Source organism: Streptomyces sp. NPDC002055 (assembly GCF_040296705.1).
In the GTDB taxonomy this organism is placed as follows: Bacteria; Actinomycetota; Actinomycetes; order Streptomycetales; family Streptomycetaceae; genus Streptomyces.
On sequence record NZ_JBEOXS010000004.1, the window covers coordinates 1 to 57,671 of the forward strand.

The 57,671-nt window shown below is 72.7% G+C and carries 44 protein-coding genes, 1 tRNA gene and 1 rRNA gene (1 of these 46 running past the window's edge); 30 read left to right on the forward strand and 16 right to left on the reverse strand.

From position 1 onward, the window contains the following. Window positions 1–152 precede the first annotated feature (152 nt). The 3 genes from rrf (at window position 153) to ABT112_RS03015 (ending at window position 1,277) form a co-directional block, all read left to right on the forward strand. Window positions 153–269 (forward strand): 5S ribosomal RNA (rrf, locus tag ABT112_RS03005). Between the two features lie 106 nt (window positions 270–375). Continuing rightward, complete coding sequence (locus ABT112_RS03010; protein WP_351504885.1) at window positions 376–1,074, forward strand: DegT/DnrJ/EryC1/StrS family aminotransferase; 699 nt, start codon at window positions 376–378, stop codon at window positions 1,072–1,074. Window positions 1,075–1,201: 127 nt separating this feature from the next. Then, window positions 1,202–1,277: transfer RNA gene (locus tag ABT112_RS03015), tRNA-Thr, on the forward strand. A 111-nt stretch (window positions 1,278–1,388) separates the two neighbouring features. Here the strand turns inward: ABT112_RS03015 and ABT112_RS03020 are convergent. Next, window positions 1,389–4,016, reverse strand: a complete 2,628-nt coding sequence (locus ABT112_RS03020; protein WP_351505151.1) for a SpoIIE family protein phosphatase — start codon at window positions 4,014–4,016, stop codon at window positions 1,389–1,391. A 435-nt stretch (window positions 4,017–4,451) separates the two neighbouring features. Between ABT112_RS03020 and ABT112_RS03025 the strand changes: the two genes are divergently transcribed. The 10 genes from ABT112_RS03025 (at window position 4,452) to ABT112_RS03070 (ending at window position 19,169) form a co-directional block, all read left to right on the forward strand. Next, window positions 4,452–9,965 (forward strand): HAMP domain-containing protein, encoded by a 5,514-nt coding sequence (locus ABT112_RS03025; protein ID WP_351504887.1) that lies wholly within the window; start codon window positions 4,452–4,454, stop codon window positions 9,963–9,965. 237 nt (window positions 9,966–10,202) lie between these two features. Continuing rightward, the gene (locus ABT112_RS03030; protein ID WP_351504889.1) at window positions 10,203–10,880 is read left to right on the forward strand and encodes a response regulator; all 678 of its coding nucleotides are present in this window, start codon (window positions 10,203–10,205) and stop codon (window positions 10,878–10,880) included. A gap of 139 nt (window positions 10,881–11,019) precedes the next feature. Continuing rightward, window positions 11,020–13,800 (forward strand): DNA translocase FtsK, encoded by a 2,781-nt coding sequence (locus ABT112_RS03035; protein ID WP_351504891.1) that lies wholly within the window; start codon window positions 11,020–11,022, stop codon window positions 13,798–13,800. A gap of 189 nt (window positions 13,801–13,989) precedes the next feature. Continuing rightward, complete coding sequence (locus tag ABT112_RS03040) at window positions 13,990–14,808, forward strand: helix-turn-helix domain-containing protein (RefSeq protein WP_351505153.1); 819 nt, start codon at window positions 13,990–13,992, stop codon at window positions 14,806–14,808. Window positions 14,809–14,880: 72 nt separating this feature from the next. Next, entirely contained in the window at window positions 14,881–16,356 is a 1,476-nt protein-coding gene (rimO, locus tag ABT112_RS03045; RefSeq protein ID WP_351504893.1) for a 30S ribosomal protein S12 methylthiotransferase RimO, read from the forward strand. Further along, window positions 16,353–17,027 carry a CDP-diacylglycerol--glycerol-3-phosphate 3-phosphatidyltransferase gene (gene pgsA, locus ABT112_RS03050; protein WP_351504894.1) on the forward strand — a complete coding sequence of 225 codons (675 nt, stop codon included), beginning with the start codon at window positions 16,353–16,355 and terminating at the stop codon, window positions 17,025–17,027. Before rimO ends, pgsA begins: the two co-directional genes overlap by 4 nt. Then, window positions 17,024–17,539, forward strand: a complete 516-nt coding sequence (locus ABT112_RS03055; protein WP_351504896.1) for a CinA family protein — start codon at window positions 17,024–17,026, stop codon at window positions 17,537–17,539. Before pgsA ends, ABT112_RS03055 begins: the two co-directional genes overlap by 4 nt. Before the next feature lie 109 nt (window positions 17,540–17,648). Then, window positions 17,649–18,029: a helix-turn-helix domain-containing protein gene (locus ABT112_RS03060; RefSeq protein ID WP_351504898.1), complete on the forward strand. Its 381-nt coding sequence runs from the start codon at window positions 17,649–17,651 to the stop codon at window positions 18,027–18,029. Between the two features lie 200 nt (window positions 18,030–18,229). Beyond that, a complete protein-coding gene (locus tag ABT112_RS03065) occupies window positions 18,230–18,700 on the forward strand; it encodes a Dps family protein (protein WP_351504901.1) in 471 nt (156 codons plus the stop codon). Between the two features lie 97 nt (window positions 18,701–18,797). After that, window positions 18,798–19,169, forward strand: coding sequence for a hypothetical protein (locus ABT112_RS03070; RefSeq protein ID WP_502975233.1), 372 nt, complete (start codon window positions 18,798–18,800; stop codon window positions 19,167–19,169). Here ABT112_RS03070 and ABT112_RS03075 read toward each other — a convergent pair. From ABT112_RS03075 to ABT112_RS03085, 3 genes are all read right to left on the reverse strand, one after another. Next, a complete protein-coding gene (locus ABT112_RS03075; protein WP_351504902.1) occupies window positions 19,117–19,893 on the reverse strand; it encodes an SDR family NAD(P)-dependent oxidoreductase in 777 nt (258 codons plus the stop codon). The genes ABT112_RS03070 and ABT112_RS03075 overlap by 53 nt on opposite strands. A 151-nt stretch (window positions 19,894–20,044) precedes the next feature. After that, window positions 20,045–20,848, reverse strand: a complete 804-nt coding sequence (locus ABT112_RS03080) for an Fpg/Nei family DNA glycosylase (RefSeq protein ID WP_351504904.1) — start codon at window positions 20,846–20,848, stop codon at window positions 20,045–20,047. 243 nt (window positions 20,849–21,091) lie between these two features. Further along, on the reverse strand, window positions 21,092–25,810 hold the full coding sequence (locus ABT112_RS03085; protein ID WP_351504907.1) for an ATP-dependent helicase: 4,719 nt from the start codon (window positions 25,808–25,810) through the stop codon (window positions 21,092–21,094). Window positions 25,811–25,956: 146 nt separating this feature from the next. Here ABT112_RS03085 and ABT112_RS03090 point away from each other — a divergent pair, with 146 nt between their 5' ends. From ABT112_RS03090 to ABT112_RS03100, 3 genes are read left to right on the forward strand one after another with little or no spacing between them, the layout of a single operon-like run. Continuing rightward, on the forward strand, window positions 25,957–26,865 hold the full coding sequence (locus ABT112_RS03090) for an AraC family transcriptional regulator (protein WP_351504909.1): 909 nt from the start codon (window positions 25,957–25,959) through the stop codon (window positions 26,863–26,865). A 1-nt stretch (window position 26,866) separates the two neighbouring features. Next, window positions 26,867–27,667, forward strand: coding sequence for an AzlC family ABC transporter permease (locus ABT112_RS03095; protein ID WP_502975234.1), 801 nt, complete (start codon window positions 26,867–26,869; stop codon window positions 27,665–27,667). Continuing rightward, window positions 27,664–27,975: an AzlD domain-containing protein gene (locus ABT112_RS03100; RefSeq protein WP_351504912.1), complete on the forward strand. Its 312-nt coding sequence runs from the start codon at window positions 27,664–27,666 to the stop codon at window positions 27,973–27,975. Before ABT112_RS03095 ends, ABT112_RS03100 begins: the two co-directional genes overlap by 4 nt. A 110-nt stretch (window positions 27,976–28,085) precedes the next feature. On the opposite strand, the gene ABT112_RS03105 is transcribed toward ABT112_RS03100, so the two are convergent. Next, entirely contained in the window at window positions 28,086–29,027 is a 942-nt protein-coding gene (locus tag ABT112_RS03105) for a hypothetical protein (RefSeq protein ID WP_351504914.1), read from the reverse strand. A gap of 78 nt (window positions 29,028–29,105) precedes the next feature. On the opposite strand from ABT112_RS03105, the gene ABT112_RS03110 reads away from it, so the two are divergent. From ABT112_RS03110 to recX, 4 genes are all read left to right on the forward strand, one after another. Then, on the forward strand, window positions 29,106–29,300 hold the full coding sequence (locus tag ABT112_RS03110) for a DUF3046 domain-containing protein (RefSeq protein ID WP_351504916.1): 195 nt from the start codon (window positions 29,106–29,108) through the stop codon (window positions 29,298–29,300). Between the two features lie 342 nt (window positions 29,301–29,642). After that, on the forward strand, window positions 29,643–30,761 hold the full coding sequence (locus tag ABT112_RS03115; protein WP_502975236.1) for an AI-2E family transporter: 1,119 nt from the start codon (window positions 29,643–29,645) through the stop codon (window positions 30,759–30,761). 251 nt (window positions 30,762–31,012) lie between these two features. Then, window positions 31,013–32,140 (forward strand): recombinase RecA, encoded by a 1,128-nt coding sequence (gene recA / locus ABT112_RS03120; RefSeq protein ID WP_351504921.1) that lies wholly within the window; start codon window positions 31,013–31,015, stop codon window positions 32,138–32,140. Window positions 32,141–32,143: 3 nt separating this feature from the next. Further along, window positions 32,144–32,749 carry a recombination regulator RecX gene (gene recX, locus ABT112_RS03125; RefSeq protein WP_351504923.1) on the forward strand — a complete coding sequence of 202 codons (606 nt, stop codon included), beginning with the start codon at window positions 32,144–32,146 and terminating at the stop codon, window positions 32,747–32,749. A gap of 387 nt (window positions 32,750–33,136) precedes the next feature. Here recX and ABT112_RS03130 read toward each other — a convergent pair whose 3' ends face one another. The 8 genes from ABT112_RS03130 to ABT112_RS03165 form a co-directional block, all read right to left on the reverse strand. Continuing rightward, the gene (locus ABT112_RS03130) at window positions 33,137–33,571 is read right to left on the reverse strand and encodes a rhodanese-like domain-containing protein (RefSeq protein ID WP_351504925.1); all 435 of its coding nucleotides are present in this window, start codon (window positions 33,569–33,571) and stop codon (window positions 33,137–33,139) included. Then, window positions 33,568–34,239 (reverse strand): cupin domain-containing protein, encoded by a 672-nt coding sequence (locus ABT112_RS03135; protein ID WP_351504928.1) that lies wholly within the window; start codon window positions 34,237–34,239, stop codon window positions 33,568–33,570. The genes ABT112_RS03130 and ABT112_RS03135 overlap by 4 nt, the downstream gene beginning before the upstream one ends. Window positions 34,240–34,299: 60 nt before the next feature. After that, window positions 34,300–34,386, reverse strand: coding sequence for a putative leader peptide (locus ABT112_RS03140; protein WP_351505157.1), 87 nt, complete (start codon window positions 34,384–34,386; stop codon window positions 34,300–34,302). A gap of 354 nt (window positions 34,387–34,740) precedes the next feature. After that, on the reverse strand, window positions 34,741–36,486 hold the full coding sequence (locus ABT112_RS03145; protein ID WP_351504930.1) for an FAD-dependent monooxygenase: 1,746 nt from the start codon (window positions 36,484–36,486) through the stop codon (window positions 34,741–34,743). 193 nt (window positions 36,487–36,679) lie between these two features. Next, window positions 36,680–37,564, reverse strand: a complete 885-nt coding sequence (locus ABT112_RS03150) for an amino acid ABC transporter permease (RefSeq protein WP_351504933.1) — start codon at window positions 37,562–37,564, stop codon at window positions 36,680–36,682. After that, window positions 37,561–38,208, reverse strand: a complete 648-nt coding sequence (locus ABT112_RS03155; RefSeq protein WP_351504935.1) for an amino acid ABC transporter permease — start codon at window positions 38,206–38,208, stop codon at window positions 37,561–37,563. The genes ABT112_RS03150 and ABT112_RS03155 overlap by 4 nt, the downstream gene beginning before the upstream one ends. 101 nt (window positions 38,209–38,309) lie before the next feature. After that, window positions 38,310–39,224 (reverse strand): glutamate ABC transporter substrate-binding protein, encoded by a 915-nt coding sequence (locus ABT112_RS03160; protein ID WP_351504937.1) that lies wholly within the window; start codon window positions 39,222–39,224, stop codon window positions 38,310–38,312. 34 nt (window positions 39,225–39,258) lie between these two features. Further along, window positions 39,259–40,035: an amino acid ABC transporter ATP-binding protein gene (locus ABT112_RS03165; RefSeq protein ID WP_351504939.1), complete on the reverse strand. Its 777-nt coding sequence runs from the start codon at window positions 40,033–40,035 to the stop codon at window positions 39,259–39,261. Window positions 40,036–40,316: 281 nt separating this feature from the next. On the opposite strand from ABT112_RS03165, the gene ABT112_RS03170 reads away from it, so the two are divergent. Together ABT112_RS03170 and ABT112_RS03175 are read left to right on the forward strand one after the other, a co-directional pair. Next, on the forward strand, window positions 40,317–41,021 hold the full coding sequence (locus ABT112_RS03170) for a response regulator transcription factor (RefSeq protein WP_351504942.1): 705 nt from the start codon (window positions 40,317–40,319) through the stop codon (window positions 41,019–41,021). Window positions 41,022–41,036: 15 nt separating this feature from the next. After that, on the forward strand, window positions 41,037–42,446 hold the full coding sequence (locus ABT112_RS03175) for a sensor histidine kinase (protein WP_351504944.1): 1,410 nt from the start codon (window positions 41,037–41,039) through the stop codon (window positions 42,444–42,446). A 237-nt stretch (window positions 42,447–42,683) separates the two neighbouring features. Here the strand turns inward: ABT112_RS03175 and ABT112_RS03180 are convergent, their stop codons facing one another. Further along, window positions 42,684–45,737, reverse strand: a complete 3,054-nt coding sequence (locus tag ABT112_RS03180) for an alpha-mannosidase (RefSeq protein WP_351504946.1) — start codon at window positions 45,735–45,737, stop codon at window positions 42,684–42,686. A 61-nt stretch (window positions 45,738–45,798) separates the two neighbouring features. After that, on the reverse strand, window positions 45,799–46,824 hold the full coding sequence (locus ABT112_RS03185; protein ID WP_351504948.1) for a TAXI family TRAP transporter solute-binding subunit: 1,026 nt from the start codon (window positions 46,822–46,824) through the stop codon (window positions 45,799–45,801). Between the two features lie 125 nt (window positions 46,825–46,949). On the opposite strand from ABT112_RS03185, the gene miaB reads away from it, so the two are divergent. Beyond that, window positions 46,950–48,431 (forward strand): tRNA (N6-isopentenyl adenosine(37)-C2)-methylthiotransferase MiaB, encoded by a 1,482-nt coding sequence (gene miaB / locus ABT112_RS03190; RefSeq protein WP_351504951.1) that lies wholly within the window; start codon window positions 46,950–46,952, stop codon window positions 48,429–48,431. 60 nt (window positions 48,432–48,491) lie between these two features. Then, window positions 48,492–49,199, forward strand: a complete 708-nt coding sequence (locus tag ABT112_RS03195) for a class III extradiol dioxygenase subunit B-like domain-containing protein (RefSeq protein WP_351504953.1) — start codon at window positions 48,492–48,494, stop codon at window positions 49,197–49,199. A gap of 95 nt (window positions 49,200–49,294) precedes the next feature. On the opposite strand, the gene ABT112_RS03200 is transcribed toward ABT112_RS03195, so the two are convergent. Beyond that, window positions 49,295–49,510 (reverse strand): gliding motility protein, encoded by a 216-nt coding sequence (locus ABT112_RS03200; RefSeq protein WP_351504954.1) that lies wholly within the window; start codon window positions 49,508–49,510, stop codon window positions 49,295–49,297. A gap of 182 nt (window positions 49,511–49,692) precedes the next feature. Between ABT112_RS03200 and miaA the strand changes: the two genes are divergently transcribed. The 6 genes from miaA to hflX form a co-directional block, all read left to right on the forward strand. Next, the gene (gene miaA / locus ABT112_RS03205) at window positions 49,693–50,631 is read left to right on the forward strand and encodes a tRNA (adenosine(37)-N6)-dimethylallyltransferase MiaA (protein WP_351504957.1); all 939 of its coding nucleotides are present in this window, start codon (window positions 49,693–49,695) and stop codon (window positions 50,629–50,631) included. Window positions 50,632–50,737: 106 nt separating this feature from the next. Then, entirely contained in the window at window positions 50,738–51,163 is a 426-nt protein-coding gene (locus ABT112_RS03210) for a hypothetical protein (RefSeq protein ID WP_351505159.1), read from the forward strand. Between the two features lie 176 nt (window positions 51,164–51,339). Then, window positions 51,340–52,230, forward strand: a complete 891-nt coding sequence (dapF, locus tag ABT112_RS03215) for a diaminopimelate epimerase (protein ID WP_351504959.1) — start codon at window positions 51,340–51,342, stop codon at window positions 52,228–52,230. Between the two features lie 142 nt (window positions 52,231–52,372). Then, window positions 52,373–54,514, forward strand: coding sequence for a RelA/SpoT family protein (locus ABT112_RS03220; RefSeq protein WP_351504961.1), 2,142 nt, complete (start codon window positions 52,373–52,375; stop codon window positions 54,512–54,514). Between the two features lie 81 nt (window positions 54,515–54,595). After that, window positions 54,596–56,080, forward strand: coding sequence for a M1 family metallopeptidase (locus ABT112_RS03225; protein WP_351504963.1), 1,485 nt, complete (start codon window positions 54,596–54,598; stop codon window positions 56,078–56,080). A gap of 115 nt (window positions 56,081–56,195) precedes the next feature. Continuing rightward, window positions 56,196–57,671 carry the 5' portion of a GTPase HflX gene (gene hflX, locus ABT112_RS03230; protein ID WP_351504965.1) on the forward strand. 21 nt of this gene lie beyond the right edge of the window, so the window shows 1,476 of its 1,497 coding nt (coding positions 1–1,476); its start codon is at window positions 56,196–56,198; the stop codon falls past the right edge of the window.

Sequence of the window (57,671 nt, forward strand, 5' to 3'; positions counted from 1 at the left end):
GGTTGATAGGCCAGATATGGAAGCACGGTAACGTGTGGAGTTGACTGGTACTAATAGGCCGAGGGCTTGTCCTCAGTTGCTCGCGTCCACTGTGTTTGTTCTGAAGTAACGAACTCGCCTTTTGTTGGCTGGAGTTGTTATCTTCATAGTGTTTCGGTGGTCATTGCGTTAGGGAAACGCCCGGTTACATTCCGAACCCGGAAGCTAAGCCTTTCAGCGCCGATGGTACTGCAGGGGGGACCCTGTGGGAGAGTAGGACGCCGCCGAACAATCATTGAGAGAAAGCCCTGTCGGGAACTTCGGTTCCCGACAGGGCTTTCTCGCGTTGTGGTGCCCGCCACTTGGTGTTCACATTGCCCGGGCACGATCCGAGGCATGGAACTGGGACACCCTGCAGACGCGGTACAGCGAGCATTGACGAGTGCGGGCGTGCGCGGCATGGAGGTGATCGTGCCGTCGTACGGACCCGTCGAGGTGGCGGACGCCGTATGCCAGGCCGGCGGCGTGCCGGTGTTCGTCGACATAGACGCGGACACCTTCTGTGTCGATCCGGCGGCGGTCGAGGACGCGGTGACCTCCAGGACGGCGGCCGTCGTCCCGGTCCACCAGTTCGGCCACCGGGCCGACATGGCCCGCATCGGCCGCATCGCCGAACAGCGAGGCCTGGCCGTCGCCGAACACCAGGACCAGGAGAGCTCCTCGGCCGAGATCTCGGTACGGCAGACCAACGCCGCGTACCTCACCCGCCGGCTCACGGACGTCGTCACCCCGGGCATCGCCCCGGGCGCCGGCCACACCTTCGTCCAGTACGTGGTGCGGGTACCCGGCAACGGGCGGCCCGACCGGGACGCCTTCGCCCGGACGCTGAAGGCCCGGGGCGTGCGCTGCCGGGTCCCCGTGCAGACCCCCGTGCACCGGCTGCCGCTCTTCCGCCGTGATGTGTGGCTGCCGGAGACCGAACGGGCCGCCGACGAGTGTCTGGCCCTTCCGGTGGACGCGGGCATGACGCGCCGTGAGCTGCACCGGGTGGCTTCCGCATGCAACGCGCTCGGCGGACTGCTGCAGCCCGCCTGAGCCGGCACACAGGACGATCAGGGCCGTCGTCGGACGCGAATCCGTGCTGTCGGGCGGCCCGTGTGGGGCGGCTCCGGGTGTGGTCAGGAGCGCAGCTGTGTTCGGGTAGTATTGAGTTCGTCGCTGCGCCCCAATAGCTCAGTCGGCAGAGCGTCTCCATGGTAAGGAGAAGGTCTACGGTTCGATTCCGTATTGGGGCTCCAAGAAGAAGGCCCCCGCCGGTTGGCGGGGGCCTTTCTCGTTCACTGTCTTTCTCGTTCACCGCGGCGCCGAGGTCCGGGCTCCCGGCGTCCTGCCGCCGGGAGCCCGTCCGCTCAGTCCGTCTGCAACTCGGGTACCCGCATGGCCAGGATGGCCATGTCGTCCGAGGCGGGCTCCGCGGCGAAGCGCTCGACGGCCCGCAGGATGCGTGCGGCCACGGCGCCGGCCGTCAGTCCGGTGCACGTGGTCAGGACCTCGACCAGGCCGTCGTCACCGAGCATGCGGGTGCCCTCGCGGCGCTCGGTCACCCCGTCCGTGACGCAGAGCAGGACATCGCCGGGGTCGAGGGTGACGGTCTGCTCGTACAGCTCCAGATCGTCCATCACACCGAGCAACGGCTGGGGCTCCGCGGCCGGTTCGACGCTGCCGTCCTGCCGGAGCCGCAGCGGCAGCGGATGCCCGGCGCACACCACCTTGAGCACCGCGCTGCCGTCGTGCTGCGGCCACAACTCCCCGTAGAGCAGGGTCAGGAAGCGGCTGCGGGCGCCCTCGTCGAGGATGGCCGCGTTCAGCCGCTCCAGCACGGCCGGGCCGCCGAATCCCTCACGGGCGAGCAGCCGCAGGGCGTGCCGGGCCAGGCCGGTCACCGCGGCGGCCTCCGGGCCGGTGCCGCAGACGTCGCCGATGGCGAAGCCGTACGCGCCGTCACGGATCGGGAAGAGGTCGTAGAAGTCGCCGCCGACCTCGTTGCCCTCGCCCGCCGCGCGGTAGATGACCTCCACCTCGACGCCCGGGACCTCGGGCTGCTCCGGTGGCAGCAGGCTGCGCTGCAACGACTGGCTGATGGCGGTGCGTTCCGAATACAGCCGGGCGTTGTCCAGGGCGAGCGCCGCCCTGCGGGAGAGGTCCTCGGCGAGCTCCAGGATCTCCTGGCGGAAGTGCTCCTCGGAGGGCTTTCCGAGGGTGAGCATGCCGATGACGCGGTTGCGGGCGACCAGTGGCAGGACGACGGTCTCGCCGCCGACGGCCGAGGCCGTGGCGAGCGAGGGGCCGGGGCCGGACGCCGAGTGGTCGCCGAGCCCGAGGTTCCGCAGCGAGGAACGCAGCGCCGCCGAGTGGGCGGCATCGCTGGGCGCGGTCCAGACGCGGGCGCCGGGCGTCGGCACCGGGTCCGGCGGCGGGACCTTGCCCAGCAGTGTCTTGAGGCCGTCGATCCGGTCCTCGTCCTCGTGCAGCACGTAGGAGAGTTCGGGCTCGGTGGACTGGTCGGCGACGGTGTAGACCGCGCACCAGGTGGCCAGCGTCGGGACCGTCATCTGCGCCATCAGGGCGAGCGTCTGGTCGCGGTCGAGCGTGCCCGCGAGCAGGTCGGAGGCCTCGACGAGGAAGGACAGCGAACCGCGGCGCAGCCGTTCGAGCTCGGTGAGCCGGGCCCGTTCGACGGCCAGTGCGATGCGGTCGGCGGCGAACTGCAGGCGCAGGGCCTCCTCGTTGGTGTAGCGGCCGGGTGCCTCGGCGGCCACGCCCAGCGATCCCGTCAGCCTGCCCTCGACCTTGAGGGGAACCGTCACCACGGACCGCATGCCGGTGCCGCCGAGGAGCGGCACGGCGCCGGGGACCACGGTGAGGTCCTCATGGACCGCGGGCATGCGCGCGGAGCCGTAGCGGCCGGTGCCCGCCTCGACGGGGACCCGGGCGAAGCGCTGACGGGCCGACGGCAGCCCGGTGGAGGCGCGGACCTCCAGCTCGGTCTCGTCGTCGGTGGCCAGCAGCAGATAGGCGGAGTCGCCGTCGAGCATGTCGCGCGCCCGCTCGACCGTGCGCTGGAGCAGGCCGTCGAGGTCGTCCGGGGCGGGGGAGCCGATGAAGACCTCGAAGGGGTCCGTGGCCGGACCGCGGCCGTCGGCGGAGGAGGCGGAGCTGTCCCGGGAGGCCGGTGCCCGCAGGGTGGCCTGGAGGACGGCGCGCTCGTGGTCGCGGACCAGCAGGCACACCGTGGACGGCTCGCCCGCGGCGTCCCGCACCCGCAGGTGGGAGGCGTAGACGGGGACGACGCGGCCGTCCACGTCCCGGATGCCGTAGGAGCCCTCCCAGCGGGAGAGCTGGAGCGCCTCGGCGATGCCGGTGCCGGTCCCAGGGGTGTGCGGCCAGGCGGCGAAGTCGGTGAGGGGCTTGCCGACGACCTGTTCGGGGACGAAGCCGAAGAGGTCCTGGGCGTCGTCGCTCCAGGAGCTCACGGCCCCGGCCCGGTCGATCTGGATCACCGCGACCCGGACCCGGGAGTCGGCGACGGGCAGGGCGTCGGTGGGCAGGGCCGGCCCGGCGGAGCGGGTCCCGGCGAGCCGCTCGGAGAGGTCGAGCTGGAACCAGACCTGCTTGTGGGTGGGGGTGTACTCGACGCCCCAGCAGGTGGCCAGGGCGCCGCAGAGCAGCAGGCCGCGGCCGCCCTCCCGGTCCGGGTGGGCGATGTGACTGCGGCTGTTCTGGAGCGGGAGTTCCCGCTCCGGGTACCGGTCGGCGACCTCGATCCGTACGCCCTGGTCGGTGCGGAGGCAGAGGACGTCGGCCGCGGTGCCGGCGTGCACCACCGCGTTCGTCACCAGCTCGCTGGTGAGGACGACGGCGTCGTCCACGATGTCCGAGAGGCCCCAGCCCTGGACCGTGTCCCGGACGAAGGCCCGGGCGACGGCGACCGAGCGGCCGACCGGCTCGAAGGTGGCCGCGGCCCGGGCGGTGATCACTGTCCTCCTCGGGGGTGCCCCGGTGTCCTCCTCGGGGGCGGCCGCGCCGTCGAAGGAGCCGGGGAGCACGACTGCGCCCTCTCCGTCCGGCGAGTGGTCCATCTCACTGTCTGCGATGCTCTGCCGGACCAAGCCCTCGCCCCGCTCCTTCATCCCCGCTCCCTGTGGGCCGGACGGACCCCGTCGCGGCACCCCGCCGATGCCAAGTCGTTTCGCTGCACACTCCACCCGGTGTCGGGTGGATGGACAGCCGGATGCCAGGTTACTTACCTTCGCGGTCCGTGCGGATGCCGGTCGCGAGTGTTTCCGTCCGGAGAGTGCGGTAGGCGTTGTGCGATGCTGCCGAACTGTTATGGCCTGGTAGGGCCAGGGTGAAACACTGGGCACGCTTGAACAGAACCTGGCTAGAACGGTCGACCCTGCGGGAGGGACACGGTGGAGTCTGGCGCAGCGGCGCGGGGCGCAAGCACGCGCGCGAAAGGCGGACGTTCCCGTAATAGCGGGACGACCGAAGTGGATACGGCCGCGCTGAACAGATTGCTCACCGGCCTGGTCGCCATGCGGGACGGAAATTTCCGTAAGCGGTTGACGGTGTCGGGCGAGGGCCTGATGTCCGAGGTCGCCGCCGTGTTCAACGAGGTAGCGGACCGGAATCTCCACCTCACGGGTGAGCTCGCCCGGGTGCGGAGGGTGGTCGGCCGTGAGGGAAAGCTCACCGAGCGGCTCGAGACCGGCGCCTGCGAGGGCTCCTGGGCGGCGGCGATCGACGCGTCCAACGCGCTGGTGGACGACCTCGCCCGGCCGGTGTCCGAGGTCGGCCGGGTGCTGTCCGCGGTCTCCGAGGGCGATCTCGAGCAGCGGATGGATCTGCGGGCGCTGGGCTCGGACGGAACGGCGCACCCGTTGCGCGGCGAGTTCCTGAAGGTCGGCCGGACCGTCAACGGGCTGGTGGACCAGCTGTCCGCGTTCACCGACGAAGTGACGCGGGTGGCCAGCGAGGTGGGCACCGAGGGCAAGCTCGGCGGTCAGGCCAAGGTGCGCGGCATGTCGGGCTCCTGGAAGGACCTCACCGACTCCGTCAACACGATGGCCTACCGGCTGACCGCGCAGGTGCGGGACATCGCGCTGGTGACCACGGCGGTCGCCAAGGGCGACCTGTCGCGGAAGGTCACGGTCCATGTGGCCGGAGAGATGCTGGAGTTGAAGAACACCGTCAACACGATGGTGGATCAACTCTCTTCGTTCTCCTCGGAGGTGACGCGCGTCGCCCGCGAGGTGGGCACCGAGGGCGAGCTCGGCGGCCAGGCGCAGGTGCCGGGCGTGGCCGGTGTGTGGAAGGACCTCACCGACTCCGTCAACCTGATGGCGGGCAATCTGACCGCGCAGGTGCGGGGGATCGCCCAGGTGACGACGGCGGTGGCCAACGGCGACCTGTCGCAGAAGGTCACGGTGAGCGCACGGGGCGAGGTCGCCCAGCTCGCCGAGACGATCAACACCATGACCGAGACGCTGCGGACCTTCGCCGACGAGGTCACGCGGGTCGCCAGCGAGGTGGGGGCCGAGGGCCAGCTCGGCGGTCAGGCGCAGGTGCCGGGTGCCGCGGGTACGTGGAAGGACCTCACCGACTCGGTGAACACCGCCTTCCGGAACGTGACCACGCAGGTGCGGGACATCGCGCAGGTCACGACGTCGGTGGCGAACGGCGATCTCTCCCAGAAGGTCACGGTCGACGTGGCCGGCGAGATGCTCGAGCTGAAGAACACCGTCAACACGATGGTCGACCAGCTGTCGTCCTTCGGCGCCGAGGTGACGCGCGTTGCGCGTGAGGTCGGCGTGGAGGGTGAACTCGGCGGTCAGGCGCAGGTGCCGGGTGCCGCGGGTACGTGGAAGGACCTCACCGACTCGGTGAACACCGCCTTCCGCAACCTCACCGGGCAGGTGCGGAACATCGCCCAGGTGACGACGGCGGTGGCCAACGGCGACCTGTCGCAGAAGGTCACCGTGGACGTGTCCGGTGAGATGCTCCAGCTGAAGGCCACCGTGAACACGATGGTGGACCAGCTGTCCCTGTTCGCCGACCAGGTGACCCGGATGGCGCGCGATGTGGGCACCGAGGGCCGGCTCGGCGGTCAGGCCCAGGTCGACGGGGTGTCCGGGACGTGGAAGGACCTCACCGACTCCGTCAACTTCATGGCGGGCAACCTCACCTCTCAGGTGCGGCAGATCGCCCAGGTGACGACGGCGGTGGCGCGCGGTGACCTCTCCCAGAAGATCGAGGTCGACGCCCGCGGCGAGATCCTGGAGCTGAAGAACACCATCAACACGATGGTGGACCAGCTCTCCGCCTTCGCGGAGCAGGTGACCCGGGTGGCCCGCGAGGTGGGCACGGACGGGCGGCTCGGCGGTCAGGCGCAGGTGCCCGGCGTGGCCGGTGTCTGGCGGGACCTCACGGACTCCGTGAACGGCATGGCCGGCAACCTCACCGCTCAGGTGCGGAACATCGCCCAGGTCGCCACGGCGGTGGCGCGCGGTGACCTGTCCCAGAAGATCGATGTGGACGCCCGGGGCGAGATCCTGGAGCTGAAGAACACCCTCAACACGATGGTGGACCAGCTGTCCTCGTTCGCGGACCAGGTGACGCGGGTGGCGCGTGAGGTGGGTACCGAGGGCATCCTCGGCGGCCAGGCCGAGGTGCAGGGGGTCTCCGGCACCTGGAAGGACCTCACCCAGTCCGTCAACTTCATGGCGAACAACCTGACCTCGCAGGTGCGCAACATCGCGGAGGTCACCACGGCGGTCGCCAAGGGCGACCTGTCGAAGAAGATCACGGTCGACGCCAAGGGCGAGATCCTCGAACTGGTCACCACGGTGAACACGATGGTGGACCAGCTCTCCTCGTTCGCCGAGCAGGTGACCCGGGTGGCCCGTGAGGTGGGCACGGAGGGCCAGCTGGGCGGTCAGGCCCGGGTGCCCGGCGTCACGGGCATCTGGAAGGACCTCAGCGGCAACGTCAACCTGATGGCGAACAACCTCACCATTCAGGTGCGGAACATCTCCCAGGTGGCGACGGCGGTGGCCAACGGCGATCTGACCAAGAAGGTGACGGTCGAGGCGCGCGGCGAGGTCGCGCAGCTCGCCGACACCGTCAACACCATGGTGACCACGCTGTCGTCCTTCGCCGACGAGGTGACCCGGGTGGCCCGCGAGGTGGGCACCGAGGGCATCCTCGGCGGTCAGGCCCGGGTGCCCGGCGTCTCGGGCACGTGGAAGGACCTCACCGAGTCCGTGAACTCGATGGCGTCCAATCTGACCGGACAGGTCCGCAACATCGCGATGGTCACCACCGCCATCGCGAAGGGCGATCTCACCAAGAAGATCGACATCGATGCCCGGGGCGAGATCCTCGAGCTCAAGACGACGATCAACACGATGGTGGACCAGCTGTCGTCGTTCGCCGAGCAGGTGACCCGGGTGGCCCGCGAAGTGGGTACCGAGGGCCAGCTGGGCGGTCAGGCGCGGGTGCGCGATGTCGACGGCACCTGGCAGGACCTCACCGAATCGGTGAACGAGATGGCGGGCAACCTGACCCGCCAGGTGCGGGCGATCGCCGCCGTCGCCGCCGCGGTGACCCGCGGCGACCTCAATCTGAAGATCGACGTGGACGCGGCCGGCGAGATCCTGGAGCTCCAGGACAACATCAACACGATGATCGCCACCCTCCGCGAGACCACGCTCGCCAACAAGGAGCAGGACTGGCTCAAGGGCAACCTGGCCCGGATCTCCGGTCTGATGCAGGGCCGCCGCGACCTCAAGGACGTGGCCGGGCTGATCATGAGCGAGCTGACGCCGGTGGTCTCCGCCCAGCACGGCGCGTTCTTCCTGGCCACCCCGACCGGGGACGGCACCGAGGTCGGGGCGCCGGCCGAGGACGGTTCGTACGAGCTGCGCATGATCGGCAGCTACGGCTACTCCATGGGCACCATGCCGACGTCCTTCCGGCCCGGGGAGACGCTCATCGGCACGGCCGCCGAGGAGAAGCGGACCATCCTGGTGGAGAACGTGCCGCCGGGCTATCTGAAGATCGCCTCCGGGCTGGGCGAGGCGCCGCCGGCCCATGTGATCGTGCTGCCGGTGCTCTTCGAGGGCCAGGTCCTGGGCGTGATCGAGCTGGCGTCGTTCCAGCCCTTCGCGCAGATCCAGAAGGACTTCCTCAGCCAGATCGCGGAGATGATCGCGACCAGCGTCAACACCATCAGTGTCAACACCAAGACCGAGGTGCTGCTGAAGCAGTCGCAGGAGCTGACCGAGCAGCTGCGGGAGCGGTCGGCGGAGCTGGAGAACCGGCAGAAGGCCCTCCAGTCGTCCAACGCCGAACTGGAGGAGAAGGCCGAGCTGCTGGCCCAGCAGAACCGCGACATCGAGGTGAAGAACACCGAGATCGAGGAGGCCCGGCAGGTGCTGGAGGAGCGCGCCGAGCAACTGGCGGTCTCCATGCGCTACAAGTCCGAGTTCCTGGCCAACATGTCGCACGAGCTGCGCACCCCGCTCAACTCGCTGCTCATTCTGGCCAAGCTGCTCGCGGACAACGCCGACTCCAACCTCTCGCCGAAGCAGGTGGAGTTCGCCGAGACGATCCACGGAGCGGGTTCGGACCTGCTCCAGCTGATCAACGACATCCTCGACCTGTCGAAGGTCGAGGCGGGCAAGATGGACGTCAGCCCGACCCGGATCGCGCTGGTGCAGCTGGTGGACTACGTGGAGGCCACGTTCCGCCCGCTGACCGCCGAGAAGGGCCTGGACTTCGCCGTACGGGTCTCCCCGGAGCTTCCGGCGACCCTGCACACCGACGAGCAGCGGCTGCTCCAGGTGCTGCGCAACCTGCTGTCGAACGCGGTGAAGTTCACCGACGGCGGGGCCGTGGAGCTGGTGATCCGGCCGGCCGGGGCGGATGTGCCCAACGCCATCCGTGAGCAGCTGCTGGAGCACGGCTCGCTGCGCGACCCGGACGCCGACATGATCGCCTTCTCGGTGACCGACACCGGCATCGGCATCGCGGCCAGCAAGATGCGGGTCATCTTCGAGGCGTTCAAGCAGGCCGACGGCACCACCAGCCGGAAGTACGGCGGCACCGGCCTCGGGCTGTCCATCAGCCGGGAGATCGCCCGGCTGCTGGGCGGTGAGATCCACGCGGCCAGCGAGCCCGGCCGGGGCTCCACCTTCTCGCTCTACCTGCCGCTCAACCCCAGCGAACTGCCCCCGCAGGGCTACCCGCAGCTCGCCCCCGCCGGGCCCACCGGCGCCGGGGCACTCGCGGCGCCCGCCGGGGACCCGCTGCTCGGGGCCGCGGCCGCCGAGCTGGAACCGCCGCGGGAGATCCTGCCCCCGGCGGAGGCACAGCCGGCTCCGCGGCGCGGCGTCGGCGGGCTCGCCCGGCTGCGCCGGCGGGCCGCTGCCCCGGAGCCGCAGCGGCCTGCCGCCCGGGAGCTTCCGGCGCCCGCGGCGGCACCGGAGGAGACCTGGAACGGCCAGGGCGAGGACGCCGTGGCGGTGGCCTTCGAGGGCGGCTTCCACGGCGAGAAGGTGCTCATCGTGGACGACGACATCCGCAACGTCTTCGCGCTGACCAGCGTGCTGGAACAGCACGGACTGTCGGTGCTGTACGCGGAGAACGGGCGCGAGGGCATCGAAGTCCTGGAGCAGCACGACGATGTGGCGGTCGTTCTGATGGACATCATGATGCCGGAGATGGACGGCTATGCGACGACGGCGGCGATCCGCCGGATGCCGCAGTTCGCCGGTCTGCCGATCGTCGCCCTCACCGCGAAGGCGATGAAGGGGGACCGGGAGAAGAGTATCGAGTCGGGCGCGTCCGACTATGTCACCAAGCCGGTCGACACGGACCACCTGCTCACGGTGATGCATCAGTGGATGCGGCCCGCCGCTGACTGAGTGTTGCCGAACACGTGTGGGAACGCGGTATTCGGGGAACCTTCTGGTCTCCCACCGCGTTTCTGCTACGTGCACAGTGACATCGCGGTGACAGGGTGTGGCGACAGGCGGGGTGCGGCTACCATGACCGGCACAAGGACGGGCGACGCAAGGGAGTCGTCCGCTGGGGCGGCGCCCGGTGCTTCCCCGAGTCCTGCGGACAGGGGAGGCCCCATGCCGGGGCGAGGAGGACGGGCCATGGTGCAGAAGGCCAAGATCCTCCTGGTCGATGACCGGCCGGAGAATCTGCTGGCGCTGGAGGCGATCCTCTCCGCGCTCGATCAGACGCTGGTGCGGGCATCGTCAGGGGAGGAAGCGCTCAAGGCGCTGCTGACGGACGATTTCGCGGTCATCCTGCTGGATGTCCAGATGCCGGGCATGGACGGCTTCGAGACCGCGGCGCACATCAAACGCCGTGAGCGGACACGGGACATCCCGATCATCTTTCTCACGGCCATCAACCACGGTCCCCACCACACCTTCCGCGGTTACGCGGCGGGCGCGGTGGACTACATCTCCAAGCCGTTCGACCCGTGGGTGCTGCGGGCGAAGGTCTCGGTCTTCGTCGAGCTGTACATGAAGAACTGTCAGCTCCGTGAGCAGGCTTCGCTGCTGCGGCTGCAGTTGGAGGGCAGCCAGCCGGCGCCCGGGGACAGCAAGGAGCCCGCCGGGCTGCTGGCCGAGCTCTCGGCGCGGCTCGCCGCGGTGGAGGAGCAGGCCGAGGCGCTGTCCAAGCAACTGGACGAGTCCGCTGACGCTGCCGCCGTCGCCACGGCGGCGCATCTGGAGCGCAAACTCACCGGGCTGCGCCGGGCGCTGGACGCGCTGGAGCCCGGCACGGGGGAAGGCGCGTCGGCGCTGCCGTCGCAGAACTGACGCTGCCGTCGCGGTACGGCAGCCGCGTGTCATCCGCGTGTTGACCCATCGTCAACACGCGGATTTCCGTCGGCGACACGAACGGGTTAACCCGTGGGCACACGTGTCCCACGGGTCGGTCCCCGGTAACCTCGTCACCATGGCCTCACGTACGTCCGGCAAGGGTTCCCAGGGCGCGGCGGGCACTTCGAAGCCGCGCGCCGGTCGTACCGCGAGTGCCCCCCGGAAGACGGCTGCCAAGAAGGTCCCCGCCAAAAAGGGCGCGGCACCCGCGAAGCGGCCGCCGGTGAAGAAGGCTCCCGCCAAGAAGGCCGCGGCCCGCAGGCCCGCGCCCCGGGCGACGTCCCCGACCAACGGCGTCTACCGGCTCGCCCGCGCGGTGTGGCTCGGACTCGCGCACACGGTCGGGGCGCTGTTCCGCGGAGTGGGGCGCGGGGCCCGGGGCCTCGACCCCGCCCACCGCAAGGACGGCTTGGCGCTCCTGCTGCTGGGGCTGGCGCTCGTCGTCGCGGCGGGCACCTGGTCCCGGCTCCGCGGCCCGGTCGGCGACCTGGTGGAGATGCTGGTCACCGGGGCGTTCGGCCGGCTCGATCTGCTGGTGCCGATACTGCTGGGCGTCATCGCCGTGCGGCTCATCCGGCACCCCGAGAAGCCGGAGGCGAACGGACGGATCGTCATCGGGCTGTCGGCGCTGGTCGTCGGTGTGCTCGGACAGGTGCACATGGCGTGCGGATCGCCCGGGCGCGGCGAGGGCGCCGAGGCCATTCAGGACGCGGGGGGCCTCATCGGCTGGGGCGCGTCCAAGCCGCTGATCTTCACGGTCGGCGAGGTGCTCGCCGTACCGCTGCTGGTCCTCGTCACCGTCTTCGGCCTGCTGGTGGTGACGGCCACCCCGGTCAACGCCATTCCCCGCCGGATGCGGCAGCTCGGCGCGCGGCTCGGCCTCGTGGACGAGGACACGGTCGGCGGATACGCGGACGAGGAGTACGCCGGCGCGTGGCGGGAGACTCCCGCCCGGCGTCCGCGGCGCGCGGTGGCCCCTCCCGACGACGCCGACGGCGGCCCGGACGGGGCGGAGGACGAGGAGCTCACCCGGCGGCGCCGGGCCCGCAGGCCGTCGGTACGCCCCCGTGCGGACGGCCCGATGGACGCCGTGGACGTCGCGGCGGCCGCGGCCGCCGCGCTGGACGGGGCGGTGATGCACGGTGTGCAGCCCTCCCCGGTCGTCGCCGACCTCAGCCACTCGGTCACCGCGGACCGGTCCGCCGAGGCGTCGGCGGCCCGCGGCACGGGTACGGGCGCCGCCGAGCGGCCGCAGGCCGCCGCGCCGGAGAAGAAGAAGCAGCCGGCCGAGGCGTCCGGCGGTGTGCCGGACCTGACCAAGGCCGCCCCCGAGGGCACCCGCCCCCTGCCGGCCCGCGCCGAACAGCTCCAGCTCGCCGGGGACATCACCTACTCCCTCCCGTCGCTCGACCTCCTCGAGCGCGGCGGGCCCGGCAAGACCCGCAGCGCCGCGAACGACGCGGTGGTGGCCTCGCTGTCGAACGTCTTCTCGGAGTTCAAGGTGGACGCCGCGGTCACCGGCTTCACCCGCGGCCCCACCGTCACCCGGTACGAGATCGAACTCGGCCCGGCCGTCAAGGTCGAGCGGATCACCGCGCTGACCAAGAACATCGCCTACGCCGTCGCCAGCCCGGACGTCCGGATCATCAGCCCGATCCCGGGCAAGTCCGCGGTCGGTATCGAGATCCCGAACACCGACCGCGAGATGGTGAACCTCGGCGACGTCCTGCGGCTGGCGGACGCCGCGGGGGACGAGCACCCGATGCTCGTCGCGCTCGGCAAGGACGTCGAGGGCGGCTATGTGATGGCCAACCTGGCGACCATGCCGCACGTCCTGGTCGCCGGTGCGACCGGCTCCGGCAAGTCGTCCTGCATCAACTGCCTGATCACCTCGGTCATGGTCCGGGCGACCCCGGACGACGTCCGGATGGTCCTGGTCGACCCCAAGCGCGTCGAGCTGACCGCCTACGAGGGCATCCCGCACCTGATCACCCCCATCATCACCAACCCCAAGCGGGCCGCCGAGGCCCTCCAGTGGGTGGTGCGCGAGATGGACCTGCGCTACGACGACCTCGCCGCCTACGGCTTCCGGCACATCGACGACTTCAACGCGGCGGTGCGCAGCGGCAAGGCGAAGGCGCCGGAGGGCAGCGAGCGCGAGCTCGCGCCGTACCCGTATCTGCTGGTGATCGTGGACGAGCTGGCCGACCTGATGATGGTGGCGCCGCGCGACGTCGAGGACGCGATCGTGCGGATCACCCAGCTGGCGCGGGCCGCCGGCATCCACCTGGTGCTGGCCACCCAGCGGCCCAGCGTCGATGTGGTCACCGGCCTGATCAAGGCGAACGTGCCCTCGCGGCTGGCGTTCGCCACCTCCTCGCTCGCCGACAGCCGGGTCATCCTCGACCAGCCGGGCGCGGAGAAGCTGATCGGCAAGGGCGACGGGCTGTTCCTCCCGATGGGCGCGAGCAAGCCGGTGCGGATGCAGGGCGCCTTCGTGACGGAGGATGAGGTCGCCGCCGTCGTCGAGCACTGCAAGGCGCAGATGACCCCGGTCTTCCGGGACGACGTCACGGTGGGCACCGGGAAGAAGAAGGAGATCGACGAGGAGATCGGCGACGATCTGGACCTGCTCTGCCAGGCGGCGGAGCTCGTCGTCTCGACCCAGTTCGGCTCGACCTCGATGCTCCAGCGGAAGCTGCGTGTGGGCTTCGCGAAAGCGGGCAGGCTGATGGACCTGATGGAGTCGCGCGGGGTCGTCGGACCGAGCGAGGGCTCCAAGGCCCGCGACGTACTGATCAAACCGGATGAACTGGACGGAGTCCTCGCCGTGATCCGGGGTGAGACTCCTCCGTAAGCGGGAACGAAGCAACTGTCCCGCTGCCCAAGACGTCATGTCGAAGGGGGAGGTCGAGCGGGTGCAGGCACCCGGACGGGGTGGCCATACAGATGGCGTACAAACTCCGTCCTCCCGGTTGCCCCACCCTTTCGTACCACCCCTAGACTGAACATCCAGCAGGTGGCTACACGCTCGAAAGGCGCCCTCGTGTCCATCGGCAACTCCCCCGAAGAAGACCGGCCTTCCGTCGAGGACGACCGGCCCTCGCTCGGGCGTGCGCTCCAGCAGGCCCGTACCGACGCCGGACTGTCCGTCGAGGACGTCAGTTCCACCACACGGGTGCGCATCCCGATCGTGCATGCGATCGAACAGGACGACTTCACCCGTTGCGGTGGCGACGTCTATGCCCGGGGGCACATCCGGGCGCTCGCCCGCGCGGTCCGCCTCGATGCCGATGCCCTCGTGTCGCGGTACGACGACGAGCACGGCGGACGTCCCGAGCCGACCCCGGCGGCCCCGCTGTTCGAGGCCGAGCGGATCCGTCCGGAACCCCGCCGCCCCAACTGGACCGCCGCGATGGTCGCCGCGATCGTCGTGGTCGTCGCGTTCGTCGGGTTCACCATGTTCAGCGGAGGCGACAAGGCCGGCGGCAAGGCGGTGGCGGGCAAGACCTCCTCGGCGAAGCCCAGCAGCGAGCCCAGCCGCAAGGAGTCGTCCGCGCCCGAGCCGGAGCCGTCCGACAGCGCCATCGCGGCCGTCCCGGCCGACAAGGTGACGGTCAAGCTCACCGCGGAGAACGGCTCCAGCTGGATCTCGGCCAAGGACCACAGCGGGCGGCTGCTGCACGAGGGCGTGCTCAAGGAAGGCGCCTCCAAGACCTTCACGGACAAGCAGCGCATCGATCTGGTGCTGGGCAATGCCGGTGCCGTCAAGCTCTTCGTCAACGGCAAGCAGATCGACGACCGGGGCGAGGAAGGCCAGGTCCAGCGGCTGAGCTACACGAAGGGGGACCCGCAGGCGGGCTGAGTCCGGCCCGCCCGGTCCGGCGGGGCAACCCTGGCAGCGGAAGGCGCTCCCGGGACAAAGTAGGCTGAGCTCATGCCCGAACGCCGCACCGTCGCTCTCGTCACCCTTGGCTGCGCCCGTAACGAGGTGGATTCCGAGGAGCTCGCAGGCCGTCTGGCGGCGGACGGGTGGGAACTCGTCCAGGAAGCCGCCGAGGCGGACGTCGCCGTCGTCAACACCTGTGGCTTCGTCGAGGCCGCCAAGAAGGACTCCGTCGACGCCCTACTCGAAGCCAACGACCTCAAGGACCACGGCCGCACCCAGGCCGTCGTCGCCGTCGGCTGCATGGCCGAGCGCTACGGCAAGGATCTTGCGGAGGCGCTGCCCGAGGCCGACGGCGTGCTCGGCTTCGACGACTACACCGACATCTCCGACCGCCTGCAGACGATCCTCTCCGGAGGCGTGCACGCCTCCCACACGCCGCGCGACCGCCGCAAGCTGCTGCCCATCAGCCCCGCCGAGCGCCAGGACGCCACCGTGGCGCTCCCCGGCCACGGCGACATCGCCCCCGCCCCGGAGGACCTTCCGGAAGGGCTCGCGCCCGCCTCGGGGCCGCGGGCGCCGCTGCGCCGCCGGCTCGACACCAGCCCCGTCGCCTCGGTGAAGCTGGCCTCCGGCTGTGACCGCCGCTGCTCCTTCTGCGCCATCCCGGCGTTCCGCGGCTCCTTCATCTCCCGCCGCCCGTCCGACGTGCTGAACGAGACCCGGTGGCTGGCGGCGGAGGGCGTCAAGGAGGTCATGCTGGTCTCCGAGAACAACACCTCGTACGGCAAGGACCTGGGCGACATCCGCCTGCTGGAGTCCCTGCTGCCGGAGCTGGCGGAGGTCGACGGGATCGAGCGGATCCGGGTCAGCTACCTCCAGCCGGCCGAGATGCGGCCCGGTCTGATCGACGTCCTGACGTCGACGCCGAAGGTCGCGCCGTACTTCGATCTGTCCTTCCAGCACTCCGCGCCGGGCGTGCTGCGGGCGATGCGCCGCTTCGGCGACACCGACCGCTTCCTGGGGCTGCTGGAGGAGATCCGGTCCAAGGCACCGCAGGCCGGTGCCCGCTCGAACTTCATCGTCGGCTTCCCCGGCGAGACCGAGGCCGACCTGGCCGAGCTGGAGCGCTTCCTGACCGGGGCCCGGCTGGACGCCATCGGCGTCTTCGGCTACTCCGACGAGGAGGGCACCGAGGCGCTGACCTACGACAACAAGCTCGACGAGGACGTCATCGCCGAGCGGCTGGCCCACATCTCCCGGCTCGCCGAGGAGCTCACCGCGCAGCGTGCCGAGGAGCGCCTCGGGGAGACCGTCGAGGTGCTGGTGGAGACGGTCGACGAGGCCGACGGCGCGATCGGGCGGGCGGCGCACCAGGCGCCGGAGACGGACGGCCAGGTCGTCCTCACCGACTCCCGGGGTCTTGCGCCGGGCCGTATCGTCGAAGCAAAGGTGGTGGCGACCGAAGGCGTGGACCTGGTCGCCGAGCCGCTGACCGGGTGTCCTGACGAGGAGGCCGCCGCATGAGCGGAGTCCCCGCGTCCGCAGCGAGCGGTTCCGGCCGCGCGCCGATGCGGGGCGGCTCGGTGGGCGCGCCGGCGGCCCCGCAGGCCGGGCTGTGGAACATCGCCAACATCCTCACGATGGCCCGGCTGCTCCTGGTGCCGGGGTTCGTGCTGCTCCTGCTGCACAACGGCGGATACGACCCGGCCTGGCGCTCCTTCGCCTGGGCGGCCTTCGCCGTCGCCATGATCACCGACCTGTTCGACGGCCATCTGGCCCGGCAGTACAACCTGGTCACGGACTTCGGGAAGATCGCCGACCCGATCGCCGACAAGGCGATCATGGGCGCGGCACTGATCTGTCTCTCCGCCCTGGACGACCTCCCCTGGTGGGTCACGGGCGTCATCCTGTTCCGGGAGATCGGCATCACGCTGATGCGGTTCTGGGTGATCCGGCACGGCGTCATCCCGGCCAGTCGCGGCGGCAAGCTGAAGACCCTCGCCCAGGGAACCGCGGTGGGGATGTACGTCCTGGCGCTGACCGGACCGCTCGCCACCCTCCGCTTCTGGGTCATGGCCGTGGCGGTCGTGCTGACCGTGGCGACGGGCCTGGACTACATACGGCAGGCCGTGGTGCTGCGCCGGGCGGGCCTGGCCGCGGAACGCGAGCGCACGGCCGCGGGCACGGCGCGATGACCGGTGGCGCGGCCGCCACCGTGCTCGGGCTGCTGGCGGCGCGCGGCGAGTCCCTGGCGGTGGCGGAGTCCCTGACCGGAGGCATGATCGCGGCGGAGCTGACCTCCGTCCCCGGTGCCTCGCGGGTCTTCCGGGGCTCGGTGACCGCCTATGCGAGCGAGGTCAAGCGGACGGTGCTGGGGGTGGACGGCGCCCTGCTGGCCGAACGCGGTGCCGTCGACGCCGAGGTCGCCCGGCAGATGGCGGCAGGCGTGCGGCGGCTGCTGGGCGCAGACTGGGGAGTGTCGACCACCGGGGTCGCCGGTCCGGATCCCCAGGACGGCAAGCCGGTGGGCACGGTGCATGTGGCCGTGGCGGGCCCCGGAGGCACGACGAGCGGTCTGCGGCTGGGACTCGACGGCGACCGGGCGGGTATTCGCTCGGAGAGCGTTCAGGCGGCGCTGGAACGGCTGCTGGGCGAACTGATCGAAAATGAGCGGACACAGGATACGGAACAGAACGGGGGGAGTTGATGTTTGCAGCCCTGAGTGAACACGTCATCGCTCCCCGCACGGCCGCCGCCCGAGGCGGTACGGTGGTGCGAGAAGGATCCGCATCCGAGGCCCGAGGAGGGAGCCAGCGATGATTCTGCTCCGTCGCCTGCTGGGTGACGTGCTGCGTCGGCAGCGCCAGCGCCAGGGGCGGACCCTGCGCGAAGTCTCCTCGTCGGCACGGGTCTCCCTCGGCTACCTCTCGGAGGTGGAGCGGGGGCAGAAAGAGGCTTCCTCCGAACTGCTCTCCGCGATCTGTGACGCGCTGGACGTGCGGATGTCCGAGGTCATGCGCGAGGTGAGCGACGAACTGTCGCTGGCCGAGCTGGCGCAGTCCGCCACGGTCGGCGAGACGGTGCCGGCGATGCGCCCGATGCTCAACTCGGTCTCGGTCACCTCCGTGACGGGCGTTCCCGAGGAGCGCGTGACGATCAAGGCCCCTGCGGAGGCCGTCGACGTCGTGGCTGCCTGACGAGCCGCACCCCCCTTTCCCTGTCCTCTGAGCCCCGGTCGGTCCTCCGGCCGGGGCTCAGTGCGTTGTTTCCGGGTAGGCGACCTGATGTGCGGGTGCCGCCATCGTGCGGCTCCTGTAGCGAGAATTCCGGAATGCTCCGTCTCGACCGGGTATGCGATGGTTGAGAGGAACGTCACAGAGCACAGCAGGAGGAACGGATGGCTGTCGTCAAGAGCCCGCTCTCCGAACAGGACCTCAAGGTTGTCGGCGACGCTCTTCAGGGCGGGCTGGTGGACCTGGTGGACCTCTCGCTGGTCGCCAAGCAGGTGCACTGGAACGTGGTGGGCCCGCGCTTCCGCTCCGTCCACCTCCAGCTCGACGAGGTCGTCGCCACCGCCCGGCAGCATGCCGACACCGTGGCCGAGCGCGCCGCGGCGCTGGGTGTCTCCCCGGACGGGCGGTCCGACACGGTGGCCAAGAGCAGCGGCATCGCCACGATCGCCGACGGCTGGATCAAGGACGTGGAAGCGGTACGGACGCTGGTCGCGGCGCTGGGCGCGGTGATCACCCGGATGCGGGAACGCATCGAGTCCACCGAGAAGCCCGACCCGGTGAGCCAGGACATCTTCATCGGGCTGACGGCCGACCTGGAGAAGCACTACTGGATGTTCCAGGCGGAGAACGCCTGACACGGAACGGGAGCACGGGAGCGGAGCCTTCTTCCGCCCCGTGCCCCGTCGTGAGGGAGCGATTCCGCCGACGGTGCGTCGGCCGGAGGAGGCAGCGATGCTGGTGCGGGATGTGGAGGGCGGTCATCCGGCCCGAATAGGCAGCCGGGGGGTGACGGCGGCGCGGCCCGGCGGGGCGGAGTGCCGCGGCCCGTGGCGAATACCCGTGGCCCGGGCTGTGGGGGTGGCCGCCGCGCTCCTGCTGGGCGCGGTGTGGTGCTGGGCGACGCTGCGTCTGGTGACCCGGCCGGCCGAGGCGGGCCCGGTCGAGATGGCGGTCACCGCAGGGGGCTGGGGGTTGAGCCTGCTGCCCGTCCACTGCGTGCCCAAGGCGGCCGCCGGGGCCGGAGGGCCGGCGGCGGGGGTGGTGCGGAAGGTCACCAGGGCATGGCGACACCGCCGTTGGGGCGCAGAATCTGACCTGTCGTGAACGACGCGGCGTCCGAGGCGAGGTACAGCACGCTGTGCGCGACGTCCTCGGGCTCGCCGACCCGGCCCAGGGGTGCCGCTCGGACCATGGCCTGCTCGGTGCCGTGCTGTGCGCCGGGGGTGCGGCGGGCGGTCATGGGGGTGCGGATCCAGCCGGGGGCGACGGCGTTGACCCGGATGCCGTGGCGGCCGACCTCGGTGGCGAGGGTCCGGGTGAGCTGGACGACGGCGGCCTTGGCGGCGCCGTAGCAGAGCAGGCCGGGGGCGCCGGTGTCGACGGCGCCGGAGGCCATCGTGACGATGCTGCCGCCGGCCCCTCCCGCGATCATGGCCCGGGCCGCCTCCTGGCAGCTGTACAGCACCCCTGTGAAGTTGACGGCCAGGACCCGCTCCAGGTCGGCGTCGTCGGTCTCCAGTACCGGGCTGCTGTGCATGATTCCGGCGACGGCCGCCAGGACGTCGAGCCGCCCGTCCGCCCGGACGGCCGCCGCGACGGTCTCCCGCACCTGCTCGCGGTCGGTCACGTCGAGGGTGTGGGCGTGCGCTGCGCCGCCGTCCGCGGTGATCCGTTCGGCGGTGGTGCGGGCGCCCGGTCCGTCGAGGTCGGTGCAGTGGACGGAGGCGCCTGCCCGGGCGAGGAGGACCGCGGTGGCGCGGCCGATGCCGCTCGCCGCGCCCGTGACGAGAGCGGTGCGGCCGGTGAGCTCGTACACCCCGATGCCCATGGTGTGACGGTACGAGCAGATCTGACGGCGCGTCAATTGGTGTGCGTGTGGTCCGGCACCGGTTCCCGGCGTGGGCCGCGGCCGGCCCCTCCCCGCGCCGGTCCTGGCCCCGTCCGTTGGCCGGTCGGTGGCCCTCGGCCGTCCGGTTGCTTCAGCCGCTCCGCGGGGAGGGCCCGGACTGGCAGGAAGGGCACCAGTAGGTGATGCGCTCCTGGCCCGCGGGGCCCTGGTCGGCGGTGAGCACGGTGGTGCCGCAGCGCCGGCAGGGCCGGCCCGCCCGGCCGTGGACCCACAGCCGGTGGTCGCGCCGGGGGTCGGCGGTGGTGACCCGGGCGGTGCGGTTCCGGTTGGCCTCCAGCAGGCGTTGCGCCAGGGCGACCAGCCGGTCCGGGGCGCGGGTCTCGCCGACCGGGAGCCATGGGGTGGCGCCCGCCATGAAGCACAGTTCGGACGTGTAGACGTTGCCGATGCCGGCCAGATTGCGCTGGTCGAGCAGGGCCTCGCCGAGCGGGCGGGACGGGTCGGCGAGCAGCCGTCGCAGGGCCAGGGCGGCATCCCAGTCGGGGCCGAGCGGATCTGGGCCGAGGTGGCCGACCACGCTGTCCTCGTCGGCCGTCCGCAGCAGTCCGAGCACGGGGAGCCGGTAGCCGACCGCGGTGTGTTCCGCGGTGCTCAGAACGGCGCGGATCTGGTGGTCGGGGCCGCCCCGCCAGCGCTCGTCCGGGGTGTAGACGTGCCAGGCACCCTCCATGCGCAGATGGGAGTGGAGGGTCAGCCCGCCCTCGACGCGGGTGAGCAGGTGTTTGCCGCGCGCCACCACCTCGTGCACCTCACGTCCCGACAGGTCGGCGGTGGCCAGCCGGGGCACTCGGAGGTCGGAGCGGACGAGGCGTGCGCCGGCCAGGGCCTCGTCCAGCCGCCGGGCCGTCCGCCAGACGCTGTCTCCTTCGGGCATGCAGCCATGATGCCGCGCTCGGGGGCGACCGGTGGAGCTTCGGTGGGCCACCGGGCGCCGGGATGCACGGCGACGGGTGGTCGGTCGGCGGTCATCGGCCGACGCTTCTCGGCCGACGCTTCTCGGCCGACGCTTCTCGGGTGCCGGGTGCCGGGTGCCGGGTGCCGGGTGCCGGGGCGTTGGGGCGTTGGGGCGTTGGGCGTGCTGGTCGGTGGGTCCGCCGGCGGGCCGCCTGCGCCTGCCTCAGGCACCCCGCAGGCGCAGGCCCCGTGGGGTGGGGTGGAAGCCGGCGGACTCCAGGGCGCGCCCGACGGGGGAGGAGAGCGCCGGGGCTCCGTTGGCCCGCTCCACCGTGACGGTGCCCAGCGCGCCGTCCCGGGCCGCCTGCGCGAGTGCCTCGGCGGCCGTCTGCAGCCGGGCGTCGCCGAGGGGGCTCTCCGCGTCGGGCCCCGGCCAGGCGAGCAGGGTCCTGCCGCCGCGCTCGACGTAGAGCATCGGATCGCCGTCGACCAGCACCACCAGGGCGCCCGCCTTGCGCCCCGGTTTGTGGCCGGCGCCGGTGGGCGGTTCGGGCCAGGGCAGGGCGGCTCCGTAGGCGTTCGCGGGGTCGGCCGCGGCGAGGACCACCGCCCGGCCCCCGCCCCCGGGGCGGCCGGAACCGCCGTGGCCGGCCGGGCGGGGGTACGTGCCGGGGGCCTCCGCCCCCTCGCGGTCCCGGGCGGTCCCGACGGCGCGGAGCCGGTCCACCGCTCCGTCCATGGCGAACTGCGCGGCACCGAGGCCCTCCACCACATAGCCGCGGCGCGCCTGGCCGGTCTCCTCGAAGGCGGACAGCACGCGGTACGCGGCGGCGAATCCGCCCTCCACGCCCTCGGCCGCGACCGCGCCGCGGGTCACGACGCCGTGCCGGTCCAGGAGCGTACGGGCCAGGGCGTGGGCCCGGTGGGTGCCCTCGCTCTCCCGCGGGGGCAGCAGCGACCAGCGGCCCGCCACCGTCGGCGGACCGGCCCGGGACGCGGTGGGCCGGGGCGAACGCCCGGTGAGCGAGCCGTACCGGCCGCGCGGGACGGCGCGCTTCGCACGGTGCGCGGTGGCGCCCGCGGTCCGGCCCGAACCGAGCAGCGAGCGCAGCGGCGCGAGGGTGTCGTTGGTGAGCAGGCCCGCCCAGGCCAGCTCCCACACGGCGTCCGCCAGCTGCGGATCGGTGCAGTCCGGATGGGCCGCCCGGACGTGGTCGGCGATCTGGCGGAAGAACAGCCCGTAGCCACCGGCCAGGGCGTCGAGCACCGCCCGGTGGACGGGACCGGTCTCCAGCGGATGCGGCGGTGGCAGCAGCAGGGGCGCCGCGTCGGCCAGGTAGAGCGACACCCAGCCGTCCTTGCCGGGCAGGGCCCCGGCGCCGGCCCAGACGACCTCGCCCGCGGCGGTCAGCTCGTCGAGCAGGGTCGGGCCGTAGCCCGCGACCCGGGAGGGGAGCACCAGCTTCTCCAGCGCGGACGCAGGCACGGGGGCGCCCTGCAACTGCTCGACCGCCCGCACCAGGCCGTCGATGCCGCGCAGGCTGTGGGTGCCGACGTGCTGCCACTGCGGCAGGAAGGAGGCGAGCACCGGCGGGGCCACCGGCTCCAGCTCCTCCCGGAGCGCGGCCAGGGACCGCCGCCGCAGCCGCCGCAGGACCGCGCTGTCGCACCACTCCTGGCCGATCCCGGCGGGGTGGAACTCGCCCTGGACCACCCGGCCCGCCGCGGCCAGCCGGTGCAGGGCGCCCTCGGTGACGGCCGGTCCGAGGCCGAACCGCTCCGCTGCCGCCGCCGAGGTGAACGGACCGTGGGTGCGGGCGTACCGGGCGAGGAGATCGCCCAGCGGATCCTTGACCGGTTCGGTGAAGGCCTCCGGGACACCCACCGGCAGGGCGGTGCCCAGCGCGTCCCGCAGCCGGCCGGCGTCCTCGACGGCGGCCCAGTGGTCGGCGCCCGCGATCCGCACCCGGATCGCCCGGCGGGCGTCCGCCAGCTCCTGTGCCCAGGGCGGTTCGGCGCCGCGCTCGGCGAGCTCGGCGTCGGTCAGCGGCCCGAGCAGCCGCAGCACGTCGGCGACGCCCTCGACGTCCTTGACCCGACGGTCCTCGGTGCGCCATTGCAGTTCCCGCTCCAGCTCGGCCAGCACCTCGGCGTCGAGCAGCTCGCGCAGCTCCGCCTGGCCCAGCAGCTCGGCGAGCAGCCGGGAGTCCAGCGAGAGCGCGGCGGCCCGCCGCTCCGCCAAGGGGGAGTCGCCCTCGTAGAGGTACTGGGCGACATAGCCGAAGAGCAGCGACCGGGCGAAGGGGGACGGCTCCGGGGTGGTGACCTCGACCAGCCGCACGCGCCGCGCCTCGATGTCCCCCATCAGCTCGGTCAGGCCCGGAACGTCGAAGACGTCCTGGAGGCACTCGCGGACGGCCTCCAGGACGATCGGGAACGAGCCGAACTCGGACGCCACCTGGAGCAGCTGCGCGGCGCGCCGGCGCTGCTGCCACAGCGGGGTGCGCTTGCCGGGAGTGCGGCGCGGTAGCAGCAGGGCCCGGGCCGCGCACTCCCGGAAGCGGGAGGCGAACAGGGCCGAGCTGCCGACCTGGTCGGTCACCAGCTGCTCCACCTCGCCCTTGTCGAAGGCGACGTCCGCGGCGCCGACCGGGGACTGCCCGTCGTCGTACTCCCGGCCGGACCGCGAAGGCTCCGGCTCCATGTCGAGCAGGTCCAGGCCCATGAGGTCGGCGTCGGGCAGCCGCAGCACGATGCCGTCGTCGGCGTGCATCACCTGGGCGTCCATGCCGTGGCGCTCGGAGAGCCGGGCGGCCAGAGCCAGCGCCCACGGGGCGTGGACCTGCGCGCCGAAGGGGGAGTGGACGACGACCCGCCAGTCGCCCAGCTCGTCCCGGAAGCGCTCCACCACGATCGTCCGGTCGTCCGGGACGTGCCCGCACGCCTGGCGCTGCTCGGCGAGGTAGGCCAGGACGTTGTCGGCCGCCCAGGCGTCCAGGCCCGCTGCGAGCAGCCGCAGCCGTGCGTCCTCCTCGGCGAGGGCGCCCACCTCGCGGAGGAACGCGCCCAGCGCACGGCCCAGTTCCAGCGGGCGGCCCAGCTGGTCGCCCTTCCAGAACGGCAGCCGCCCCGGCACCCCCGGCGCGGGCGAGACCAGCACCCGGTCGCGGGTGATGTCCTCGATCCGCCAGGTGGTGGTGCCCAGGGTGAAGACGTCGCCGACGCGCGACTCGTAGACCATCTCCTCGTCGAGCTCGCCGACCCGGCCGCCGCCCTTCTTGGGGTCGGCGCCGGCCAGGAAGACGCCGAACAGGCCGCGGTCCGGGATCGTGCCGCCGGAGGTCACCGCCAGCCGCTGCGCCCCCGGACGGCCGGTGACCGTCCCCGCCACCCGGTCCCACACCAGGCGCGGGCGCAGCTCGGCGAAGGCGTCCGACGGATAGCGGCCCGCGAGCATGTCGAGCACCGCGGTGTAGGCGGACTCGGGCAGCGACGCGAACGGCGCGGCCCGGCGGACCACCGTCAGCAGTTCGTCCACGTCCCAGCTGTCCAGGGACGTCATCGCGACGATCTGCTGGGCCAGGACGTCCAGCGGATTGGCCGGGACGCGCAGCGCCTCGATGGCGCCGCTGCGCATCCGCTCGGTGACCACGGCCGCCTGTACCAGGTCACCGCGGTACTTGGGGAAGACCACCCCCGTGGACACCGCCCCCACCTGGTGCCCGGCCCGGCCCACCCGCTGGAGGCCGGAGGCGACCGAGGGCGGGGACTCGACCTGCACGACCAGGTCCACGGCCCCCATGTCGATGCCCAGCTCCAGGCTGGACGTGGCGACCACGGCCGGCAGCCGGCCCGCCTTCAGATCCTCCTCGACCAGGGAGCGCTGCTCCTTGGAGACCGATCCGTGGTGCGCCCGGGCGAGCACCGGTGGTGCGCCGTTCGCCGCGCCGGAGCCGCCCATCAGCTCGGCGGGGGAGTGGGCCTCGGGCAGCGGCTCACCCGTGGCGCGCTCGTACGCGATCTCGTTCAGCCGGTTGCACAGCCGCTCGGCGAGGCGCCGGGAGTTCGCGAAGACGATGGTGGACCGGTGGGCCTCCACCAGGTCCGCGATCCGCTCCTCCACCTGCGGCCAGACGGACGGCTTCTCGCCCTGCCCGCCGCCCTCCGCGCCGGCGGCCGGGGAGCCGCCCAGCTCCCCCAGATCCTCCACCGGCACGACCACGGAGAGGTCGAACTCCTTGCCGGACGGCGGCTGCACGATCTTCGCCCGGCGCTGCGGCGACAGGAAGCGGGCCACCTCGTCGACCGGCCGCACGGTGGCGGACAGGCCGATCCGCCGGGCGGGCCGCTCCAGCAGCTCGTCCAGCCGCTCCAGGGAGAGGGCCAGATGAGCACCGCGCTTGGTGCCCGCCACGGCGTGCACCTCGTCCACGATGACCGTCTCCACCCCCGCCAGCGCCTCCCGCGCCGACGACGTCAGCATCAGGAACAGCGACTCGGGCGTGGTGATCAGGATGTCCGGCGGGCGGGTGGCGATCGCCCGGCGCTCGGCCGCCGGGGTGTCGCCCGAGCGGATCGCGACCCGCACCTCGGGCTCCGGCAGCCCGAGCCGCAGCGCCTCGTGCCGGATGCCGGTCAGGGGGCTGCGGAGGTTCCGCTCGACGTCCACCGCGAGGGCCTTGAGCGGCGAGACGTAGAGCACCCGGCAGCGCTTCTTCGCGTCGGCGGGCGGCGGGCCGGCCGCCAGCCCGTCGAGGGCGGAGAGGAACGCGGCGAGCGTCTTGCCCGAGCCGGTCGGGGCCACCACCAGCACGTCCGAACCCTCGTCGATGGCCTGCCAGGCGCCCGCCTGCGCGGGGGTGGGCGCGCTGAACGCCCCGGCGAACCAGGCACGGGTCGTGGGGGAGAAGGTGTCGAGGGCCGAGGCCGGGTCGTGCGGCATGTTCCCCATCGTGCACCCGGGTACTGACAACGGGCCGCGGACGCACACCGGAGCGGCCCGGGACGGCGACCCGGGCGCGGCGGCACGGTGTCCCGGCTGCCGTTCCCCGCCCTTCGGAACCGCCTCCGAACAGGCACAATGGCCCCATGGGGAGCCAGGAGAACGCACGCTACTGGCAGCATCCCGGGCTGCCCGGCGTCGACCTGCTCAGCGCCCGCTACGTCCGTCACACCTTCGCCCGGCACGCCCACGACGGCTTCGTGGTCGCCACCGTCACCGGCGGGGTGGAGGGCGTGGGGCTGCCCCGGGGCGCCGAACGCGTCGGCGCCGGAGGGGTGATCCTGATCAACCCGGACGTTCCGCACACCGCGTACCCGGGGGAGAGCGGGGGCTGGACCTACCGGGTGCTGTACCCGTCCGTCGACGTGGTCGCGGGGGTGGCGGCCGACGTCGCCCCGCTGCGGGGCACCCCGTCGTTCAGCGAGACGGTGCTCGACGACCCCGTGGCCGGACACCTCATCGCCGAGGTCCACCGCGCCGCCGAGCAGAACAACGCGCTGGCCGCGGACACCCTGCTGCGGCAGGCCCTCGCCCGGCTCCTGCAGCGCTGCGGGACCGCCGCCGGGCCCGGGCGGGACGGCCCGGCGGCGGCCGCCGCCGCACACGCCCGGGAGCTGCTCCTCGAGCGGATGGCCGGGCCGCCGACGCTGGAGGGGCTGGCGGCGGAGGTGGGCGTCGGACCGTTCGCCCTGCTCCGGGTCTTCCGCAGGGCGTACGGGATGCCACCGCACGCCTGGCTCACGGACGCCCGGGTGCGCCGGGCGCGCACGCTGCTGGACGCCGGCACGGCGCCCGCCGAGGCCGCAGCCGTGGTGGGCTTCACCGACCAGCCCCATCTGAACCGGCACTTCAGCCGGATCGTCGGCGTCCCGCCGGGGGCGTACCAGCGGGAGCGCGGAGCCGCGGCACCCGGCGCTCCGCCCGGCGCGGACCTGCGCGGACGCGCCGTGCGGGCCGCAAGAACGTACAAGACCGGGCCCGGCACCGCTCTCTAGCGTGGGCGGCGTGGCAGAACGAATACCGACCCCCGATCCACAGCCGGAGACCCGGCCCGACGCGGCGGTGGTCCGGGACGCGCTGGGCGTCGGCGTCGCCGTGGGCCTCTCCGGCTTCGCGTTCGGCGTCACCTCCGCGGGCGCCGGGCTGACCCTCCTGCAGACCTGTGCGCTGAGCCTCCTCGTCTTCACCGGCGCCTCGCAGTTCGCGCTGGTGGGCGCGCTGGCAGCGGGCGGCAACCCGCTCACCGCCGCGGCCGGGGCGTTCTTCCTCGGCGTCCGCAACGCCTTCTACGGGCTGCGGCTCTCCCAGGTGCTCCGGCTGCCCCGGGCGGTGCGGCCGGCGGCCGCGCACTGGGTGATCGACGAGACCGCCGTAGTGGCGCTGGCCCAGCCGGACCGCCGGAGCGCCCGCCTCGGGTTCACCGTCACCGGCCTCACGCTGTACGTGCTGTGGAATCTGACCACGCTGCTCGGGGCGCTCGGCGCCGCGGCCCTCGGCGACCCCGCCGCCTGGGGACTGGACGCGGCGGGTCCCGCGGTCTTCCTCGCGCTGCTGGCGCCCATGCTGCGCGGCACCGCGGAGCGCGCGGTGGCCGGTGCGGCCGTGGTGATCGCGCTCGTCTGCCACCCGCTGCTCCCGGCGGGGGTCCCGGTGCTCATGGCGGCGCTCGCCGCACCCGTCGTGCTGGCCGTGCGGGGGCGCAGGGCGCCGGGTGCGGACGGTGACACGGCGGAGGGGACGGCCGAGGACGGCGCGGCGGGGACGGAGTCCCGCCGGGAGAGCGAGGAGGCCCGATGAGTGTCTGGATCGCAATCGGCCTCACCGCCGTCGGCTGCTACCTGGTCAAACTGCTGGGCCTGTCGGTCCCCGCTGGCGTGCTGGAGCGTCCCCGGATCAAACAGCTCGCGGCCCTGCTGCCGGTCGCGCTCCTCTCCGCGCTGATCGCGATCCAGACGTTCGGCGGCGACGGCCGCACGCTCGTCCTGGACGCCCGCGCGGCAGGGCTCGCGGCGGCGGCGCTCGCGCTGGTGCTGCGCGCCCCCTTCCTGGTGGTCGTCGCCGTCGCGGTGCTGGTCACGGCAGGGGGGCGGGCGATCGCCGGATAGCGGCTCCTGGCTCCGGCGGATGGGACCGGCGCACCGGAGAGACCGTGCCGGTGCACCACGACGCGCTCCACGCCGGGGCCGGGCGCGCTCCCGGCGGTGCGCGCCCGGGCTCACGCGAGGGGGCGGCCGAAAGCGCGGAGCGTCAGCAGCGCGTCCAGGGTCACCATCGGCCGCCCCTCCAGCGCGGTGCCCGGCGCCCACGCGCGCCACCGGATCGGCCAGCCCCCGTCGTCCTCCTGCGCGTCCGCGAGGTGGTCCAGCGAGCGCTCCATCTCGGCGTCGGTGAACCAGCGCCGGGCCAGGGAGCCCGGGTCCCGCGCGTAGTCGTGGGCGTAGTGGTACTCCTCCGGACCGTAGCCCTCCGGCAGCGGGTAGGCGCCGGCCCGGTCCGGCTCCAGGACCGCGAGCCGCTGCTCCCGCACCAGCCGCCCCAGCCGTTCCGCCGCCGCGGCCGCGCGGGAGCGGTCCGGGGCACCGTCGAGGAACGCCACCGCCGCCATGACCTCGTACGGATGGGTGCGCTCCAGGGCCTCCACCGCCGACCAGCAGAAGTCCGTGGCCCGGAACAGCCACGCGTGCCACACTCCGTTGCGGTGCAGCAGCCCCACCACCGGCCCGGTCGTGAGCAGGTCGCTCGGCGGGTCGTCCACCACCGGGATCCAGGGCGCCGCCGGATGGCCGCGCAGCGACGGGTGGACCGCGGGGAGTGCCCCGTCGTCGTTGGAGATCTCCGTCAGGTACTGGCACAGCCGCTCCGTCCGGCGGCCGTGGCAGCGGCCGGCGCCGTCGAGGATCCGCAGGGCGAGTGCGGCGTGCAGCGGCTGGCCGACCGGCCCGCGCAGATCGGGTTCGAGGGCATAGCCGTAGCCCCCGTCGGCCGTGCCGTAGGCGGCCAGCGCCGCCTCCACGGCGTCCGCGGCACGGGACCGGTCCTCCTCCCCGAAGCTTCCGGACGGGAAGTGGTACGCGAATCTGCGCTGCTCGAGGACGCGGGCGGTGCGCCAGACGAACTGCTCGGCGCGGGCGAGAGGAGTTGCTCCGGTGCGGGCCATGCACCGACGGTAGGGCGGAATGCGCACCCGGTCGGCGGCAAGTGCGGTGCTGCACCCCCAGGGCGGGATACTGGGGTCATGCGGTTGACGGTCTTCTGGCAGCGGATGGCGGAGCACTTCGGTGCGGCGTACGCGGACTCGTTCGCGCACGATCATGTGATGTCCGAGCTGGGCGGCCGGACCGTGCACGAGGCACTGGCCGCGGGGTGGAGCGCGAAGGACGTCTGGCGCGGGGTGTGCGCCGCCATGGAGGTGCCTCCGGAGAGGCGCTGAGGGGCCCGGCCCGGGCGGAAGCCGGTCGGTACCGAGGTCCGGGGTCGCCACCGGAGCCGCGGATCCGTGCCGGAGCCCGGCCAATACCGGAGCCTCGCCTTCGCGACGTCCGGCGCGGGCCGGACCCACGGGCACCACCGAGATCGTCGTCGAGGCCCGCAGCGGCCCGGGTGCGGGCCGGGCGGCTCCCGGCCGGGGCACGGGGCCCGGGCGGTGCCCGGTGCGGAAGTGCAGGGTGACGCAGCCCCGCGTGGCGCGGTAGGACAGACTGACCGGGTGGCAGCAGATGAACCCGCTGAGGACGACGGCCGATCCCGACCGCAGCCGGCGCGCGGCGAGCGCATGCCCCGCTGGCTGCCCCGGGCCATGGTGCTGGCACTGGCGCTCTTCGCCGCGTTCCAGCTGGCGAGCTGGGCCTTCCACCAGCTGATCGGGCTCCTGGTCAACATCCTGATCGCCTTCTTCGTGGCGCTCGCCGTCGAGCCCGCCGTGGACCGGATGGCCGGACGCGGGATGCGCCGAGGCCTCGCCACCGCGCTGGTCTTCCTCGGGGTGGTGACCTTCTTCGCCGGGTTCTTCGTGCTGCTCGGCTCGATGCTCGCCGGCCAGATCGTCGACCTGGTGGAGAACTTCCCGAGCTATGTGGACTCGGTGATCCGCTGGATCAACGACACCTTCCACACGAGCCTGTCCCGGGTGGACATCCAGACCAGTCTGCTGAAGTCCGACTGGCTGAAGCGGTACGTCCAGAACAGCGCCTCCGGGGTGCTGGACGTCTCCGCGACCGTCCTCGGCGGGCTCTTCCAGGCCCTCACCGTGCTGCTGTTCTCCTTCTACCTCGCCGCCGACGGGCCGCGGCTGCGCCGGGCCGTGTGCTCGGTGCTGCCCCCGGCACGGCAGGCGGAGGTGCTGCGGGCGTGGGAGATCGCAGTCGTCAAGACCGGTGGATATCTCTACTCCCGCGGGCTGATGGCGCTGATCTCCGGGTTCGCCCACTACGCCCTGCTGGAGGTGCTCGGGGTGCCGTACGCCCCCGCGCTGGGGCTGTGGGTCGGCGTGATCTCCCAGTTCATCCCCACCATCGGCACCTACCTGGCCGGGGCGCTGCCGGTGCTCCTCGCCTTCACCGTCAACCCCTGGTACGCCGTGTGGGTCCTCGGATTCGTGGTGGTCTACCAGCAGTTCGAGAACTATCTGCTGCAGCCGCGCATCACCGCCAGGACCGTGGACATGCACCCGGCCGTCGCCTTCGGCTCGGTGGTCGCGGGCACCGCGCTGCTGGGCGCGGTGGGTGCGCTGATCGCGATTCCGGCGACGGCGACCCTGCAGGCGTTCCTGGGTGCCTATGTGCGGCGGTACGACGTCACCGACGACCACAGGGTGGACGGCCGGCGGCCGCGCCGGGGCCCGGGCACGCCGCTCGTGGTCCGGTTCTGGCGGTGGCTGCGCCGGCACCGCTGAGCCCTCCCGGGCGGGGGCGCACGGGAGCCGGCTCCGGGCGCGCGGGCACCCGTCCACCCCCGCCGGCCTCGCCGCACCGGACCTTCATGACGCGCGGGCGTGGGCGCTTGACACCGAAATCGAACATCCATTCATATGGGGGTGCCGGCTCTGGTTGTCCACAGGCCGGACGACGCCCGGGCGCATTGTCAGTGGCAGGCGTTAGCGTCGTGGACGTGAAGCGATCGACTCAAGCAAACCGGGTGGAACCCATGGCAGGAACCGACCGCGAGAAGGCGCTCGACGCCGCGCTCGCACAGATTGAACGGCAATTCGGCAAGGGCGCCGTCATGCGCCTCGGTGACCGGCCGAACGACCCCATCGAGGTCATTCCCACCGGGTCGACCGCTCTCGACGTCGCCCTCGGCGTGGGCGGACTGCCGCGGGGCCGTGTGGTCGAGGTCTACGGGCCGGAGTCGTCCGGTAAGACGACTCTCACGCTGCACGCGGTGGCCAACGCGCAGAAGGCGGGCGGCACCGTCGCCTTCGTCGACGCGGAGCACGCCCTCGACCCCGAGTACGCCAAGGCGCTCGGTGTCGACACGGACAACCTCATCCTCTCCCAGCCGGACACCGGGGAGCAGGCGCTGGAGATCGTGGACATGCTGGTCCGGTCCGGCGCCCTCGACCTCATCGTCATCGACTCCGTGGCGGCCCTGGTGCCCCGTGCGGAGATCGAGGGCGAGATGGGCGACTCCCACGTCGGCCTCCAGGCCCGGCTGATGAGCCAGGCGCTCCGCAAGATCACCAGCGCGCTGAACCAGTCCCGGACCACCGCGATCTTCATCAACCAGCTCCGCGAGAAGATCGGCGTGATGTTCGGCTCCCCGGAGACGACGACCGGTGGCCGGGCGCTGAAGTTCTACGCCTCGGTGCGTATCGACATCCGCCGGATCGAGACCCTGAAGGACGGCACCGACGCGGTCGGCAACCGCACCCGCTGCAAGGTCGTCAAGAACAAGGTCGCACCGCCCTTCAAGCAGGCGGAGTTCGACATCCTCTACGGCGAGGGGATCAGCCGCGAGGGCGGTCTGATCGACATGGGCGTCGAGCACGGCTTCATCCGCAAGTCCGGTGCCTGGTACACCTATGAGGGCGATCAGCTGGGGCAGGGCAAGGAGAACGCCCGCAAGTTCCTCAAGGACAACCCCGACCTCGGCAACGAGATCGAGAAGAAGATCAAGGAGAAGCTGGGCATCGGTGTGAGGCCGCAGTCGCCGGACACCGCGCCGGGTGCGGACGCCGCGGTGGCGGCAGCGGAGCCGGTCGCCGCGTCGAAGGCGGCACCCGCCGCGGCCAAGGCCGCCAAGACGACCAAGGCCGCCGCGGCCAAGAGCTAGTTCATGACGCGACGAACCGACTGGGGGGACGCCGACGACGGCGGCGAGGTCCGCCCCGACGACGGTGCGCCCGGCTCGTCGAGGGCCGAGCGGGGGGCGCCGCGCGACCCCGGTGAGCAGGCGCGGGCCATCTGCCTGCGGCTGCTCACCGGGACTCCGCGCACCCGCAAGCAACTCGCGGACGCACTGGCCAAGCGCGGCATCCCGGACGAGGTCGCGGACGAGGTGCTGTCCCGCTTCGAGGACGTCGGGCTGATCAATGACGCCGCGTTCGCGGACGCCTGGGTCGAGTCCCGCCATCACGGACGGGGCCTCGCCCGCCGCGCCCTCGCCCGCGAACTCCGCACCAAGGGCGTCGACCCGGCGCTGATCGACGGGGCGGTCGGGCAGCTCGATCCGGAGCAGGAGGAGGAGACCGCCCGCGACCTGGTGCAGCGCAAGCTGCGGGCGACCCGGGGCCTCGACCGGGAGAAGCGGATCCGTCGCCTTGCCGGGATGCTGGCCCGCAAGGGGTACTCCGAGGGCCTGGCGCTCCGCGTCGTCCGGCAGGCCCTGGAGGAGGAAGGCGAGGACCCGGAGCTCCTGGAGTACCAACTCCCGGAGGGCTGACCGGGGTCCTCCCGGGGGGCTGGTCGGCGTCGGAGCTCGCAGCGGTGTGCTGTGCCCTGTGCCCTGTGCGTGACCGGGAGCGGGGGGATTCGCCGGGCGGGGCGGCGGGGGACCGCCCCGGGACGGTGGCCGCGCCGGGACGGCGGCGGGGCCGGGACGCGTACGGGCGGGAGGCGGCCGGCCCGACCGGCGTTTTGCGTGATCGTCGCTGCTCGGCAGCTTCCCTTTCCGCTCGCAGGTCCTGCGCTACCGCTCGCCCGCCCTGCGCTGTCGGTCATCGCCCTGCCCTGCCGGTCCCGCCTTGTGCTGCCGGTCACCGCCCTGCGCTGCGGTGCGATCCGTTGCGGCCACTGGGCTTGGTCGCGACCCGCGCGCGGCGGCTGCGGGTCAGTGTCCGACGGCGGGTGGCGTGGGCCGCGGAGGAATCGATGGCTGCTCCACCGGCAGGCCGGCCGCCCGCCAGGCCTGGAAACCGCCGGTCAGGTCGGTGGCGCGATGCAGGCCCAACTGTCGCAGTGAGACAGCGGCGAGGCTGGAGGCGTAGCCCTCGTTGCAGATCACGACCACGGGGAGATCGTGACTGGTCGCCTCGGCCACACGGTGACTGCCGAGTGGGTCGAGCCGCCACTCCAGCTCGTTGCGTTCGACGATCAGCGCGCCCGGGATGACGCCGTCCCGCTCACGCAGCGCGGCATAGCGGATGTCGACCAGAACGGCCCCGGCAGCCGCGGCTTCCGTGGCCTGCTCCGGCTCCAGCCGGTCCAGTTGCTCACGGGCTGCGGCCAGTGCCGCGTCGATCCCGCGGTGCGGTGTCCTGCTCATGTCCACTCCTCGGGCTGCTCGACCTGCTCCAGGCGCAACAGCGGTCCCGTACGGCTGTAGCGGCGCATCAGCGGCAGCGGCGGGTAGTAGGCGTGCACCGACACGGCGTGCTCCTCCCGCTCCGGATTCAGCACTTGGTGGACATGGTGCGCGCCGAAAGCGCGTCCCTGTCCGGCGGGCAGACGGCGCTCCCGGTCGACACCGTCGGCCAGTTCGAGCGTCCGCCAGCCTTCGGTGGGCAGGTGCACGGCAAGGGACTGCTCGGTCAGCCGGCCGCCCGCGGTGGCGAACGCACCCCGCGAGCCGCCGTGGTCGTGCCAGCCGGTGCCGGTCCCCGGAGGCCAGCCGATCAGCCAGGCTTCGCTGCCACCCGGCCCGTCGAGCCGCATCCAGGTGCGGCCTTCCGGATCGAGGGGGAGCGAGGCGACGAGTTCGGCGTCGGCGGCGATGCGATGCACGAAGTCGAGCAGCTCGGAAGCCGTGGGCCCGGCCGGTGCCGGGGATCCGGCGGTGGAATCCGCGGTGGTCCCGGACGGGTCCGGGGCGCCCGCGGGGGCGGTGGGGCGGTGTGTCGAGAGGGTGGCTGCCGGAGCGTCGTGGGTGGCGGGCGCGGTGACGACAGAGGCGGTTGCGCGGGCAGTGAGGTCACCGGAGGCGCTGGGAGACACAGGTCCGTCCTGGATGATCGCGAAGGAGCGCGGCAGGCCGCGCGGAGGAAGGAATGCGGATCAAACGGACGGACGACACGCGCAGCCTGCATAGCGGAGCAGGTCCACATGGACCCTCCGCCAGAAGCACAGCCGGGTGTCAGTCACATCAAGGAGTGAAACATGGGCCCGTTTCTCCGGTCAATCGCGGGGTGCGGGGGTGCGGGGGTGCGGGGGTGCGGGGGTGGGGGCGTGGGGCGCGCGGGGGCGGGGCACTCCTGGGTACGTGCGGCGCCCCCGCGGACAGGTGGCGGCGACGGCCGGCGGAGGTGCGCTCCGCGATCAGGGGACGGTGTGATGCCGGCGCCCCGACTCAACGGCAGACAGTCGAAACTCCAGGGCCGCATGAAATGGGACTGGCCGCATGAAATGGGACCGGCCATGACCACGAACCAGCCCACCTACCGCCCACCTGTGAGGATCTGCCGCGGGCCGAGTGACCCCGAGTGCTCGTTCTGCCGGTCAGCGACGGGCGGAAGCGCTCCCGGCGCTCTGCGCCGTACCGTCCGCCCGTGCGCCGCTGTCCGCGCCCTGCGGGGGCACCGCGCTGCCGCCTCGGGCGGCGTCGACGCAGGAGTACAGGTCGGCGGGCCGTACCCCGGACATCGCCGCGACCAGATGCCCGTCGGGCCGGATGACCAGCACGGTGTGCGCCGCCGCGCCCGGGTATCCCTCGGTGACCAGCAGCTCCGCACGTACCGGCAGTGCCGACACCGCCGCAGCCAGCTGCGGCATCAGCCCCGCGCCGAGCCAGTGGCGGCGCTCCCACACCCCCGTGCCGGGAGCCACCAGGACGACGAGCAGATCGCCGCCCAGCCGGTCCCGCAGCCGTGCGGTCGATCCGTCCGGTGCCGTGACCGGCACATCGTCCACGGGGGCACCGGGCGCCGTGGCCACCTGGGGCGCACCACCGGACGACGACACAGCGGACGGTGTGAGGGGGGAGCGCGTGTACACCGGGAGCGCCCCCAGGGGCCCGCTGCCCACATGGCCGTCCGTGAGCAGCGCGTCGGCCCCGCCGCTCGTGCCCGGCAGCAGGGAGCGGCGTACGGCCGGCCACGAGCTGTTCGAGCGCAGCAACGGCAGTGCCTGGTCGGCAGCGCGCAGCCGTGCGCCGACCGCCGTCCGGCGTTCGGCCTGGTAGCTGTCGAGCAGCGTTCCGGAGGCCTGGTGGTGCCAGGCCAGGGCGAGCTTCCAGGCGAGGTTGTCGGCGTCCCGCAGTCCCTCGTCCAGTTCCTGGGTGCCGAAGGCGCCGAGCAGATGGGCGGCGTCCCCGGCCAGGAAGGCCCGGCCCACGCGCCACCGGCGGGCGAGGCGGTGGTGCACGGTGTGCACGCCGGTGTCGAGGAGTTCGTAGGGCGGGGTGTGGCCGCACCACACCGCAAGGGTGTCGCGGACCCGGGTGACGAGCGCCTCCGGAGTGACCAGCTCGCCGCGCGGCGGCACCAGCCAGTCCATGCGCCAGCGTTCGCCCGGCAACGGCCTGGCCAGCACCTCCCCGCCGCGCGGCGGGGACCGGTGCAGCACGGCCTCGTCCGGCCAGGGCAGTTCGGCCCGCAGCGCCGCGACGGCGTGCCGCTCGACGGCCGTGCGCCCGGGGAAGCGGACGTCCAGCAGCTTGCGCACGGTGGACCGGGGGCCGTCGCAGCCGACCAGGTAGCTGCCCCGCCACCAGATCCCCGCCGACCGCTCCGCCGTGGCGTCACCGGGGCTGCGGGTGTGTGCGGTGACCCCGTGCTCGTCCTGCTCCAGGATGCCGAGCCGGCTGCCGGTCACGACCTCGGCGAGGCTCTCCTTGGCCAGCGCCGCCCGCAGCCGCCGGGTCAGCACATGCTGCGGGCAGTGCAGCGGCGACTCACCGGCCTCGTCGGCCCCCGGCTGGTCGCCGTCCCCGACACCCGGGCCGGGGCCGTGGCGGATGTCGGAGCGGGACTCGTGCGCGTCGGCGAACTCCGTGCGGTGCAGCAGCTTTCGGCGGCGCATCGTCCGCCAGCCGGTCCAGAGGGTGCCCTCGCCGGGGGCGGGGGCACAGCCCATCCGCTCCAGGAATCCCGCGGTGTCCGGGCGCAGGACCACGGTCCGGGCGGGACGCACCTCGTCCTGCCCCGTGCCCTCGTCGAGGACCACGACCTGCACCTGACGGCGGACGAGAGCGAGAGCGAGGGAGAGCCCGACGGGCCCCGCGCCAACAATGATCACCGGGTCCACGACGGGACCCCCTCGACCGTGCCACACGGATGAAGGGTCGTCAGGGGGGCCCGGTGCGAGATCACAGCACACAAGTATGCAGGCCTCAGGGGGCCTTCGCACCAAGCTACGGTGCGCTCTCGGACGGCGCGGGCGCCCTCCCGGTCCTGGGAAGACGCCCGCGCTCATCGTGTCCCCGTCCGGGACACGGCGGTCATTTGACGATCGGCGCGTCCGGCAGATCGGGAACGTCGGGCATCACCGCCGCCGCCTCGATCGAGGCGACCGGAATGCCGGTCTTCGCCCGTCGGCCGCGCTTCTCGATCCAGGTCGCGAGGGCGGAGAGGGCCAGACACAGCGCCACGTAGATGGAGCCGAAGACGAAGATCACCGGGACGTACGGGTAGTCACCGTCGACCAGCGTGTTGGAGGCGAGCAGCCGCGCCTTCTGGAGCAGCTCGGGGTAGAGGATGATGTAGCCGAGCGAGGTGTCCTTGAGGGTCACCACCAGCTGGCTGACGATCGTCGGCAGCATGGCTCGGACGCCCTGCGGGACCAGAACGGTCATCATCACCTGGGTCTTGCTCATCCCCAGCGCGTACGCCGCCTCGCTCTGTCCCTTGGGGACCGAGTTGATACCCGCGCGCAGCACCTCGGCCTGGACGCAGCCGTTGTAGATCGTCAGGCCGAGAGCCAGGGCCCACATCGACTGGTTGGTGAGGAAGCCCACCCACAGTGCGTAGATGGTGATAAGCAGCGGGATGGAGCGGAAGAGCTCGATGAACGTCGTGGCCGCCCACCGGATCGGCTTGTGCTCGGAGAGCCGGGCGACGGCCAGCAGCACGCCGAGGACCAAAGAGAGCACAGCGGCGATCGCGAACGCCTTGAGCGTCGCGAGGAGAGAGTCGAGAATCCCCTGCCGGACACCGGCGTAGTTGAAGATGTCCCACATCTCCGGGGCGAGCTGTCCCTTGTCGTACAGGCGCAGAACGCTGATGGCGATCAGGGCCAGGACAACCGTGGTGCCCACGACGGCGTAGATGCGGTTGCGCAGGATGGCCTTGGGGCCGGGCGCGTCGTAGAGAACGCTGGCGCTCATCGGGCGACCTCCATGCGGCGCTCCAGCACGCGGAAGATGCCGCTGATGCTGAACGTGATGACCAGGTAGCTGCAGGCGACCCAGAAGAAGGTCGGGATGATGTCGATGCCCTTGTCGCTCAGGAGCTTCTGGACGCCGAACAGTTCCGTGACGCTGAACGCGCCGGCGATCGCGGAGTTCTTGGTGAGCGCGATGAAGATGCTGCTCAGCGGGGGCAGCACCGTGCGGGTGGCCTGCGGGAGAATGATGATGCGGAGGGTCTGGAAGAACGTCATCCCGATGCTCCGCGCGGCTTCGGCCTGCCCCAGCGGCACCGTGTTGATGCCGGACCGTACCGCCTCACAGACGAAGGCCGAGGTGTAGAAGCCCAGGGCCAGGGCGGCGAGGAGGAAGGGGCTCATCCCCGGGAAGAGAATCTGCGGGACGATGAAGGTCGAGACCAGGAAGAGCAGCGTCAGCGGCGTGTTCCGCAGCAGCGTGACCCAGAGCGTGCCGAAGAAGCGGAGCGGGGGCACCGGCGAGACGCGGAAGCCGGCTATGAGCAGGCCGAGCACGAGGGCAAGCACCGCGCTGGCCGCGGTGATCGACAGAGTTCCTATGAACCCGTCCCGGAACTGCGGTAGATGGTCGAGCAGTACGTTCATGAGGTCTCCGCGTCGGCGGGCGCTGGCAGGCGTCGGGCAGGGGAAACCGTGCTCCGTACGTCCGTTGCGGGGACGTACGGAGCACGTCGGTCACACGTCGGTCAGTAGCGCTCGAGCGCCGGCGGGGCGGCGTACTCGGAGCCCGAGAGACCCAGGGTGCCGTCGTAGATCTTCTTGTAGGTGCCGTCCTTGATGTGCTTCTCGAGAGCCTTTGTGAAGGCCTCGCGCAGCTCCTTGTCGTCCTTGTCCAGGCCGACGCCGTAGGGCTCCTCGGTGAAGGGCTTGCCGACGACCTTCAGCTTCTTCGGGTTCTGCGCCGCGAATCCCTTGAGGATGGCGTCATCGGTGGTGACCGCGTCGACCTGCTTGTCGACCAGCTGCTTGACGCAGTCCGAGTACTTGGCGAGCTCGGTGATCTCGGCGCCGTACTCGGGCTTCTTGATCTCCTGCAGCGGGGTGGAGCCGACGATCGAGCAGACCTTCTTGCCCTTCACGCTCTCCTTGCCCTTGATGGACGTGTCGTCCTTCCGGACCAGGAGGTCGGCGCCCGCCTTGTAGTACGGGCCCGCGAAGCCGACCTGCTTCTTGCGCTCGTCGTTGATCGTGTAGGTGCCGACGTAGAAGTCGACCTTGCCCTTGGAGATCGCGGTCTCGCGAACCCCGGAGTCCACGGTCTCCCACTTGATCTGGTCGGCGGAGAAGCCGAGGTCGGCCGCGAGCATCTTGGCGATCTCGACGTCGAAGCCCGAGCGCTCCTGGGTCGCCTGGTCCTCGAATCCGAGGAACGGCTGGTCCGCCTTGGAGCCAATGACGATCTTGCCGCGCTTCTGGGCCTTCTTCAGCGTGGGCGAGTCCAGCTTGACGTCCTTGGCCACCGTGTACTTCGGGAGGTCGGCACTCTTGCCGGTACCGGCCGGCTTGTCACCGGCGGTGCCCTCCTTGCCGCCGCACGCGGTGGCGGAGGCGGTGAGTGCGAGTACGGCAATGGCCGCGGCCGCGGTCCTGCGGAGCTTCATGGTGAACATCCCTTACGTCGTGAGTCGTTGAGCGTCAGTGGTGCAGGATCTTCGACAGGAAGTCCTTGGCCCGGTCGCTGCGGGGGTTGTTGAAGAACTGGTCCGGCTGCGCCTCTTCGACGATGCGGCCGTCGGCCATGAAGACCACCCGGTTCGCGGCCGAGCGCGCGAAGCCCATCTCGTGGGTGACGACGACCATGGTCATGCCGTCCCGGGCGAGCTGCTGCATGACCTCCAGCACCTCGTTGATCATCTCCGGGTCGAGGGCCGAGGTGGGCTCGTCGAAGAGCATCACCTTCGGGTCCATCGCCAGCGCGCGGGCGATCGCGACACGCTGCTGCTGGCCGCCCGAGAGCTGGGCGGGGTACTTGTCCGCCTGGGTGCCGACGCCCACCCGGTCGAGCAGGGCGCGGGCCTTCTCCTCGGCGGCCTTCTTGTCGGCCCGCCGCACCTTGACCTGGCCCAGCATCACGTTCTCCAGCACCGTCTTGTGTGCGAAGAGATTGAACGACTGGAAGACCATGCCGACATCGGCGCGCAGCCGGGCGAGTTCGCGGCCCTCCTGGGGCAGCGGCTTGCCGTCGATCGCGATGCTGCCCGAGTCGACTGTCTCCAGCCGGTTGATCGTGCGGCACAGGGTCGACTTGCCGGATCCGGACGGTCCGATGACGACGACGACCTCGCCGCGCGCGATCGTCAGGTCGATGTCCTGGAGCACATGCAGCGCGCCGAAGTGCTTGTTGACGTTGTTCAGGACGACCAGGGGATCCGCCGCCGGTGCAGCGTCCTTGGTCACCGATACTTCGGTCATCGGCTCTTGCTCCGTCCTCCTCGGTTGGGAGGACCATACGGAGCGGCCAGGATGACCGTCATCACATCTGAGGGAGAATTGAGCATAACGATACGGCTACGGGCTGCGACGCTGGGTGACCGGTTCCGGCCCTGCGGTGACGGGTTCCTTACCGGCTCCATAACGGATGGTGACCCAGGGCCGGACGCCTCTTGACGTGCGGCGTCGTATCGGGCTGTATGCCCTGTGACCACACCGACGTATCGCCGCACACCCCATCGCACCAGGGCAGGAAGGGGCCGATGAGACTGCTCCTCGTCGAGGACGACAACCACGTCGCCGCGGCGCTGTCCGCGGTGCTCGCGCGGCACGGTTTCGACGTCACCCACGCCCGGAGCGGTGAGGAGGCCCTCCAGGCGCTGCTGCCCGACACCGGAGCGCCCTTCGGTGTCGTCCTGCTCGATCTCGGCCTGCCCGACCAGGACGGATTCGAGGTCTGCGGCCGGATCCGGAAGCGCACCGCCACCCCCGTGATCATGGTGACGGCGCGCTCGGACGTGCGCTCCCGGATCCACGGGCTGAACCTGGGCGCCGACGACTACGTGGTCAAGCCGTACGACACCGGTGAATTGCTGGCCCGTATCCACGCCGTCAGCCGGCGCACGGTGCCCGGCGAGCCCGGCCCCGAGGACCAGGAGACGGGCGCCGACGACCCGCTGCGGCTGGGACCCGTGCTCGTCGAACTCCCCACCCGCCAGGTGACGGTGAACGGCGTCCCGGTGCCGCTCACCCGCAAGGAGTTCGACCTGCTGGCGCTGCTCGCCCAGCGCCCCGGCGTGGTCTTCCGCCGGGAGCAGATCATCAGCGAGGTCTGGCGCACCAGCTGGGAGGGGACCGGCCGCACCCTGGAGGTGCACATCGCCTCGCTCCGCTCCAAGCTGCGGATGCCCGCCCTGATCGAGACCGTGCGCGGCGTCGGCTACCGCCTCGTCGCCCCGGCGGCCTGAGGATCCGCGGGACCGGTGCGCACCCGACTCCTGCCGCTGCTCATCGTCCTCATGGCGGGCGTGTTGCTCGCCCTGGGCTTCCCGCTCGCCGGGAGCCTGGCCGCCGCCCAGCAGCAGCGGGTGGTCGTGGACCGGATCGACGACTCGGCGCGCTTCGCGGCTCTCGCCCAGTTCGTGACCGCCCGTCCCGCCGCGAGCAGACCCGGTGACGAGGGGGGCCGGCTGGCCACCCTGCGCGCCGAACTCGCGCGTTATGAGGATCTCTACGGCATCCGTGCCGGGGTCTTCTACCGCGACCGGACGGCGATGGCTGTCGCACCCGGCCACTGGTCCGTACCGGCCGGGGGCGAGCCCGAGCGGGCCTTCAAGGAAGCGCTGGCCGGCCGCCGCAGCCACAACCCGCCCCAGGTCTGGCCCTGGCAGCGGGAACGGCTGGCCGTCGCCTCACCGGTCATCCGGGACGGCGACGTGGTGGCGGTCGTCGTCACCGATTCCCCGACGGGCCAGCTGCGCTCCCGCATCCTCCACGGCTGGCTGCTCCTCGGTGCCGGGGAGTGCGCCGCCATGCTGCTCGCGCTGGGCGCCGCCGCCCGGCTCACCGGCTGGGTGCTGCGCCCCGTCCGCGTCCTCGACGCGGCCACCCACGACATCGCCACCGGCCGGATGAAGTCCCGGGTGGCGGCCGCCGGGGGGCCGCCGGAGCTGCGCAGGCTGGCCCGTTCGTTCAACGAGATGGCCGACAACGTCGAGGAAGTGCTGGAGCAGCAGCGGGCTTTCGTCGCCGACGCCTCGCACCAGCTGCGCAACCCGCTCTCCGCGCTGCTGCTGCGGATCGAACTGCTCGCGCTGGAACTGCCCGAGGACAACGAGGAGATCGGCTCCGTCCGCACGGAGGGCAAGCGGCTCGCCCGGGTGCTCGACGATCTGCTGGACCTGGCCCTGGCCGAGCACGCCGCGGCCGACCTCCAGCTCACGGACGTCGCCGAGCTGGCCGAGGAGCGGGTCGGCGCCTGGCGTCCGGTCGCCGACCGCGAGGGGGTCGCCCTGGTCTACGAGGGGCCGTCCGGCGCCACCGGGTGGGCCGATCCGATCGCCCTGTCCAGCGCGCTCGACGCCGTGGTGGACAACGCGCTGAAGTTCACCCCCGAGGGAGCCGCGGTCACGGTCGGCGCGGAACCGGACGGCGACACCGTCCGGATCACCGTGGCGGACGGCGGCCCCGGCCTCACCGAGGAGGAGCTGGACCGGATCGGCGACCGGTTCTGGCGCAGCGGCCGGCACCAGAACGTCTCCGGCTCGGGGCTGGGGCTGTCCATCTGCCGAGCGCTGCTGGCGGCCGGTCGGGCCTCGATGGCGTTCGCCCCCAACGAGCCGAACGGGCTGCGGGTGACGATCACGGTCCCGCGAACGGCCCCGCCCGGCTGACCGTCCCTCCCGGCTGACCGCGCCGCTCGGGCGACTGTCCCGCCCGGCTGACGCCCGCTGGGCCGGCCCCGACCCCGGCCGTCAGCCGACCGCCGACGGGCACCGCCGAGGCATCTGCCTCGACCGTGGTGGCCGCCTGTACGGCCGCTGCCCCGCGGCACCCCCGCTCGGCCGGGCCCCGCCACCTCAGACACGGCCACCTCAGTCACCGCCACCTCAGTCACGGCCACCGAGCCGTCACCCCGCCCCCGGCGCCCCCGCCCGCTCCAGCCGCAGCGTCACGATCTGGAACGGGCGCAGGCTCAGGGCCACCTCGCCGTCCGCGGACACCGGGTACTCCGGCGCCCCGGCCAGGGGCCGTTCCAGCAGGTCCGTCCCGGTCGCCGAGGCCACCGGGAATCCGGCCCGGAGCGTGGCCGCGGCCCGCCCGCCGTGCGCCTCGTACAGCCGCACCACCACGGCGCCGCCGCGGTCCTCGGCGAGCTTGACCGCCTCGACCACCACCTGGTCGTCGTCCACCGTCACCAGCGGCTCCACCGGAGCCGAGCCGGGCGCGGTGCGCTCCGGCAGGTTGAACCAGTGACCCTCGCGGACCGCGTCGCCCACCGAGGCCCCGGGCGCCAGCCCGAAGCGCAGCCGGTGCCGCCCCTGGTCGGTCTCCGGGTCCGGGTAGCGCGGCGCCCGCAGCAGCGACAGCCGGACGGTCGTGGTCTGGCCGCCGTCCGCGCGCACATCGCGGGTGACGTCATGGCCGTACGTCGAGTCGTTCACCACCGCCGCGCCCCAGCCCGGCTCCGCCACCCGGATCCACCGGTGCGCGCAGATCTCGAACTTCGCCGCGTCCCAGGAGGTGTTGGTGTGCGTGGCCCGGTGGACGTGCCCGAACTGGGTCTCCGCGGCCGACCGGTCCGCCTTGACGTCCAGCGGGAACGCCGCCTTGAGCAGGGTCTCCGACTCGTGCCAGTCGACCTCGGTGTCGATCTCCAGCAGCTTCGAGCCGGAGCGCAGGGTGAGCAACTGCACCACCGAGGAGGCGCCGAAGGTCCGGGCGACGCGCAGCACGGCCCGGTCCGCGCCCTCCTCGGCGACCGTCAGAGCGTCCAGGCCGACCAGGTCGGTCACGGTGTTCCGGTAGTAGGCGTCGACATCCCAGGCGTCCCACATCGTGGGGAAGTCGGGGTGGATCTGGAGCAGGTTCGCCGCCAGCCCCGGGGCCACCGCCTCCCGCCCGGCCGCCAGGTCGTACGCCGAGACGACCAGCCCGCGGCCGTCCACCTCCACCCGCAGCAGGCCGTTGGCGAGGACGAAACCGCCGCCCGCCGCCTCCTCCCTCGGCGCCAGGGTCACCGGATCGCCCGAACGGCCCGGTTCCGGGGCCGCGCCGCCGGCCGGAATGCCCCGCCGCGCGTGCGGGGCGGCGTTGAAGACGACCGTTCCCTCCCCGCCGCCGGTCAGCGCCCGCTGCGCCGCCGCGACGAGCGCCTCCAGCTCCCGCCGCACCGCCGCGTACGTCGCCCGCGCCTCGCGGTGCACCCAGGCGATCGACGACCCGGGCAGGATGTCGTGGAACTGGTGCAGCAGCACCGTCTTCCAGATCCGCTCCAGATCCTCGTACGGGTAGCGGTATCCGGGCACCCGGACCGCCGCCGTCGCCGCCCACAGCTCCGCCTCCCGCAGCAGCGACTCGCTGCGCCGGTTCCCCTGCTTGGTCCCGGCCTGCGAGGTGTACGTGCCGCGGTGCAGCTCCAGGTACAGCTCACCCACCCAGACCGGGGCGTCCGGGTACTCCGCGTGCGCCGCCTCGAAGAACTCCGACGGCCGCTCGACGGCGACCCGCGGCGAACCCTCCAGACCGCCCAGCCGCCGGGCACGGGCCAGCATCTCCCGGGTGGGCCCGCCGCCGCCGTCTCCCCACCCGAAGGGCACCAGCGAACGCGACGCCCGCCCCTTCTCCCGGTAGTTGCGGGCGGCGTGTGCCAGCTGCTCCCCGCCGAGATCGGAGTTGTAGGTGTCCACCGGCGGGAAGTGGGTGAAGACCCGGGTGCCGTCGATGCCCTCCCACCAGAAGGTGTGGTGCGGAAAGGCGTTGGTCCGGCTCCAGGAGATCTTCTGGGTCAGGAACCAGTCCGACCCCGACAGCTTCACCAGCTGCGGCAGCGCGGCGGTGTAGCCGAACGAGTCCGGCAGCCACACCTCCTTGGTGTCGATCCCGAACTCGTCCAGGAAGAACTTCTTCCCGTACAGGAACTGCCGGGCCATCGCCTCCCCGCCGACCATGTTGGTGTCGGACTCCACCCACATCCCGCCCACCGGCACGAACTGCCCGGCCGCGACCTTCTCCCGGACCCGGGCGTACACCTCCGGCCGGTGCTCCTTGATCCAGGCGAGCTGCTGGGCCTGCGACATCGCGAACACGAACTCGGGGTGGCGGTCCATCAGATGCACCACGTTGGAGCAGGTCCGCGCCACCTTCCGCACCGTCTCCCGCAGCGGCCACAGCCACGCGGAGTCGATGTGCGCATGGCCGACCGCGCTGATCCGGTGCGCGGACGCGTGCGCGGGGGAGGCGAGCACCTCCGCCAGCGGCTCCCTGGCACCGGCCGCCGAGCCCGCGACATCGGCCAGGTCCACGGCGTCCAGGGCGCGTTCGGCCGCCCGCAGCAGTTCCCAGCGGCGTGCGTCCCCCTCCGGCAGCTGGAGCATCAGCCCGCCGAGGACCTCCAGGTCCTGCACCAGCTCCCAGACGTCCGCCTCGAACACGGCGAGATCCATCCGGGCGATCCGGTACAGCGGCTCCTCGCCCGCGGTGAGCCGGTCCCCCTGACGGGTCGGCGTCTGGCCCGCGAGGACCGGGTTGGCGGCCGCCTCGACGTACAGCAGCACCTCCTCACCGCCCCGGGCCGGGTCGCCGACGCGCACCCAGTCGTTGTACGGATGGAGGCCCTTCACCGCCTCCCCGTCGGGCCGGTACACCAGCCCCTCGCACTGGAACCCGGGCATCCCCCGGTCGAAGCCCAGGTCGAGGACGGCCTCCACGGTGCGCCCCGCCCACTCCTCGGGCACCCGGCCGCGCACCCGGAACCAGCTGGTCCCCCAGGCCGGCCCCCACCGGTCGCCCGCCCGCGCCGGGCCGTACGCGGCGGCCAGCCCCTCGGCGACCGGGACCGGTTCACCGGGCGTGTCCCAGCGCTCGACGGTGAGCGGCACGCAGCGGCCGTGGACCGCGGGCCGGATGCGTTCGGTCAGGACACGGTGCAGACGGGACTCGACGATGCTGCGGTCGTCATGCATGACGCGGCTCCGATGGCTCGGGACGGACGTCGGGCCCGGCCGGGTCCGGCCGAGCGGGGGATCAGGACTTGACCGAGCGGTAGTAGCGGCGGGCGCCCTCGTGCAGCTCCAGCGGATCCGTGAAGATCGCCGTCCGCAGGTCCACCAGCTGCGCCGCGTGCACCTCGCTGCCGATCCGGTCGCGGCTGTCGATCACCGTGCGGGTGATGCCCTCGGTCAGCCCCGGATCCGTACGGTCCGTGGTCACCAGCAGGTTCGCCACCGCCACCGTCTTCACCGCCTTGCCGTGCTGCACCTGCGGATAGGCGTCGGCCGGCATGACCGCCGCCCGGTAGTGACGGGTCGCCGCGCCCTGCCGGGTCAGCTCGTCGCTGAGGTCCCCGAGCTGCACGAGACGGATGTCGACGTCGTCGGCGAGGTCGGAGACCGCCGCCGTCGGCAGCCCGCCCGACCAGAAGAATGCGTCGATCCTCCCCTCGCGCAGCAGGCCGGGCATCCGGTCGATGCCCACCCGGACCGGCTCGATGTCCTTCCGGGCGTCGAGCCCGGCGGCTCCGAGGAGCCGGCCCGCTATCAGGCTCACCCCGGAGCCCTTCTGGCCTATGGCGACCCGCTTGCCCCGCAGGTCGGCGGCGCTCCGCACGTCGGAGCCGGCCGGCACCACGAGCTGCATGTAGTCGTCGTACAGCCGTGCGCAGGCGCGCAGCCGGTCCGCGTCCCGGCCGCCGCGCTCCCGGTAGGCGGCGACCGCGTCGGCCGTGGCGATGGTGAAGCTCGCCTTGCCGGAGACGAGCCGCTCGATGTTCTGGACGGACCCCTCGCTGGACCGCAGCCGCAGGTCGACGCCGGGCAGATCCCGGGCCACGTGCTGCTGCAGGAGCGCGCCGTAGCGGGCGTACACCCCGGTGGGCACCCCGGTGGTGAAGTCCACCCTGCCGTGCGGGGACGAGGTCTGGCCCAGCGGCAGCAGCCACCACAGCAGCAGCGCCAGCACCGCGCCGGCCGCCGCCGTGACCTGCAGGGCACGCCGCCGGCCGAAGCGCAGGGCGGAGCGCCGGTCGCGGATGCCTGGGAACGCGGGAGCCATGCGCGCGATCCTGCCAGCCCGGGCAGCCCGGGGCCAGGGGCGCCGGACGGGATCACGCGGCGCCCGGGGAGCGCACGGAAGGCGGGGGCGGAGCCCGGTGGTGACCACGTACCCTGGTGGGCGAGATGAGCGCGAAGACCTACGAGGTGCGCACCTACGGGTGCCAGATGAATGTCCACGACTCCGAGCGGCTCTCCGGCCTGCTGGAGGACGCCGGTTACGTCCGGGCGCCCGAAGGCCGTGCCGAGGGCGAGGCGGACATCGTCGTCTTCAACACCTGCGCGGTGCGGGAGAACGCCGACAACCGGCTCTACGGCAATCTCGGCCGGCTCGCCCCGATGAAGGCGAAGCGGCCCGGGATGCAGATCGCCGTCGGCGGCTGCCTCGCGCAGAAGGACCGCGACACCATCGTCAGGAAGGCCCCCTGGGTCGACGTGGTGTTCGGCACGCACAACATCGGCAGCCTCCCGGTGCTGCTGGAGCGGGCGCGCGTCCAGGAAGAGGCGCAGGTCGAGATCGCCGAGTCGCTGGAGGCGTTCCCCTCCACGCTGCCGACCCGCCGCGAGTCGGCGTACGCGGCCTGGGTCTCCATCTCCGTCGGCTGCAACAACACCTGCACCTTCTGCATCGTCCCCGCGCTCCGCGGCAAGGAGAAGGACCGCCGGCCGGGCGACATCCTCGCCGAGGTGGAGACGCTGGTCGCCGAGGGCGTCACCGAGATCACGCTGCTCGGGCAGAACGTCAACGCCTACGGTTCCGACATCGGGGACCGCGAGGCGTTCAGCAAGCTGCTGCGCTCCTGCGGCCGGGTGGAAGGGCTGGAGCGGGTCCGCTTCACCTCCCCGCACCCCCGCGACTTCACCGACGACGTGATCGCCGCCATGGCCGAGACACCGAACGTGATGCCGCAGCTGCACATGCCGCTGCAGTCCGGCTCGGACACCGTCCTCAAGGCGATGCGCCGCTCCTACCGCCAGGACCGCTTCCTAGGCATCATCGAGAAGGTGCGCGCCGCGATGCCGGACGCCGCGATCTCGACCGACATCATCGTGGGCTTCCCCGGCGAGACCGAGGAGGACTTCGAGCAGACCATGCACGTGGTCCGGGAGGCGCGCTTCGCCCAGGCGTTCACCTTCCAGTACTCCAAGCGCCCCGGGACGCCCGCGGCGGAGATGGACGGGCAGATCCCCAAGGAGGTCGTGCAGGCGCGCTACGAGCGTCTGGTCGCCCTCCAGGAGGAGATCAGCTGGTCGGAGAACAAGAAGCAGGTCGGCCGGACCCTCGAGGTCCTGGTCGCCGAGGGCGAGGGGCGCAAGGACGACGCCACCCGCCGGCTCTCCGGCCGGGCCCCCGACAACCGCCTGGTGCACTTCACCCGCCCCGAGGAGCCGGTCCGGCCGGGCGACGTCGTCGAGGTGGAGATCACCTACGCCGCCCCGCACCACCTGCTCGCCGAGGGGCCGGCGAAGGGCGTCCGCCGCACCCGCGCCGGTGACGCCTGGGAGCGCCGCACCGCGGCCCCGCAGGAGTCCTCCGGCGTGATGCTGGGCCTGCCCACCGTGGGCGTCCCGGCACCGCTGCCGGCCGTGACCGGCGGCTGCGGCTGACGGGAGCCGGCTCGCGCCGGGCGGGGCCCGGCGCCCGAGCCGCGCGCGTAGGGTTCGGACATGCTTGCCGCAGCCGCCGTGTGCCCCTGCCCGCCGCTCCTTGTGCCCGAGGTGGCCGCCGGGGCGGCCGCCGAACTCGACGGTCTCCGGACGGCCTGTTCGGACGCCGTCGCGGTGCTCGCCGCCGCCCGCCCCGACCGCCTGCTGGTGATCGGCCCGGCCGGGCCCGACGAGCAGGGCCCCTACCCCTCGGGCGCGGCCGGATCGTTCCGGGGCTTCGGCGTGGACCGGGCGGTCCGGCTCGGTAAGGGCGACGCCTCCGTACGGGAGCTGCCGTCGTCCCTCGCCGTCGCGGCCTGGCTGCTGGAGCACACGGACTTCACGGCCGCACCGGTCGAGGGCCTGGGGATCGACACCGCTCTCCCCTCCGGGCGCTGCGCCGCACTAGGCCGGGAGAGCGCCGCCGGTGCCGAGCGGCTCGCCCTGCTGGTCATGGGGGACGGCAGCGCCTGCCGGACCCTGAAGGCCCCCGGCTACCTCGACGACCGGGCCGCGGACTTCGACGCCGGGACCGCCCGGGCGCTGGGCGCCGCCGACACCGAGGCGCTGCTGGCCGTCGACGAACGGACGGCGCACGAGCTGAAGGCCGCGGGGCGGGCGCCCTGGCAGGTGCTGGCGGGGGCGGCAGAGGGCGCCGGGCTGGCCGGCACGCTGCTGTACGACGACGCCCCCTACGGGGTGGGCTACTCCGTCGCGGTCTGGTCGTAGCCGGGCGGCCGCCGGACGGGACGGCCGGGGCCGGACACGCGGACGGCCGCGAGGCACGGGGCTTCGCGGCCGTCCGTCGACAGACTGCGGTGGGCCTACTTGCGGGCGCCCTCACCGGCCTCGCTGTCGGCGGCCTCCTCCGCGGACTGCTGCTTCGGGATCTCCACCCCGTCCGTCGTCTTCGGCGACTCCTCGGACGCTGCCTCGGCGTCAACCGCGGGCTCCGTGGATTCCGTCGTCAGAGGGGCGGCCGCCGCCTCGTCGGTTGACGCCGCGGACGAACGACGCCGAAACCGTGAAAACACGCCCATATCTACTCCATAACCTCGCTGGGGTGAGTGATATCCCGCGCAGCCCGGAGCGTCCCCTTGCGTCGCCCCCCGGCACCGATGCGTAAACCGGCGGCGGAACCTCGCCCCACGCAACGACCCCGGGGGCGGGCCGTCACGTCGCTCGTTCGAGGAGGGCGGCCGGGGTTTGCGAGACTGTGCCAGTGACAAGTTCAGCGCCCGTGCCCCGGGTCATCGCCGTGGTGGGTCCCACCGCGGCCGGAAAGTCCGATCTCGGCGTGGCCCTGGCCGAGCACTTCGACGGCGAGGTGATCAACGCCGACTCCATGCAGCTGTACCGCGGCATGGACATCGGCACCGCCAAGCTGTCGCCCGAGGAGCGCCGGGGCGTGCCGCACCGGCTGCTGGACATCTGGGACGTCACGGAGGCCGCCAGCGTCGCCGAGTACCAGCGGCTGGCCCGGGCGGAGATCGACCGGCTGCTGGCCGCCGGGCGTACCCCGGTGCTGGTCGGCGGCTCCGGGCTGTACGTCCGCGGGGCGATCGACGTCATGGAGTTCCCGGGCACCGATCCGGACGTACGCGCCCGTCTGGAGGGCGAGTTGGCCGCCGAGGGCCCCGGTGTGCTGCACGCCCGGCTGGCCGCGGCCGACCCGGCGGCGGCCCGGGCGATCCTGCCCGGCAACGGCCGGCGCATCGTCCGCGCCCTGGAGGTCATCGAGATCACCGGCCGCCCCTTCACCGCCAACCTCCCGGGCCATGAGTCCGTCTACGACACCGTCCAGATCGGGGTGGACGTCGACCGCCCGGAGCTGGACGCACGCATCGCCTCACGCGTCGACCGGATGTGGGACCAGGGGCTCGTCGACGAGGTGCGCACCCTGGAGGCCGCCGGCCTCCGCGAGGGGCGCACGGCCTCCCGGGCCCTCGGCTATCAGCAGGTCCTCGCCTTCCTGGCGGGCGAGTGCACCGAGGACGCCGCGCGCGCCGAGACCGTGCGCGCCACCAAGCGGTTCGCACGCCGTCAGGACTCCTGGTTCCGGCGCGATCCCCGGGTGCACTGGCTCAGCGGAGCGGCCGACCGGCTGCCGGAACTCCGGACCCGCGCGTTGACGTTGGTCGAACGAGCGGTCACAGCCTGATCACGTGATGGCATCGGGAGGCTCCGTACGCCTTCCGGGCATCCGAGTGCGTGTCATCATCGGACTTCGATCAGCCGTGAAGTCCGAGTTGGGAGGGCGCGTGGCAATGGAGGCCGGCCCTCGCGACAGACCGCAGCCGCAGGACCGACGGACCGAGGAGCTCACCCCGGACGGCCCCGAGCCGGCGACCGGCGGCGAGTCCTTCCGCGAGCTGCGCCCGCCGCGACGGCTCCGCATCTGGCAGATCGCGCCCATCGTGGGTCTCGCGGCCGCCGGCTCCCTGATGTTCGCCTTCCCGCTCGCCTTCGAATTCGGCGACAGCGGAGCGATGGTGGCCCTGCTCGGCCTGCTGATCAGCTGCTGCGCGGCGGGCTGGGGCATGATGGCCGCCCGCCGGGTCGGCCTCACCTGGCCCGGACTCGCGCCGCGCGGCTCGGGCAGACGTCCCGACTGGCGCGTCATCGCGCTCTACGCCCTGCTGGTCGGCACGGCCGCGGCGCTCGCCATCTGGCGGGTCGCCCGCCTGCGCTGAGCCACGGCTTCACCCGGCACGGCACGGACCCGCACAGGGGCGGCTCCCGGACGGGGCTGCCGCCACCGGCCCGCAGGCCGGACCCGCGTTCGGCGCGCGGCACCGGTATGTGGAGACGCGCCACCGGGCCCGCAGGTCGGACTCCCCCGTGCCGGACCGGCCCGTAGGATCGAGGGGTGAGCACCGAGCAGATCCCCTTCCTCAAGGGTCATGGCACCGAGAACGACTTCGTGATCGTTCCCGACCCCGGCAACGCCCTCGACCTGCCCCCCGCGGTCGTGGCGCGGCTCTGCGACCGCCGGGCCGGTATCGGCGGGGACGGGCTGCTCCACGTGGTGCGGTCCGCGGCACACCCCGAGGCCGCGTCGATGGCCGCCGAGGCCGAGTGGTTCATGGACTACCGCAACGGCGACGGCAGCATCGCCGAGATGTGCGGCAACGGCGTACGCGTCTTCGCCCGGTACCTCCGGCGCGCGGGCCTGGTGGAGGCCGGCGATCTCGCCGTCGCCACCCGGGCCGGTGTGCGGCAGGTGCACATCGCCAAGGCCCCGGCGGCCGGCGGGGACGGCGACATCACCGTCGGCATGGGGGCCGCGCGGCTCCCCGACGGCGAGGTCACGGTGACCGTGGGGGAGCGCAGCTGGCCCGCGCGCCACGTCAACATGGGCAACCCGCACGCCGTCGCCTTCGTCGACGACCTCGCCCACGCCGGGAACCTGTTCTCCGCCCCGCCGGTGCACCCCGCGTCCGCGTACCCCGACGGCACCAACGTCGAGTTCGTCGTGGACCGCGCCCCGGGGCACGTCGCCATGCGCGTGCACGAGCGCGGCTCGGGGGAGACCCGTTCCTGCGGCACCGGGGCCTGCGCCGTCATGGTCGCCGCGGCCCGCCGCGACGGCGTCGACCCGGCCGTGACCGGCAGCCCCGCCACCTACACCGTGGACCTCCCCGGCGGCCGCCTGCTGATCTCCGAGCACCCGGACGGCCGGATCGAGATGACAGGCCCGGCCGTGATCGTGGCCGAGGGCGTCATCGACCCGGAGTGGCTCGCAACCGCGTTCGTCTGACGCCTCCCTCGAACGGGTGATCCGGTTCACGCTGAGCGAGAGCCGGTCATCCGTGGGTGATGGGCTCGATAGCATCAAGCACCGGCCCGGGCGCCGGGCACCGGCCCCGCTCCCGCCGGTGTCGATGCCGCCGGAGGTGCCCATGAGCGAGACCGTCAACCCTGGTCCGCCGGCCCGCAGGCGCGCCCGCATCGATCTGCGCAGACTCGGTCGCGCGGCGCTGCTGGGCCCCGGCCAGCGGGACCGTCTCCCGGACGCCATCGACCATGTGGCCAAGGTGCACCGGGCGCGGCACCCGGGCGCCGACCTCGACCAGCTCCGCCGGGCCTATCTGCTCGCCGAGTCCTCGCACCGGGGGCAGACCCGCAAGAGCGGCGAACCGTACATCACCCACCCCCTCGCGGTGACACTCATCCTCGCCGAACTGGGCGCCGAGACGACGACGTTGACGGCCTCCCTCCTCCACGACACCGTCGAGGACACCGAGCTGACCCTCGACCAGGTCGGGGAGGGGTTCGGCGAGGAGGTCCGCTACCTCGTCGACGGGGTCACCAAGCTCGAGAAGGTGGACTACGGGGCCGCGGCGGAGCCGGAGACCTTCCGCAAGATGCTCGTCGCCACCGGCAACGACGTCCGCGTCATGTCCATCAAGCTCGCCGACCGCCTCCACAACATGCGCACCCTCGGGGTGATGCGCCCCGAGAAGCAGGCCAGGATCGCCCGGGTCACCCGTGACGTACTGATCCCGCTCGCCGAGCGGCTCGGCGTGCAGGCGCTCAAGACCGAGCTGGAGGACCTGGTCTTCGCCGTCCTGCACCCCGAGGAGTACGCCCGCACCCGCGACCTGCTGCTGGAGCACGCGAACCGGCCCGACCCGCTCACCCGGATCGCCGAGGAGCTCGGAACCGTGCTGCGGGAAGCGGGCATCGGGGCCGACGTGCTGGTCCGCCCGCGGCACTTCGTCTCCGTGCACCGGGTCCGGCTCAAACGCGGCCGGCTCGGCGGCGCCGACTTCGGCCGCATCCTGGTGCTCGTCGCGGAGGACGCCGACTGCTACGCCGTCCTCGGCGAGCTCCACACCTGCTTCACCCCGGTCGTCTCCGAGTTCAAGGACTTCATCGCCGCGCCGAAGTTCAACCTCTACCAGTCGCTGCACACGGCCGTGGCCGGCCGGCCGGGCGGCGACGTCGCCGAAGTCCTCATCCGCACCCACCAGATGCACCGGGTGGCCGAGGCCGGCGTGATCGCGCTGGGCAATCCGCATGTCCCGACGACCGAAGCCCCCGAAGCGGCCGAGGCGGACGGGGAGCGCGCCGACCCCACCCGGCCCGGCTGGCTGTCCCGGCTGCTCGCCTGGCAGCAGTCCGCACCCGACCCCGACACGTTCTGGGCCTCGCTCCGCGACGACCTCGCACAGGACGCGGAGATCACCGTCTTCCGTGCCGACGGCGGCGCACTCGGCCTTCCGGCAGGCGCCAGTTGTGTGGACGCGGCGTACGCGTGGCACGGGGAGGCCGCGCACACCTGCATCGGAGCCCGGGTCAACGGCCGGCTGGCCACGCTCGCCACCGTGCTCGGCGACGGCGACACCCTGCAACTCCTCATGGCCCAGGACCCCTCCGCGGGGCCGTCCCCCGACTGGCTGGAGCACGCCCGCACCCCCGCCGCTCGGATCGCGATCAGCCACTGGCTCACCGCCCATCCGGACGCGGCGCAGGTGCCGCCCGACACCGCGCCCGCCGCGCAGCCGGAGAGCGCCCCGGCGGAAGCCGAGCCGCGGACGGCCGCCCCGGACCCGGAGGGCGCCGTCGCCGCCGTACCGGACCTGCCGGGCGCCGCGGTGCGGCTCGCGGGCTGCTGCACCCCGGTGCCGCCCGACCCGGTCACCGGGTTCGCCGTACGGGGCGGGACGGTGACCGTGCACCGCGCCCAGTGCCCCGCCGTCGCCCGGATGACGGTGTCCGGACGGCCGCCGGTCGGGGTGCGCTGGTGCGGCGGCGACGGGGCCGGCCGCGGCGACTGCCGCGTCACCCTGCTCGCGGAGGCCTTCGGCCGGCCGCACCTGCTCGCCGACCTCACCGAGGCCATCGCCCAGGAGGGGGCGGCCATCGTCGCCGCAGCGGTGGAACCGCCCCACGAGCAGCGGGTCCGCCACACCTACACCCTCCAGCTCCCCGACGCGGCCGGCCTGTCCGGACTGATGCGCGCCATGCTCCGCGTGCCGGGCGTGTACGACGTGAGCCGGGCGCACGCTCCCACCGCGGGGCCCCGGTCCGTGCACTGAAACCGGCCGGACTCCAGCCGTTCGGGTGGGCGGGGCGCGCGGCTCCGCCGGGCTCCGCCGCCGCGCTGATAGCCGTAGGGCATGACCCGACCCGCGCCCCGCCGGACAGCCCTGGCCGCCGCCGTCCTGGCCGCGCTCGTCGCGGCCGCCGCGCCGGAACCGGCCGCCCAGGGCATCGGCGACCGGCTCTACCCCCACCTGGGGAACCCGGGCTACGACGTCCAGGCGTACGACATCGCCCTCCGCTACTCGGGCGACAACGCCGAACCCCTCCGGGCGGTCACCACCGTCCGGGCCCGGGCCACGGCGCCGCTGGACCGCTTCAACCTGGACTTCGCCCGGGGGACCGTCACCGCCGTCCGGGTCAACGGCGCACCCGCGGCCTTCTCGAACGTGGGCGAGGACCTCGCCGTCACCCCGGCCGAGCCGGTGCCCGAGGGCGCTCCGCTGCACGTCGGCATCGCGCACACCAGCGACCCGGGCACGGGCGCCGACGGCGGCTGGGTGCGGACCGACGACGGCCTGGCGATGGCCAATCAGGCCGATGCCGCCCACCGCGTCTTCCCCTGCAACGACCACCCCTCCGACAAGGCCGTCTTCACCTTCCGGGTCACCGCACCGCGGGACCTCACCGTCGTCGCCGGCGGGCTGCGGCCGGCCCGCCGGCCCGGCCGGACCACGACCACCTGGGAATACCGCGGCGCGCATCCGATGGCCACCGAACTGGCCCAGGTCTCCATCGGGCGCTCCGCGGTGCTCCGGCGCCGGGGGCCGCACGGCCTGCCGGTACGGGACGTGGTGCCCGTGGCCGACCGCGGACGGATGGAGCGGTGGGCGGCCCGGACACCCGGGCAGATCGCCTGGATGGAGCGGCAGGTCGGCCGGTACCCGTTCGAGACCTACGGGCTGCTGGTCGCCGGCACCCGGACCGGCTTCGAGCTGGAGACCCAGACCCTCTCGCTCTTCGAGCGCCGGCTCTTCACCGACCCGCGCTTCACCGAGGCGTACGTCGAGTCGGTCATGGTGCACGAGCTGGCCCACCAGTGGTTCGGCGACAGCGTCAGCCCGGCCCGCTGGTCCGACGTCTGGCTCAGCGAGAGCCACGCCACCTGGTACGAGGCCCGCTGGGCCGAGGAACGGGCGGGCGTCCCGCTCGCCGAGCGGATGCGCCGGGCGTACGCGCAGTCCGACGCCTGGCGGGCGGCCAGCGGGCCGCCCGCCGCCCCGAAGCCGCCCGAACCGGGGCAGAAGATCGGCATCTTCCGCCCCGTGGTGTACGACGGGAGCGCCCTGGTGCTGTACGCCCTGCGGCAGCGCATCGGTCCGGCCGCGTTCGACCGGCTGGAACGGACCTGGGCCGGCCGGTACCGCGACGGCCACGCCGCCACGGCCGACTTCGTCGCCCTCGCCTCCGAGGTCTCCGGCCGGGACCAGTCCGGCTTCCTGCGGCCCTGGCTGTACGGGGCCAGGACCCCGGCCATGCCCGGGCACCCGGACTGGCGGACCGGCCCGGCCGCCCCCGCCGCACGGCCCGGTGCCCGGCACCGGGCCGGAAAACCGGTGTGACGGCCGGGCGGGCGCGTGGGACCATCGTCCCGTCGGCGACCCGGTCCGGCCGGGGAATCCTCCAGCCGGCCCGGACGTTGTTCCCGACGAGAGTTTCCATCGACGTAAGGATCCAATGACCTCCTCTTCTTCCCCTTCCCAGGACGCCCAGAGCTTCTCGACAAGCCTTCGGGCCGACGCCCTGATGGAAGAGGACGTCGCCTGGAGCCACGAAGCCGACGAGGAGCGTGACGGCGGACAGTACGACCGCTCCGACCGTGCGGCCCTGCGCCGGGTCGCGGGCCTCTCCACCGAGCTCGAGGACGTCACCGAGGTCGAGTACCGGCAGCTGCGCCTGGAGCGTGTGGTGCTGGTCGGCGTCTGGACGTCGGGCACGGTGCAGGACGCGGAGAACTCCCTCGCGGAACTGGCCGCGCTGGCCGAGACGGCGGGCGCGGTGGTGCTGGACGGCGTGATCCAGCGCCGCGACAAGCCCGACCCGGCCACCTACATCGGCTCCGGCAAGGCCCTGGAGCTGCGGGACATCGTGCTCGAGAGCGGAGCCGACACCGTCGTCTGTGACGGTGAGCTCACCCCGGGTCAGCTCATCCATCTCGAGGACGTCGTCAAGGTGAAGGTGGTCGACCGGACCGCCCTCATCCTCGACATCTTCGCCCAGCACGCCAAGTCCCGAGAGGGCAAGGCGCAGGTCGCGCTCGCGCAGATGCAGTACATGCTGCCGCGGCTGCGCGGCTGGGGTCAGTCGCTGTCCCGGCAGATGGGTGGCGGTGGCTCCGGTTCCTCGGGCGGCGGTATGGCCACCCGTGGTCCCGGTGAGACCAAGATCGAGACGGACCGGCGCCGGATCCGCGAGAAGATGGCGAAGATGCGCCGGGAGATCGCGGAGATGAAGACCGGCCGCGACATCAAGCGGCAGGAGCGCCGACGCAACAAGGTGCCCTCGGTCGCCATCGCCGGCTACACCAACGCCGGCAAGTCCTCGCTGCTCAACCGGCTGACCGGCGCGGGTGTGCTGGTGGAGAACGCGCTGTTCGCCACCCTGGACCCGACGGTCCGCCGCGCCGAGACGCCCAGCGGCCGGCTCTACACCCTGGCCGACACCGTCGGGTTCGTCCGGCATCTGCCCCACCACCTGGTGGAGGCGTTCCGCTCCACGATGGAGGAGGTCGGTGACTCCGATCTGATCCTGCACGTGGTGGACGGTTCGCATCCGTTCCCGGAGGAGCAGCTGGCGGCGGTCCGCGAGGTCATCCGCGAGGTGGGCGCCGTCGAGGTGCCCGAGATCGTGGTGGTCAACAAGGCGGACGCGGCCGATCCGCTGGTCCTCCAGCGTCTGCTCCGGATCGAGCCGCGCGCCCTGGCGGTGTCGGCCCGCTCGGGGCAGGGCATCGACGAACTGCTGGCGCTGATCGACGACGAGCTGCCGCGGCCCCGGGTCGAGATCGAGGCGCTGGTTCCGTACACGCACGGCCAGTTGGTCTCGCGGGCGCACGCCGACGGTGAGGTGATCTCCGAGGAGCACACCCCGGAGGGCACGCTGCTCACGGCCAGGGTCCACGAGGAACTGGCGGCCGAGCTCCAGCCGTACGTC

Bases quoted from the DNA above. Each gene is read 5' to 3' on its own strand.
- ABT112_RS03010 (WP_351504885.1), top strand. From the start codon at position 376: ATGGAACTGGGACACCCTGCAGACGCGGTACAGCGAGCATTGACGAGT.
- ABT112_RS03030 (WP_351504889.1), top strand. From the start codon at position 10,203: ATGGTGCAGAAGGCCAAGATCCTCCTGGTCGATGACCGGCCGGAGAAT.
- ABT112_RS03035 (WP_351504891.1), top strand. From the start codon at position 11,020: ATGGCCTCACGTACGTCCGGCAAGGGTTCCCAGGGCGCGGCGGGCACT.
- rimO (WP_351504893.1), top strand. From the start codon at position 14,881: ATGCCCGAACGCCGCACCGTCGCTCTCGTCACCCTTGGCTGCGCCCGT.
- pgsA (WP_351504894.1), top strand. From the start codon at position 16,353: ATGAGCGGAGTCCCCGCGTCCGCAGCGAGCGGTTCCGGCCGCGCGCCG.
- ABT112_RS03055 (WP_351504896.1), top strand. From the start codon at position 17,024: ATGACCGGTGGCGCGGCCGCCACCGTGCTCGGGCTGCTGGCGGCGCGC.
- ABT112_RS03060 (WP_351504898.1), top strand. From the start codon at position 17,649: ATGATTCTGCTCCGTCGCCTGCTGGGTGACGTGCTGCGTCGGCAGCGC.
- ABT112_RS03065 (WP_351504901.1), top strand. From the start codon at position 18,230: ATGGCTGTCGTCAAGAGCCCGCTCTCCGAACAGGACCTCAAGGTTGTC.
- ABT112_RS03070 (WP_502975233.1), top strand. From the start codon at position 18,798: ATGCTGGTGCGGGATGTGGAGGGCGGTCATCCGGCCCGAATAGGCAGC.
- ABT112_RS03075 (WP_351504902.1), bottom strand. From the start codon at position 19,893: ATGGGCATCGGGGTGTACGAGCTCACCGGCCGCACCGCTCTCGTCACG.
- ABT112_RS03080 (WP_351504904.1), bottom strand. From the start codon at position 20,848: ATGCCCGAAGGAGACAGCGTCTGGCGGACGGCCCGGCGGCTGGACGAG.
- ABT112_RS03085 (WP_351504907.1), bottom strand. From the start codon at position 25,810: ATGCCGCACGACCCGGCCTCGGCCCTCGACACCTTCTCCCCCACGACC.
- ABT112_RS03090 (WP_351504909.1), top strand. From the start codon at position 25,957: ATGGGGAGCCAGGAGAACGCACGCTACTGGCAGCATCCCGGGCTGCCC.
- ABT112_RS03100 (WP_351504912.1), top strand. From the start codon at position 27,664: ATGAGTGTCTGGATCGCAATCGGCCTCACCGCCGTCGGCTGCTACCTG.
- ABT112_RS03105 (WP_351504914.1), bottom strand. From the start codon at position 29,027: ATGGCCCGCACCGGAGCAACTCCTCTCGCCCGCGCCGAGCAGTTCGTC.
- ABT112_RS03110 (WP_351504916.1), top strand. From the start codon at position 29,106: ATGCGGTTGACGGTCTTCTGGCAGCGGATGGCGGAGCACTTCGGTGCG.
- ABT112_RS03115 (WP_502975236.1), top strand. From the start codon at position 29,643: ATGCCCCGCTGGCTGCCCCGGGCCATGGTGCTGGCACTGGCGCTCTTC.
- recA (WP_351504921.1), top strand. From the start codon at position 31,013: ATGGCAGGAACCGACCGCGAGAAGGCGCTCGACGCCGCGCTCGCACAG.
- recX (WP_351504923.1), top strand. From the start codon at position 32,144: ATGACGCGACGAACCGACTGGGGGGACGCCGACGACGGCGGCGAGGTC.
- ABT112_RS03130 (WP_351504925.1), bottom strand. From the start codon at position 33,571: ATGAGCAGGACACCGCACCGCGGGATCGACGCGGCACTGGCCGCAGCC.
- ABT112_RS03150 (WP_351504933.1), bottom strand. From the start codon at position 37,564: ATGAGCGCCAGCGTTCTCTACGACGCGCCCGGCCCCAAGGCCATCCTG.
- ABT112_RS03155 (WP_351504935.1), bottom strand. From the start codon at position 38,208: ATGAACGTACTGCTCGACCATCTACCGCAGTTCCGGGACGGGTTCATA.
- ABT112_RS03160 (WP_351504937.1), bottom strand. From the start codon at position 39,224: ATGAAGCTCCGCAGGACCGCGGCCGCGGCCATTGCCGTACTCGCACTC.
- ABT112_RS03165 (WP_351504939.1), bottom strand. From the start codon at position 40,035: ATGACCGAAGTATCGGTGACCAAGGACGCTGCACCGGCGGCGGATCCC.
- ABT112_RS03170 (WP_351504942.1), top strand. From the start codon at position 40,317: ATGAGACTGCTCCTCGTCGAGGACGACAACCACGTCGCCGCGGCGCTG.
- ABT112_RS03180 (WP_351504946.1), bottom strand. From the start codon at position 45,737: ATGCATGACGACCGCAGCATCGTCGAGTCCCGTCTGCACCGTGTCCTG.
- ABT112_RS03185 (WP_351504948.1), bottom strand. From the start codon at position 46,824: ATGGCTCCCGCGTTCCCAGGCATCCGCGACCGGCGCTCCGCCCTGCGC.
- miaB (WP_351504951.1), top strand. From the start codon at position 46,950: ATGAGCGCGAAGACCTACGAGGTGCGCACCTACGGGTGCCAGATGAAT.
- ABT112_RS03195 (WP_351504953.1), top strand. From the start codon at position 48,492: ATGCTTGCCGCAGCCGCCGTGTGCCCCTGCCCGCCGCTCCTTGTGCCC.
- ABT112_RS03200 (WP_351504954.1), bottom strand. From the start codon at position 49,510: ATGGGCGTGTTTTCACGGTTTCGGCGTCGTTCGTCCGCGGCGTCAACC.
- ABT112_RS03210 (WP_351505159.1), top strand. From the start codon at position 50,738: ATGGAGGCCGGCCCTCGCGACAGACCGCAGCCGCAGGACCGACGGACC.
- ABT112_RS03220 (WP_351504961.1), top strand. From the start codon at position 52,373: ATGAGCGAGACCGTCAACCCTGGTCCGCCGGCCCGCAGGCGCGCCCGC.
- ABT112_RS03225 (WP_351504963.1), top strand. From the start codon at position 54,596: ATGACCCGACCCGCGCCCCGCCGGACAGCCCTGGCCGCCGCCGTCCTG.